Consider the following 57,671-nt stretch of genomic DNA (forward strand, 5'->3'; position numbering starts at 1 on the left):
GAATATTGTTCAAGTCGTAAATGAATTATCACATATTGCAAATACTTATGCCAACAGCAGTAGTAATGTTGAAGAAAGCATGAAAGAGCAAGAAATATCAGTACAAGATATTGCAGAATTAGCGACTTCTTTAAGTTGGCTTTCTCAGGAATTACAAGAGCTTATTGGTGAGTTTAAAAGCGAATAAGGAGAAAGTTCAATTCTAATCAAGGGGGTATCTCCGCTACTGATTATGAATTGAACGAATCTGCCCTTTAATAAGGGATAAAAAAGGTGTGAATTTTCACACCTTTATTATATTTAAGAGAGGAATTTACATAAATATGAAATTAGCAATTTCTTATAGTGAGATGGTAAAAGAATTTTTAGGAAAAGTAGAAGGAAGTATTAAAATACCTAAAGATGTGCAAGGAACAGAACTTAGGATAAAAAGGAAAACGGAACTGTTTTCAAATTTGACTCACATTGTAGATTTAATAGGAGCGACTGCAACGTGGTTATATCATATTTCTAAAGAAAAACATATTGTCGTGCTTTATCATGTAAGAGGAAGTTTATTTCCGATTACTATTGAAGTTTCTAATTTTCTCTCCTATGAAAGTTTAAATTTACAAATTGAAGAGCAACTGGAGCAAATTAAAGAAATGAATGAGGAAGAAATAGAAGAGTTTCAAAACGGTAATACGTTATATGAAATGTCACCTATTATTATTGGTGAAACATATTATGAGCTAAAAGACACGAATACATTACAATTTGTATTTAGTAAAAATATGCAAAGTGTAGAAATAATATTTAATAGTGTTAATTGGAAAGAGACAACAATTACTCGTTATGCACAACAAATACAAGGTGTTTTAATTAATAAATCACAAAATAAGAGTAATCATATAAATAATTTTAATATTATTACAGAGGCCGAGATGGCACTTTATAGTCAAGTGAATGATACGACAGCAGTATATCCTGAGAAAAGTATCGTCGATATGTTCTATAATACTGTTACTCAATTTCCAAATCGTATAGCTTTATCTTCAAGGGAAGGTACTTTAACTTATGAGGAGCTAAATAAAAAAAGTAATCAAATAGCTCATATGTTAATCAAAAACGGCGTCCAATTAGGAGACTATGTTGGAATATTTATGAAACGTAGCATAGACACAGTAGTAAGTATGGTAGCTATATTAAAAGCTGGTGCAGCGTATGTTCCGATTGATCCAGATTATCCGGAAAGTAGAATACAGTACATTATTCAAGATAGCCAAGCGAAAGTTATATTGATGAAAGAGACGCCTATAACATGTGATGGGGTTCAAACAGTTTCAATGTATGATAGTGAAACTTATGAAGATATAGATGTAAAGTTGTCTATTCATTGTGATGATGTAGCTTATATGATTTATACATCTGGTTCAACAGGGAATCCAAAGGGAACGATGTTAGCACATAGAGGCGTTGTTAATCTGTATACTTGGATGAAAAAGCAATATGAATTGACAGAAGAGGATGTATTTGCCCAATTTCCATCCTTTAGTTTCGATGCTTCTGTATGGGAGTCATTTGCTTCTTTATTCTGTGGAGGAAACTTATATGTACTATTAGAGGAAGAGCGATTGTCTGTAGAAGCATTTGCAAATGCAATCTATAAAGTGAAAGCAACTTCAATCTTGGCATTAGCAACAATTTTTGTTCGACAAGTAGCAACTTATTTAGCAGAAGAAGATATATATAAGCTAGCTTCCCTAAAAAGAATTGCGATTGGCGGTGAAATGTTGCCTGTAGAGGTTATTAAATTGTGGAGAGAAAGAATAGGTACAAATGTTGAAATTCATAATGTATACGGACCGACAGAATGTACTGTAGTGACGACAACCTATAAAATACCTAGTCAGTTAAATGAGGATGTTGCGAGTATTCCCATCGGTAAACCATGTGCTAATTATCAAGTTATGATTTTGGATGAGAATATGAATCTTTGTCCAATTGGTGTACCTGGTGAATTATATATAGATTCAGTGGGATTAGCAAAAGGGTATTTTAATAAGCCTAATAAAACAATTGAAGCTTTTATTCCGAACCCTTTTAATCCTATAGTTAATATATATAAAACAGGTGATATCGTTAAGTTGCTAGAGGATGGAAATATAGAGTTTTTACATCGGAAAGATGATCAAGTAAAAATTAGAGGACATCGTATTGAACTAGGCGAAATCCAAAGTAAAATTTCTCAAAATCATAATATAAAAGAAAATGCTGTTTTTGCTAAGAAGAGTAAGGAAGGTAGCCAATATTTAATCGCGTTCTATACAACTTTAAATAAAAAAGAAATACCAGAATTAGTTTATCAGTTACAAGAGCAATTACCAGATTATATGGTGCCATCTAAACTAATTTATATTAATGAATTGCCACTTACACCTAATAAAAAGATTGATGTTAAGAAGTTAGCTCAGTTAGAAGAAAAGTATGAACCGGTTCGGCTACAAGAATATGTTGCACCTTCTAATAAAGCAGAAAAACAAATAGCGAACGCCTGGGCGGAAGTATTAGGAATTTCAAAAGTTGGAGTGCATGATGATTTCTTTACAATTGGTGGACATTCATTAAAAGTATTACGAGTCTTAACATTGTTAAAAGAAGATTTCTCACATTTAACAATTCAAGATTTCTTTAAAGAAAGAACGATATATGGATTAGCTCGAATTGAGCGAGAAGTAAAAGTAGAGAAAGAAGAAGTATTTCGTGAATATAAAGTGATTCACGAACCAGATACTATCACGTATGCAAACGTTTTGGAAGAAAACCAGATTTCAAATGTCTTTTTAACAGGAGCTACTGGTTATTTAGGATCACACATATTATATGAATTGTTGAGAGATACATCTGCTACTATTTATTGTTTAGTAAGACCAACTAAAGATGTGCAGCAAAGAATTATAGATACATTAACAGGCTACTTTAATGATATATGTGAAGAATGGTTACAGCGTATACAGGCCGTAGCTGGTGATCTGGGAGAAGAGTATCTTGGGATGAGCGAAGAAGAATTTATGTTCATCAGTTCTAAGATGGATACGATAATTCATTGCGGTGCAGATGTAAGACATTTTGGAGATGTAAAACAATTTGAAAATATAAATGTCCAAGGAACTAGCCGTATGCTAACATTAGCGGAGAAAGGTGCTACATTCCATTTTATTTCTACAATTGGTATCCCGTTAGAATTAGCGGTAGATCAATGGGATACATACATGAAAACTGGTGATTTTAATTACAGTGTAGACTTAGAGAATGTATATTCAAATAGTAAACTACAAGCGGAAAACATTGTTCGTGAAGCAATGAAAAATGGTTTGCGTGGAAATATTTATCGTGCAGGTAATTTAGCATGTCATTCAGAAACAGGTTCGTTCCAACAAAATATTGAAGGAAACGCATTTTATCGTCTTATTAAAACAATGCTATTAATTGGGAAAGCACCAAATGTGAAGTGGAAAGTTGATTTCACACCAATTGATTTTGCTAGTAAATCAATTGTATCGTATTTGCAAGATTCGCAAATTATAGGAGAGACGTTACATATTTGTCATCCACATCAAATTGAGTTTGAACAATTTATACAGCTAATTGGAGAGTGTGGATACAATCTTGAAATGGTTCCACTTTCAGAATATGTAAATACCGGACTTGCATTAGCGAAGGGAAATGAAGTAATAGCAGAGTTAATTGCTTCTCAAGTTGCAGGAGATGGAGCGCAGCAATCTGAAATTGTAATGGGTACGCGTAGAACGAATAAATGGATTAAGAAAAAAGAATTGATAGTACCAGCAATTAATAAAGAATTTATTCAGCAGTTATTAGCTCATGGTGAAAAAGTTGGTTATTTTCCAAAAATAATGAAATGATTATGCATGCTTTTGTTTGTTCAATAAAATAAATCATGCTACAATGAAAACGAATTAAGGACCGGGGAGCCAATTGGCTGAGAGGATGTAAGTAAACATCGACCCTCAACCTGATCTGGATAATGCCAGCGTAGGGAGTTACTTAAAGTGATGTAGCATATGTTATTCTGTAATAACTTGCATACAAGGCTTTCCTACGCAGTAGGAAAGCCTTTTCTTATTTTTGAAATTTATTTTTATAAGGGGGATTTTATTATGTCACAACAAGTTACAATGTCATTTTCAGTAGTACCACAAGCAAAAACGAAAGATGTATATTCTGTTGTCGATAAAGCAATTGAAGTTGTGCAACAATCGGGAGTTCGTTATGAAGTAGGGGCAATGGAAACAACTTTGGAAGGAGAATTAGATGTACTTCTTGATGTCGTTAAACGTGCGCAACAAGCTTGCGTCGATGCTGGAGCAGAAGAAGTGATTACTTCTATTAAAATCCATTATCGTCCAAGCACTGGTGTAACGATAGATGAAAAGGTTTGGAAGTACCGTGATGAATATGCAAAACCAGAAGCAATCTAAACTTATTACAACTATTTGGCTTATCCTTCTCATTGCGATATGGGAAGGATCTGTTTCATTATTTAAAATCGAACCGTGGATTTTACCAAAGCCTTCTGCCATTGTTCAAGAATTAATTGGGATGAAAGATTTACTATTACCAAATACGATGCAAACACTGCAGGAAGTTATAATTGGACTATTCTTTGCAATTTTATTGGGGACGAGCATCGCAATTATTATGGACGTTATACCGTTATTTCGTATTTTAATAAATCCATTGCTCGTTATTTCGCAAACAATTCCAATTGTTGTACTTGCACCGCTATTTATTATTTGGTTTGGATATGGGATGTTGCCGAAAGTAATGGTCGTAATACTCGTTTGTTTCTTCCCAATTGCGCTTAGTATTTTAGAAGGTTTTCAAACAGTAGATAAAAACATGCTGAAACTGTTACAAACAATGAAGGCGACAAAATGGCAAGTTTACCAGAAAGTAAAATTTCCAGCAGTGCTTCCATACTTTTTCTCAGGTTTAAAAATTGCAGTTACATATAGCGTAATGGGGGCAATTATCGGAGAATGGCTCGGTGCAAGTGAAGGATTAGGCGTTATGCTTACGAGGGCTACAAAATCCTTTTTGACTGCCCGAGTATTTGGTGTTGCAGCAATCATCGTTATGGTGACATTATGCCTGTATTTTATCGTAGAGTTTATGGCAAGAATAACAGCACCATGGATATATAGAAAGGACGGCAGAAAATGAAAAAAGGTTTGAAAGTTATGTTAGCTGCCTTAGTAGCGGTAGGTGTGGCTGGATGTAATCCGGCGAAGAAAGAAGAAAGTGCAAGTAAAGATCAAAAAGTAAAAGTAGTATTAGATTGGTTTCCAAATACGAATCATACTGGCTTGTATGTAGCGCAAACGAAAGATTATTACAAAAAGCAAGGATTAGATGTAGAAATTATTCAACCAGGTGACAATGTAACAGCAGAGCAAATGATAGCATCAGGAAAAGCAGACTTCGCAATAAGCGCACAAGAAAATGTAACGTTAGCTCGTGTGGAAGGAATTCCTGTTGTATCTGTAGGAGCGATTATTCAGCATAACACTTCAGCGTTTGCATCGCTTAAGAAAGATAATATGACGTCACCGAAAGATTTTGAAGGTAAACGTTACGGCGGCTGGGGAGGACCAGCGGAAGAAGCGACATTAAAGACGATTATGGATAAACATCAAGCTGATTTTAATAAAGTTGAAAAAATCATCTTAGGACAAACAGATTTCTTTAAATCAATCGGTCGTGATGCAGATTTCGAATGGATTTATTACGGTTGGGATGGTATTGAAGCGAAGCGCCAAGGAAAAGAGTTAAATACGATTATGGTGAAGGACTTAGATCCAGCGCTTGATTTCTATAGTCCTGTTATTATTACGAGTGAAAAACATACGAAGCAAGATAAAGACTTTGTGAAAAAGTTTATGAGTGCAACGACAGAAGGTTATAATTTTGCAATTAAGGAACCGAGAGAGGCTGCTGATATTTTAATTAAAGCTGTTCCAGATGTAAATAAAGATTTAGTTCAAGAAAGCCAAAAATGGTTAAGTACGAAGTATCAAGATGATGCTAAAGCATGGGGAGTACAGAAGGAAGAAATTTGGACGAATTACATGAATTTCTTATATGACAACAAAGTTATTAAAAAGAAAATCGATGTAAAAGATGCTTTTACAAATGAATTCCTTCCAAGTGAAAAATGAGCGGATTACAAATAAAAAATATAGTGAAATCTTTTGACGGAAAGAATGTATTAGAGAATATTAGTGCCTCTATACAAGAGGGAGAGTTTGTTTCCTTTGTAGGACCGAGTGGTTGCGGGAAAAGCACATTATTAAACATGATTGCAAATGTTGAAAAACCAACAAGCGGGAACGTAACGTATAACGATAAGCAAGTACAAGAGCAAGATGTTGTTAGTTATATGCCACAACAAGATTTATTACTACAGTGGCGATCAGCTTTGCAAAATATCGTTCTTCCGTTAGAAATTGAAGGAAAGCCGAAAAAACAAAGGCTGACAGAAGGAATGGAAGCATTAAAGCAGTTCCAACTAGATGAATATGCAGACCATTATCCAGATGAATTATCTGGTGGTATGCGTCAAAGAATTAGTTTTCTGCGCACATATTTATGTGAAAAGCCAATTATGCTGCTGGATGAGCCTTTTGGTAAATTAGATGCATTTACAAAAATGGAAGTACATAGCTGGCTTTTAAACTCTTGGCATCAAGAAAAGCAAACAATCGTTATGGTGACACATGACTTAGATGAGGCAATCTTGCTTTCAGATCGCGTATTTATTTTATCTCAAAGACCAGCGTCAATAGTTGGCGAGGTACAAGTGAAATTACCTAGGCCGAGAACGATGGATATGTTAACATCACTCGAATTAAAAAAGGATAAAGAAGAGATTTTAAGTGTGTTAGCTCCTTATATGAAAAAATAGAAAAAGCCTTTTAACAGTTTTTAGTATAATTACTGTTAAGAGGCTTTTTTTAGAATATGAAAAGATGGAGAAGGAACAAAAGGGAAAATAGAGAATAGAATATAACAGAGTAGTTTATACTCTTAATATAACAAATGTTAAAGGAGTGAAAGGATAAAATGACTTTATCAACTGTTCTTCAAATGGTTTTAGCTTGATATGGGAGAAGTCTGCCCATTTTTTAAGATTAAGCTAAATTGAAGACAGCAGGTAAAGAACCTTAATCCTTTTTTACGATAATATGTAATGGGTAAGGTGTATTCACCTTACCCATTTTTATATGCATAATTAAATAAGGCTTCATACTGTTGGTCTCTCTATTTAGCTTATGGACGATAAGTAAAGGAGAGAAAAAAATGAGTATATTAACAGTAGAAAATTTAAGTCATTCGTATGGTGAGAAAACCATCTTATATAATGTGTGCTTTCGATTATTAAAGGGGGAGCATGTTGGGTTAGTAGGGAAAAATGGGATTGGAAAATCAACACTGCTAAGAATTTTAACAGGAGAACTTATACATGATGATGGGAACATTGAATGGTTTCCACATGTGAAGGTTGGATTTTTGCAGCAGCATATAGATTTACAAGAAGGAATAACAATTGAAGGATACTTGCAAAGTGCATTTTCTAACTTGTATGCGATTGAATACGAAATGTTAAAAATTGCAGAAGAGATGGCTGAAGCAGTAGAAGTAGAAAAATTGTTAGTAAGGTATGGAGAGTTACAAACTATATTGGAAAACTCTAATTTCTATCAAATTCATACAGAAATTGAAGAAGTAGCAATTGGTTTAGGGCTGTTTGAAATAGGATTGGAAAAGGATGTTTCAAAGTTAAGTGGAGGACAGCGGACAAAGTTATTACTAGGAAAGCTTCTTCTAGAAAAAGCTGATGTTTTATTGCTAGATGAACCAACGAACTATTTAGATACAGCACATATAGAATGGTTGCAATCGTACTTGAAGTTGTATGAAAAAGCTTATATTATTATTTCGCATGACGAAGTGTTTTTGAACAATATTACGAATGTCATTTACCATCTAGAAGAACGAAAAGTTAAGCGATATGTAGGGGATTATGAAAAGTTTTTACAAAGTTATCAAGTGCAAAGGAAACAATTACAATCGGCGTATGTGAAACAACAAAAAGAAATTGCTCAGTTAGAAACATTTATTCAAAAAAATAAAATTCGAAAAGCAAAACAGGCAAAAAGTCGAGAGAAAGTATTGGAGAAAATGCGAAGGGTTGAAAAGGTAAATAATGTACCTCAGTCCTGTTTTGCTTTTACTGTTTATAATGAACCAGTAAGTCGTATATTACAGGCTGAGAAACTAAGAGTGGGTTATAGTGAGCCGTTATTTCCAGACTTGAATTTACAAGTGAAAAAAGGAGAAAAGATAGCTATTGTTGGTCAGAATGGTATTGGAAAAACGACAATATTAAAAACGTTATTAGGTCAAATAAAGCCGCTAAGCGGTTCGATTTTTGTTGGGGACCGAGTAAATCCTGCTTATTTTGCACAGGAAGAGTTTGCTTCAGAAATAACACCGTTAGAGAAAATTTGGGCAGAACGACCAGATATGACAAAGAAAGAAGCGCGCCAAGCATTAGCGAAGTGTGGATTGAAAGAAGAACACGTATTAAAACCTATTCGTTTATTAAGCGGTGGAGAGCAAACGAAAGTGCGTTTATGTGAACTTATCGTAACGAAAAGCAATGTTTTAATTTTAGACGAACCGACTAATCATTTGGATGTAGAAACTAAGATGGCTTTACAGGAAGCGTTACAACAATACAAAGGAACGATTTTAATTGTCTCACATGAACCTTCTTTCTATGAATCGTGGATAACAAAAGTATGGAATATAGAAGATTGGAATGCTGAACAATATGAATAAAGAAAAGGCATTAGCTTTTATGAGCTAATGCCTTTTCTTTGTGATTAACATGATTTTCGAGAACTCTTACATGAGAATTGTATGAAGAAGCACTCTTATGGTGCGCTTATAAGCGTGCTTTTTCTTTTGTTATATTTATAATAATACGAAAGCCTTTCCCTAACAGGTGACTATCTTTCTTTATATATATAGATAGTTCAAAACGGAATGAAAATAATTCCTATATGTAAAGGATAATGTGGATATTATAGGAAGACAATAGAAATTAAAGGAAATTCATGTAAAATTCAAATGAACTTCATATAAACTTCATATTAGAAACTAAATATAATCATAATAGGTTATTGTAATATTTTTGATTTTTCATAAAATTAAAAGTTTGAATTTAGGAAGTCTTGCTCGAACCTAAATTCAAACTTTAGTGAAATAATTAATGGATATTACGTCTAGTTTTCGCTAATGACGGCATTTGAAATTTCGGCAGGATTACCTGTTCCTGCACCGCCAATTGTAATAGATCCACCAGGAGGAATTTCACCATTCCATCCTGCGTTCGTAATTACATAATGATTATTTGTTTTACTACTAATTTTAGAATCCCAAACTTGTGTTAAATTACCGCTATAATCAAATTCTAATTTCCAATTTTTAATAGGAGTCGTTCCATTATTTTTGATTATAATCGAGAAGTTATAACCGCTGCCCCAATTCGAAGTGACTGAAAATGTAGCAGTACCATTTCCATCAGGAGGTGTCGTATTAGCTTCATCCGTTTTGACAGTAAGAGCGGTAGGTTGTGATTTATTTCCAGCAGCATCTTTGGCAATTATTGAAAATGTGTATTCCGTATTAGGTTTTAAGTTTTTAATTGTAATGCTATTTGTTGTTGTACTCCATTTCTCTTCTCCAGCAGTAATTTCATATTCCATAACTCCTACGTTATCAGTAGATGCAGTCCAGTTTAATTGAACTGAGTTTGAATTTTTATTCGTAACTACAACGTTTTTAACATTCGTTGGTGGCTCAGTATCTTTTTGACTAATAGGTCCACCAAGTAATTCTTTTACTAGCGTATCAAGTAATTTTGGACCACTGCAACTATATTTTGGACTTGTACGGCAATCTCCGCTTAGTTCCCAAAACATTGCTCCACTTAAACCTTTCGTCTTTATATAGTCTGTTTTGTATTTCATAGATTCATTGTCATCGTAGCTAATAAATGTGCCTGTAGTTGCATTATATAAATAAGGTACTTTAGCTGTGTCATTCCAGTAGCGTACAAAACCATTTTTATTAACGTAATTGGCTGCTAAATCACCGTAATCATACACACCTGTGTCACCGGTAGAATAATCATCCCAAGTACCTTTAGAAGCAAGTTTCCCATCACTACCTGGTTTGCAAGGTTGATATTGTCCGTTATTTTCTTTGCCACAACTTTTCCAGCCACGTCCGTAAAAGGGTACGCCTAATACTAGTTTATCGACTGGAACACCTTCATTTGTATAAACATTTATAGCACCATCTACGTAAAAATTCGTATTTGCTGCTGGGTCATTTGGATCCTTATATAGAGCTGCATTATGATTAGAAGTAGCTTCCCATCCACCGTGGAAATCATATGTCATAATATTAATCCAATCGAGTATTTGAGAAATTTTCTTTAGCTCTGTATGATCAGCGTAGCGTTGGCTTGCGCCTGAAGCGATTGTTAGTAAATATTGTTTGCCATCTTCAGTACCTGCTTTATTCAAAGCATTTCGGACGTCTTGAAGAAGGAGAGTGAAATTTTGTTTATCTTCAGGACGATAACTACCACCAGGAATCGTTTCAACGCCCGGATATTCCCAGTCTAAATCTACGCCATCAAACCCATATGCGCGAAGAAAAGCTACTGTAGATTCAGCAAATACTTTTCTTGTTTTTTCATCAGCGGCCATATCAGAAAAGCGGTTAGACCAAGTCCAGCCACCAACGGAAATAATTGTTTTTAAGTGAGGATATTTAGCTTTTAATCGTTTTAGTTCACCGAAATTTCCGCAACGGGCATATTTATCGCAATCTTCCCAAGTTGTACCTGAGCCAGGATACGATTTGGTAACATCAGCCCATGGTTCCCCGAGTACGAGAGTACCATTAGGAACCTCTTTATTTTGCAATGGTACACCAGATTCTTTACAGTTCCACGTTTGTTTATTTGGATTATCAGGATGAGTAGAAGGGTTTCCATGTTTTCCATTCCAACAAATATCCGCGAAAGCATAGTTAAGGTGAGTAAGTTTTGATGCATCAATGTCAGCAACTTGATAATTACGTCCGTAAACGCCCCACGAAGGAAAGTACCCAACAATTTTTTGATTTTGCTTTGGTGAATCTGCTAATGCGAGATTTGGAGTAATAAAATTTGTGAGAAAAAGAGGTAAGAAAAGTAGTAGAGATAGTAATAGCAGTGTGAATTTTTGAGACCTCATAGCCATTTCTCCTTTCAAAATAAAAGATATATTTAAAGGCATACGCCAATAAATCAAAATGAATCTAGACGTATGAAACGTCTAGATAAAATGATCAGACATCACGAAGTCTATACAAGGGAGCTGGGGGTGATTAAATCGTAACAAATGTAAGATTTAGTGTAAACGCTTTATTCAGTTGTAAAAGACTTTCTCAATACAAAAAGGCTTGAATACAAACTATATATGAAAACGAAAGATCGGTATGGGAGGAAATAGCTCATTATAAATAAATTTGAGAAAAAATTGTATGGAGCCAATTATTAAAGACGTAGAAAGATAAGGAAATATCATGTAAAATAATAGTAAAAATATGTAAAGGAGGGAATAGTGTGGATGTGTTTTTGAACATTGCTGAAGAAAAAATTCGAAAAGCAATACGGAACGGTGATCTTGATTATCTTCCGGGAAAAGGAAAACCACTACAATTAGAAGATTTTTCAATGGTACCTCCAGAACTTAGAATGAGTTATAAAATTTTAAAAAATGCGGGAATGATTCCACCAGAAATGGAACTACAAAAAGATATATTAAAAATAGAGGATCTGATTGCTTGCTGTTATGATGAAGAAGAGAGAAAGAAATTAAGAGAAGAGTTAACAGTAAAAACGCTTCGTTTTCAGCAGGTAATGGAAAAGAGAAAGATTAAAGATAGTTCAGCTTTTCGTATGTATCAAGAAAAAGTATTTCGTAAATTACGCTAAGAGGGATAATATGACTACATTTAAAACGATAGAAGAATTAGCGACCTATATCGAAGAACAACAATTGGTACTTCTGTTTATTAAAACGGAAAATTGTGGTGTTTGTGATGTTATGCTAAGAAAAGTAAATTGCGTATTAGAGAATTATGATTACGTAGAGAAAATAGAAATATTACTACAAGACATGCAAGAGATTGCGGGGCGATATGGAGTATTTACAGGGCCAACAATTTTATTATTTCATAATGGAAAAGAAATTCTTCGTGAATCACGCTTCATTTCACTTGAAAATCTAGAGAGAATCATTCAATTATTCGAGGAATAGGGGAGGCTTTTATATGGGATTTATTATTGTCATACTATTATTTGTTGTAGTTGGAATAATCGTAACAGCAGTTCGATCGAACAAAAAGAAGGTGAACTTGGCGAAACAAAATAACATACATAATTCATCTAACAGCTCATCACCATTATTTTTCTTTGCTGGATCGGATAATGATAGCTCGCATGATGGCGGTTCACATGATTGTGGAGGCTCTTTTGGGGGAGATAGCGGAGGAAGCTGCGGTGGCGGTGGGGATTGATGAAAATGCGCCTTATATAGGCGTATTTCTTTTTAAACAAACGTTTGATTAGTCGGCTTACATATACATAAACACAGTTAAACAAACGTTTGATTAATATTTTTAACATACTAAGGGGAATGGAAATGAAAAGGGAACCGAAAGTGAAAAATAAGGGGAAAGTAGTGTTATTTTTATTAGCTGCGGGAGGCGTATTTCTTGTTAAATTAGCATTTAAATTTGGAACAATACATATGATTCGAACTTGGTTTGAAAGTACGTTTTCTTAAATAAGGAATATAGCCTCTTGCGATAGAGGTTTTTGATTTGTTATTATTAGACTGAACGGTCGGTTTAAAGAGGTGTGAATATGAGAAGAAGCGCAGAAGAGATAAAGAAAGAAATTGCATACAAAGCAGAAAGTCTATTTTCACAGAAGGGCTACGCAGCTACATCTATGGAAGAGATTTGTGAAATTACAGAGCGAAGTAAAGGAAGTATTTATTATCACTTTAAAAGTAAAGAAGAATTATTTTTATTTGTAGTGAAACAGCATACGTATGATTGGCTTGAAAAATGGAATGAAAAAGAGAAGTTGTATAGCACTAGTACTGAAAAACTATATGGTCTCGCGGAATATCATGTAGAGGACATACAGCAACCAATTTCAAATGCCATAGAGGAATTCTCTATGAGTCAAGTTGTAAGTAAAGAGATTTTGGAGGAACTATTAGCTTTAACTAGAGAATCATATGTTATGTTTGAGAAATTAATTGAAGCAGGTATACAGTCTGGAGAGTTCCGTGAAGATAATACTCGTGATCTTATGTATATTGTGAATGGATTATTATCAGGGCTTGGAGTACTTTACTACGAGCTAGATTATAAAGAGTTGAAGCGTATTTATAAAAAGGCAATAGATGTATTGTTAAAAGGAATGGCAGCTGAATAATAGGTCAGTTGCTTTTCTTACAAAATAAATTAGACTGAACGGTCGGTTTGTGAAAGGGGAATGAAAATGAACGCTTTATTTAAAAACCGAGCATTTATGCTCGTTATGGCGTCTGATATTTTACAACAATTTGCAATTTGGATCAGAAATATGGCTCTTTTGTATTTTATAATGGAGCGAACGAATAATGATCCGGTTTCTGTTTCTTTGTTATCAGTTATGGAATATGCACCTATTTTTATTTTCTCGTTTATCGGTGGTGCGCTAGCTGATCGCTGGAATCCGAAAAGAACAATGGTCGCTGGAGATGTGTTGAGTGTACTGTCTATTATAGGAATTGTCCTGTTGTTAAAGCTGGATTATTGGCAGGCTATATTTTTTGCAACACTCATTTCCGCGATTGTAGGTCAGTTTTCTCAGCCCTCATCTTCGCGTATATTTAAGCGCTATGTAAAAGAAGAACAGGTAGCAAATGCGATTGCATTTAACCAAACATTACAGTCATTATTTCTGATTTTTGGACCAGTGGTAGGATCGCTTGTGTATACACAACTTGGTTTATTTACGTCACTATATAGCTTAATCATTTTATTTTTGTTATCTGCTATCGCCCTTTCATTTTTACCAAAATGGGTTGAAAAAGAGCAAGTGGCGAGAGATTCATTAAAAAATGATATAAAAGAAGGTTGGAAGTATGTTCTTCATACGAAAAATTTAAGTATGATTACGATCACTTTCACCATTATAGGCTTAGCTGTTGGATTAACAACTCCATTAGAGGTGTTTCTTGTAATAGAACGCCTTGGAATGGAAAAGGAAGCAGTTCAATATTTAGCTGCAGCTGATGGAATAGGTATGTTAATTGGTGGTATTGTTGCTGCAATTTTCGCTTCAAAAGTGAATCCGAAAAAAATGTTTGTATTCGGTATGGGCATATTAGCAATGTCATTTTTAGTAGAAGGGCTATCTACATCATTTTGGATTACTAGTTTCATGAGGTTTGGAACAGGTATTTGTTTAGCTTGTGTTAATATTGTTGTCGGTACGCTTATGATTCAACTTGTACCAGAAAATATGGTTGGAAGAGTAAATGGGACGATTTTACCACTGTTTATGGGGGCAATGCTAATTGGAACTTCACTAGCTGGAGGATTAAAGGAACTAACTTCACTAGTTACTGTGTTTTGTATAGCAATGGTACTTATTTTATTAGCGATAGGGCCAGTTCTACGTATGCAAATAAAAAAAGAAGATGTTGCTAATAAAGAGGCACTAACAAATTCGTTAGCTTCGAAATAACTATTGTAAGGGAGCAATATTGCTCCCTTTTTCTTTGAGGAACTTTTGACAACTATATGAGCCAATTATATACTGATGTTGTAAAAACGATTTTACAGGTTAGGAGCAATGGTGTGAAAAATCAAATCTATGAATTACGCACTGAAAATAATATTTCACAAGGCGCATTAGCTGATAAATGTAAAGTTTCTAGACAAACGATAAATGCAATTGAGAATAATAAATATGATCCAAGTTTAGCGTTAGCATTCCGTTTAGCTGAAGTATTAGGAACAACTGTTGATAAATTATTTTTGTACAAGCAGTAGAGTCGTTCATTATAAGTCGCACCTTTAAAAATAAAAAAGATCCTCTTCTTATGAGAAGAGGATCTTTTCTTATAGCGTTTTAGTCTTTGGACTAGGTGGTGTAACGGATGTATTATTTTCTGGAACTCTAGTTAGTAAAAATCCTCCGATAATAAACAGAACAATAATACTAAGAACACCAGCGTTTGTTTTTCCTGTTAATTGGGTTGTAACACCGACTAATACCGGACCCATAATTGCGGCAAACTTGCCAAATATATTATAAAATCCGAAGAATTCATTAGCAGATTCTTTAGGTACTAGTTTTGCAAAGTATGAACGACTTAGTGCTTGAATACCACCTTGAGATGTAGCAACTAACATTGCTAAAATCCAAAAATCAAGTGTCGTTTTTAAAAAATAAGCATATGTGCAAATAATGATATAAATAATGATACCGACATATAACATTTTTTTACCAGTAAATGTTTCAGATAATTTTCCGTATAGTAAAGCAAATGGACAAGCGACAATTTGTGTTACAAATAATATGATTAATAGATTCGTTGCACTAATACCGAGATCGGTTCCGTAAGCGGTAGACATAGTAATAATTGTGTCGACTCCGTCAATATAGAAAAAGTAAGCGATTAGAAACATAAATACAGTTTTATATTCTTTAATATTTTTAAAAGTATCAGCAAGACGTTTGAAGCTCATTCTAATAGGTCTTGGATGACGCTCAATATAGTGTGTTTGCTCTACGTTTTTTAGCATTGGAATTGTAAATAATCCCCACCAAAGAGCTGTTATTGCAAAGGAAATTTGACTAGCAATGCCGACCGATAAGGGAATAGTTCCTTTTTGGGAAAGAATAATAAGAGCGATACAACCGATAAAAGGAATTGTACTCCCGATATAACCTAATGCAAATCCTCTTGTAGAAATTCGGTCCATTCTATCTTCAGAAGTGACGTCTACTAAAAATGCATCATAGAAAATGTTTGCTCCAGCAAAGCCGATTAAGGCGAGCATATAGCACCCTAGCAATAAGTACCACTGAGAGGTTGGAACGACTGCTAACATACTTGTAAATACGATACCGAGTCCAAAGAAGAATGTGAAAAAACGTTTTTTAAATCCTTTATAATCAGCAACTGTGCCAAGAATAGGAGCAAGTATAGAAATTAAAAGTGTTGCGAATGAGTTTGCATATCCCCAATATGCTGTTGAAGTTGCCCCAGATAGTCCAGCTTCTTTTGCAGCTGCTTTAAAGTAAATTGGAAATAATGCAGTTGTAATGACGAGCGAGTATACAGAGTTCGCCCAATCGTATAATATCCAGCTTTTTTCTTGTCTGGACATTTTTTTCATATAATGTTCCCCCTTAAATTTGTTTTACTAACAGTGTACAAAAATAAAAATTATAAAAAGAGAAACAGTGATGAATTTTACATAACTTTTACATATATACACTGTTCTTTACAATTGGAGTAAATCCTCTACAATTGCTCCGTCTGTTTCACCTAAGTGTAAACCGAGTAGTCTAGCGATAGTTGGGCCCTCATCAATAAGTCTCATATACGGTATGGTAATGCCGCTTTTTATCCCTTTCCCAGCAGCTATAAAAATTGTTTCATAGTTAGGTTTTGTTGGAGAGTATCCATGCGTACCAAATGTATATTTTTTACTGGGCGTAACATCTTTTTCGGTAATTTCTTTTATAAAATCTCCTGTATAGTTTTCAGTGAAATAATACCCTTCTCGTGCTTCTAACATGAATAAACAATTACCGTCTGCACCGCAGTCTTTCGCAGCTTCATCATGAAGTATAAATTCAATTCCGTTTTGTTTATTTTGAAGTAGTTCTTCAAAGAGTAGTTGTACCTCCCGAATTGTATCCGTATCATTTTTGTCCTTTACATATACATAGGCAGAGCCGTCGCAACTTTGGCAATAGGCTTTCCAGTCTACTAATTTTCTTTTTTTATTAAGAGATATAAGTCCTCTTTGATGGAATAGCACATTTAATTGTATGGATTTGTTTTCACTTAAAGCGCTATGATCACCAAGGGCAATAATTGTACTTTCTTCGTATAAGTCACTTTCTTTTAGTGCTTGAATAATTTTCCCTAGACGTTCGTCGTGTCTCTGGATAGCAGCTATTGTTTCGTTAGATTCAAAGCCGTGATAGTGTCTTTGTGTGTCTAGATCGGTGAAATGTACGAACATGATATTAGGCTTTTTCGTCTGGATTGTATGCACAGCAGAGGCGAGGACGAAATCATCCAGCTCTGGTTGTGATAAACCATTTCTTATATGGCCGAAACGACGATTTAAATCTAATTGGTATAGTGGGCTACCGCTAAATAAGGAAACTAACACTTGATTTTGCCAAGGTCTATTTGGAAAAATTTCTGGTAAATTGTAATCGATGTTCGCTCTTCCAGTAACAGGCCATAGAAGGGCAGCTGTCGTTAAATTTGCTTTGCGCGCTTCATCATACAATGTTGTTCCTTTTATTGATTTTCGGTACCAATGCCAATCAGGTGATTCACGCCCTGGTTGAAGTAACGTATTGCTAACAACACCGTGCTTGTTAGGGTAATTACCGGTTACGATTGTTGAGTGGCTTGGATATGTTACAGAAGGATAAATTGGTTCTACTTTTTCGACAACCGTGCCCTTTTTTATTAGAGATTGGAAATGAGGTAGTTTTTGTAGTATAGGAAAATCTAAAGCTGATAAACAGTCGAATGATAAAATAATGACATGGTTTGTTAATGCTTTATCCATAAAGTTCCCTCCTGATTATATAAAACCTATTCTTATATATTACTATTAATACCTAGTAATAAAAATATATTTTTATGTGAAAATTTATTTTTATTTTCAGAAAAATTAAACATATAATTAAGTATAGGGGAATCTATGGAAGGAGGAAACACTATGGATTGGTTAGATGGATTTGGTATCTTTTACATCATTGGCGGAATCACGATTATCCTTGTATTTGCTATTTCATATTTACTAAAGAAACGGTTTCCAGACAAACAGTTCGATATTATATTTGCACTTAGTTTAATACTTCTTTGCTTAGCGTCCTTTCCCGTTACAATGATTGTTATTGGTGGGTGGGAAGGAATGGGATATGGATTTATTGGTTTCTTCGTCCTACTTGGTACACTTATCGGTATGATTGCACATCAACTTGTGAAAATTACGCGGAAAAGCTACGTATAAAACTGCAAAAAATGAAAAGAATATATAAAAATAAGAAAATTAGCTATTGTTTTAAAAAAGAATTTGTATTATGATAATCAACAAATTTATTTCGTTATAACGATGAAAAAGGACTAGTACATGTTCAACCTTTTTAGCAGAGAGAGAATCCGTCAGGCTGAAAGATTCTTAAAAAGGCAATATGGAACCTGCCTTTGAGTTCTGCATATGCAGCGGGAATTTCCCGTTATCAAAAAGAGAGCATGCGCAATTTTTGTGCATGAATCAGGGTGGTAACGCCGACAAAGCTCGGTCCCTATTTAGGGACGCGGGCTTTTTTGTATTTTCTAGAAGGAGGAAGACTGACTATGGCAAAAGAACAAGTGCAAGCCATTACGAAGATGGAAGAGGACTTTGCGCAGTGGTATACCGATATTGTAAAAAAAGCCGAACTTGTTGATTATTCAAGTGTAAAAGGATGCATGATTTTACGTCCGTATGGTTATGCCTTATGGGAGAATATGCAGAAGGTGATGGATGAGAAGTTAAAAGAAACTGGCCATGAAAATGTATATATGCCAATGTTTATCCCAGAGAGTTTATTGCAAAAAGAGAAGGATCATGTTGAAGGATTTGCTCCTGAAGTAGCATGGGTTACGCATGGTGGAGATGAAAAGTTAGCGGAAAGACTTTGTGTACGTCCTACATCTGAAACTTTATTCTGTGAGCACTTTTCAAAAATTGTGCAATCCTATAATGATTTGCCAAAGTTATATAATCAGTGGTGTTCAGTAGTTCGTTGGGAGAAGACAACTAGGCCGTTCCTTCGTACGACTGAATTTTTATGGCAAGAGGGTCATACAATCCATGAAACGGCAGAAGAATCGCAGGCTGAAACATTAAATATTTTAAACTTATATGCTTCTTTCTGTGAGGATTATTTAGCAATACCAGTTATTAAAGGACAAAAAACAGAAAAAGAGAAGTTTGCTGGAGCAAAGGCAACTTATACAATTGAAAGTTTAATGCATGATGGAAAAGCACTTCAAACAGGAACCTCTCATAACTTTGGGACGAATTTCTCAGAAGCATTTGATATTAAGTTTTTAGATCGTAACGGTAAGTGGCAATATGTGCACCAAACATCTTGGGGTGTATCAACAAGAATGATAGGCGGGCTAATAATGGTTCATAGTGATAATAATGGACTTGTAATGCCACCAAAAGTCGCTCCAGTGCAAGTTGTTATTGTACCAATTGCTCAGCATAAAGAAGGAGTTTTAGCAAAAGCAACAGAGTTACAAGCACATATTCAAAAGGTTGCACGAGTAAAAATAGATGCTAGTAATAAAACACCAGGCTGGAAATTTAATGAGTATGAAATGAAGGGGATTCCAATTCGATTAGAAGTTGGCCCTAAAGATATTGAAAAGAATCAAGTTGTACTTGTAAGAAGAGATACGAAGGAAAAAGAGTTTGTACCAATGGATCAATTAGAAGAACGTATTCCAGCATTACTTGAAGAAATTCATATTGCTTTATTTAATAAAGCAAAAGCATTTCGCGATGAGAATACGTATGTTGCGACAAATTTCGAAGAGATGAAAAAAATAGCTGACGAAAAGCAAGGCTTTATTAAGGCAATGTGGTGCGGGGAATTAGCTTGTGAAGAAAAACTAAAAGAAGAAGTTGGCGTATCTTCACGTTGTATGCCTTTTGAGCAAGAGCATTTAGCTGAAGAATGTATTTGTTGTGGTAAAGAAGCTAAACAAATGGTGTATTGGGGAAAAGCGTATTAATACTTTTTCTGATAGGTGATAAAAGGACTTTGGGCTGCATAATAAAATGTAATCCAAAGTCCTTTTTAGTTTTATACAGTATTTCATGTACTTTTTAGATGGAAGGATGTTGTTCTTATTTTACGTTTTTACGACGAATAAACAGTAACATACCAATTAGGAATGTTGAAAGCCCCATTAAAATAGATATAGGATAATGCGTTGCAGTATTAGGTAATTTATCACCTTGTTTTTTCGTATTATCTTTTACATTACCCCCTTGAGAACCGTTGCCCTCCTGAGAATTGCTATCGCCTTTAACACGATTGCCACCTTGAGAGCCATTACCCCCTTGAGAACTGCTATCACCTTTAACACGATTGCCGCCTTGAGAGCCATTGCCGCCAGAACCGTTACCACCAGAACCGTTACCGCCAGAACCATTGCCACCAGAGCCATTGCCGCCAGAACCGTTACCGCCAGAACCATTGCCACTAGAGCCATTGCCGCCAGAACCATTGCCACTAGAGCCATTGCCGCCAGAACCGTTGTCACCGGAACCATTGCCACCAGAGCCATTGCCGCCAGAACCATTACCGCCAGAACCGTTGCCACCAGAACCATTGCCACCGGAACCGCTGCCGTCAGAGCCACTACCACCAGAACCGTTACCGCCAGAACCATTGCCACCAGAACCGTTACCGCCGGAACCATTACCGCCAGAACCGTTACCGCCGGAACCATTACCGCCAGAACCGTTGTCACCAGAGCCACTGCCGCCAGAGCCGTTGCCACCAGAACCATTGCCACCGGAACCGCTGCCGTCAGAGCCACTACCACCAGAACCGTTACCGCCAGAACCATTGCCACCAGAACCGTTACCGCCGGAACCGTTGTCACCAGAACCGTTACCGCCGGAACCATTGCCACCAGAGCCACTGCCACCAGAACCGTTACCGCCAGAACCATTGTCACCAGAACCAGTATCGTCCTGAGAACCGTTATTTCCTGGAGGTATATTATTATCCTTTGAGTTTCCTTCTGCAAAATGATCGCTATTTTGTACAATAGCGTTTGTTAATGGTTGGAAGTTTTCAGTTGCAGCATTACCGATATTTAAACCGCTAAAAAAAGATAAAGAGAGTGTTGATGCTAAAATGAAGATTTTCGTCATGGTTTTCCTCCTAAGAGATTAATGTTCCATCTAAAATACATCCCTTTGTAATATTTCTTAGGAAAAAGAGTTTTATGCAAAAAAACTATATATAGAAAAAGGTGGTGTATTTGTCAAAGCAGAAAAGAATTAATGTAGATTTCCTACAAATAGTAGAGGGGGAGAATTTACATTCATAACGGTAGAGGAAGTGGCAGCAGATGAAAGAGTATATAGCGTTTGATATTGGCGGTACGCAAATTAAGTATGGTATTGTTTCAGAAATAGGGAGAGTATTAAAGCGTCAAACAGTTGCAACAGAAATTCATTTAGGCGGAGAACAAATTATTCAAAAACTTATATATGTATCCAAAAAAATAATGAATGAACATACTATTGCCGGAATCGGTATTAGCACTGCGGGAATTGTTGATATTAATAAAGGAATTGTGACGGGAGGCGCGGATCATATTCCGGGATATAGTACTATTCCTATTATTGATAGATTGCAAGAGATATTAAAAGTTCCAGTATCGATTGACAATGATGTGAATTGTGCAGCGTTTGGAGAAAAGTGGAATGGTAGTGGAAGAGAGAAAGATAACTTTATTATGCTCACCCTTGGAACAGGGATTGGAGGAGCAATTTTTATAGATGGAAAATTGTACCGAGGACATTCATTTAGTGCTGGTGAATGGGGGAATATGTTAATAGAAGGAAAAACGTTTGAAGAGGTTGCTTCGATTTCAGGATTAATTCGACTTGTAAGCAAATATAAAGGCAAAGGCAAGTGGAATGGGAAAAGAATTTTCGAGTTGTATGATAAAGGAGATCGGGAAGTTGCTCAAGCAGTTGGGATTTTCTTTAAACATTTGGCAATCGGAATTAGTAATCTTGCTTATATTTTTAATCCAGAAACGATTATTATTGGTGGAGGAATTACCGATAGAGGAAATGAGTTTTTAAAAGAAGTAAAAGAAGAGGTCAGTAAATACTTAAATCAAGAGATTTATAATAATTGTGAGATTGAACTTGCGCAAAACGGTAATTGTGCAGGAATGATTGGTGCTATTTACCACTTCTTACATCATCATAAGTAAATTATATGAATGTTTTCATATAACTGAGAATTTATCCTTTTTATCGCTAGGTAAATAATGCTACAATATAAGAGAAGAATACAATATTTTCCGATTCGGAAAATGCTTTGTAGAAAGGGAGAAACTTCATGCCTATTATTTTAGAAAAAGGTCAAAAGATCGATTTAACGAAAGGACAACCAAAAGTAGCAAAACTACAGGTTGGCTTAGGCTGGGATCCAATTGGGCAATCAGGTGGATTTCTGTCTTCATTATTTGGAAGTAAACCAAATGTAGATTGTGATGCATCTGTTGTTATGTTAGAAGGAGATCGTTTTTTAAACAAAAATGATTTAGTTTACTTCGGAAATAAACTTTCTACTTGTGGTAGTATTATTCATTCAGGAGATAATTTAACAGGTGAAGGCGCTGGTGATGACGAAACAATTTTCGTAGAATTACATAAAGTTCCAAGCCGTATTAATCGTTTAGTATTCGTTGTAAATATTTATGACTGTGTAAATCGTCGTCAAGATTTCGGGATGATTCGTAATGCATATATTCGTATTCAAAACCCGCAAACTGGTGAAGAATTAGCACGCTATAATTTATCGGATAATTATGCTGGCAAAACAACTCTAATTGCAGGTGAAATGTATCGTCACGGAAGTGAATGGAAGTTTTCAGCAGTTGGAGAAGGCACGCAAGATAAAAACTTAAGTGAGATTGTATCACGTTATCAATAAAATAACCGAGGAGGAATTGTATATGGCATCAATTTCATTGAAAAAGGGACAAAAGGTAGACTTAACAAAAACGAATCCAGGTCTTTCGAAAGTTCTTGTAGGACTTGGTTGGGACACGAATCGTTATGACGGACAAAACGATTTCGACTTAGATGTTAGTATTTTCTTAGTAGGCGCGAATGGTAAAGTTTCAGGAGCTGAAGATTTCGTTTTCTATAATAATCCAAAAGGTGCGAATGGTGCTGTAGAGCATTTAGGAGATAACCGCACTGGTGAAGGTGAAGGCGATGACGAAGCGATTAAAGTAGATTTGAAAAATGTTCCTGCTCACATCGAACGTATTTGTTTCACAATTACAATTTATGATGGAGAAGGCCGTAGCCAAAACTTCGGACAAGTTTCTAATTCTTTCGTACGTATTCTTGATGAAGAAAAGAATGCAGAATTAATTCGTTATGATTTAGGAGAAGATTTCTCTATTGAAACAGCCGTAGTAGTAGGTGAATTATATCGTCATGCAGGTGATTGGAAATTCAATGCAATCGGAAGTGGATTCCAAGGTGGATTAGCGTCTCTATGTAATAACTTTGGTTTAGATGTAGAGTAATAGATTTGATTTATATATCCATCGGTGAAATGTATGTTTACTGATGGATATATTTTTAAAGATAAAAATATAGAGGTGAATATAGATGGTTATTCAATTACAAAAAGGCCAGAAAATCGATTTAGGTAAGACAAGCCCTGGTTTAACGAAAGCAGTAATTGGTCTTGGATGGGATATTAAATCTTATGACGGCGGAGCCGATTTCGATTTAGATGCATCTGCCTTTTTATTAGATGCAAACGGAAAATGTACGAAGGAAACTGATTTTATCTTCTATAATAATTTACAGTCTCCTTGTGGATCTGTTTTACATACAGGAGATAACCGTACAGGTGAAGGTGAAGGTGACGATGAGCAACTTGTTGTGGATTTGAAGAAAGTTCCAGCAGATGTGCACAGAATTGCTATTACAGTTACGATTTATGATGCAGAAGGCCGTAGTCAAAACTTTGGGCAAGTAGGAAATGCGTTTGTTCGTTTAGCGAATGAAGAAACGAGTGAAGAAGTTCTTCGTTTTGATTTAGGGGAAGATTTCTCCATCGAAACAGCAGTTGTCTTTTGTGAATTATACCGTCATAATGGACAGTGGAAGTTTAATGCAGTAGGAAGTGGATTCCAAGGTGGTTTAGGTGCGCTTGTAAGAGCGTATGGCTTGGATGCATAGAAAGGAAACGATATTCGTTTCCTTTTTTTGACCTTTCTATAAATCTAGCAAAGAATAGGGGATAAAGGTAAGATGAGTATTTTGCAAGGAATCCTTGATACGTATGCTCAGTTTTTCGACTTGGACATGTGGATTAAAGTGTTGCAGGATCCAGTATCTTGGGGATTAATTGGTACACTTGTTGTACTTGAAGGATTATTATCTGCTGATAACGCACTTGTGTTAGCGGTAATGGTAAAACATCTTCCGGAAGAAAAACGTAAAAAAGCATTATTCTATGGACTTATTGGAGCTTATGTGTTCCGCTTTATTGCGATTGGAATCGGAATGTTCTTAATTAAATTATGGTGGGTAAAACTTCTTGGTGCACTTTACCTTGCTTGGTTATCAGTAAAATACTTTATTGATAAGCGTAAAGGTGCAAGTGAAGAAGACGAAGCTCACGGTATGAATCAAAATAGTATTCTCTTTAGAATGTTTGGTGTCTTCTGGGGAACAGTTGCGATGGTTGAATTAATGGATATCGCATTCTCTGTAGATAGCGTACTTGCTGCATTTGGTGTATCTAATGAAGTTTGGATTTTACTATTAGGCGGAATGCTAGGTATTTTAATGATGCGTGGTATTGCTGGTGTATTCTTAAAATTGTTAGAGCGTATTCCAGAGCTTGAAACGACAGCATACATTTTAATCTTAATTATTGCAGCAAAAATGTTACTGTCTTTAATCGAGATTGAGATTAGTCATACACTATTCTTTATTATTTTAGTTGTAGCATTTGGAGCAACATTTATACTTCACTACATGAAGAATTCTGGACAAGCTAGAGAAGAAGTTGCAGCTACTAAAGAAGACAATAAATAATTGAAATGGGTTTGCTCGTTTTGCGAGCGCCCATTTTTTATAACCAAAAATAGTTTATAATAGAAGAAGGACTTAGAAAAAACGTAAATGTTTTTGGAGGTGAACTGTTGTGTTTTCACGTTTTACACTTCAACCATATGCATTAAAAGATGAATCAGATTTAAAGCAATTTGAAACGCTTTTAGAAAAACGCCCACAATATGAGCTGACAGAGAATGAGATGAAATTTAGTTATATAGCATGTCGAATCCTTGGTGTTCCTAATGATGTAGATGAATATTTTAATGAACTGTTTGATTATAGTGAAGCTAAAGGAATCGAAGTTTTACACGAACAAAATTTAAACAAAGTGATTGATTCGGAAAAGCTTCGTCATATTCAAGAAGTGTTCGGATTACATCAAGAAGCACCAAATGGTCTGACAGTAAATAGGCTAGTTGCACACTTATCTGGGAAACAACTTTTACCGAAAGTAGACAATCCTGATTTACAGCATTACATACATACGACGTTTATTTCACTATTGAAATTATATGAGAAGCAACATAATCAGTCGTTAAAGACAGAAGGCTTCCGTCGTTTCTTAATCGACATAATTAAACTAAGCGAAAATTACGTAGCGAAGTGGTTCTCTACGATTAATTATAAGAAACAAATGCCGCGTATCATTTGGTACGGTGATGCACAGGAAAGCCGTATATATTTCTTATACTTTCTTATTATGCTCGGTTGTGATGTGCTTTATTATCACCCAGAAGGAAAAGATGGATTTGAAAATATTGATGAAGAGGGAAGAACTTTTGTTGTATCTCATTCAAGTCGCATTTCGCTTGAACCATTCCCTGATCGTCGCCGTGAGCGTGTTGCAACAGTAGCGTATCAAGCTTCGAAAGAAATTGAACAAGTACTTCACCACGATAATTCACTGCTGTACAAGCCGTGGCAATTCCGTTCCTATACGCCTGTAGCACGTACGTTAAAAACGACATATGATGAACTCTTTTTAATTACGAAAGAAAAGGCGTTTGTACGCCCGACATTCTTTGTTGAAAATAAACACATTTATATTCCTTCTTTATTTGCGAAAATATCAGGCGTTTCAAAGAATGATAAAGAATATTTTCAACGATTAAAGGCTGTTACATCATTTGATAACAGTTTATTAATTAATACCTTCCCGTTTACGAAAGAGCAAAAAGCAAACTTCCAATATCATTATCGAGATGCATTGGACCGGGCTGGAAAATTGCATCCTGATCTAATTATGAATAGCCATTGGTGGCCGCATAAGCGTTTACCGGAAGGTTTACAGCATGGGATTGCAGAGGCGATTATCCATACGTGCGAAAGTGAAATGTGCAAACCAATTGCGAAAGAGACGAAACAAGATGTAGCGCTATATGTTTTCGCGCAACTTTCTCAAATACCACCGAATATTTTAGAACAGCTTGAGAAATTTGATTATTCACAAGATGTACCGAAAATTGTTATATTTAATAATGAGAAGAGTGGAGAGTTAACTCGTTCTGATGCTGTTTTATTACTATTTTTGAATCAAATTGGAGTAGATGTATTCCATTTCAATCCAACGGGAAGAAACGATATTGAACCGTATATTGAAGCGGGGGCATTTGATTCACATTGGCTTGAAGAGGTTAATTTCGATCTTGAGTTTCATGGTTCATCAGCCTATAAAAATTTATCACAAACAATAAAAGGACTATTTCGTCCATTTTTATAAGGAAAGGGAGAATACCATATGAATAACCCAGTCGTACTAGATCCGAAAACAGAATTAAATGAACAAACAGCACAAGATGTTCGCTTACAACTTAGACAAGATGCGGATGTACAACGTATTTATAATGCGGTAGATATTAAAGATCAATTAGAATTAATTGAACTTGGAAAAGAACCTTCTATGGAAATTTCACGTTTTGCTGATCAAATTTTACATACAATGTCATTATCAAAGATAGAAGATTCTGGTGAATTATTAAAACAGCTTGGTAAAATTATGGACCGATTTGATAGTAAAGACTTTGCGGAAGAAAAAAGTGGTTTCTTCTCACGTATGTTCAAAAAAGCGGATAAAATGATAGAACAAATCTTTAGTAAATATCAAACGATGGGCCGCGAAATTGATAAAGTTTATGTGGAAATTACGAAGTACCAAGATGAGATGAAAAAATCAATTGGTACGTTAGATGGCTTGTATGAGCAAAACTTAAAATATTATTTAGACTTAGAGAAGTACGTAGTAGCAGGAGAAATGTTATTAGAGCGTTTAAATACAGAGTTAGTTCCGATGTATGAAGAGCGTGTACGTAATAATGATCAATTAGCAGGTATTGAATTAGAGTCGCTTAAAAACTCTGTTGAAATTTTAGAACAGCGTATTGACGATTTAGAAAAAGCACGTATGGTTGCGTTACTTACAGCACCACAAATTCGTATGATTCAACGTGGTAATAATAAATTAATTGGTAAAATCAATACAGCATTTATTACAACGATTCCTATCTTTAAAAATGGTATCATTCAAGCGGTAAATGCCAAGCGCCAAAAGCTTGTTGCAGATTCTATGGCTGAACTGGATCGCCGTACAAATGAATTACTTAAGAAAAATGCACAAAATATCGCAACGCAAAGTGTAGAAGTAGCGAGATTATCAGGTTCTTCTAGTATTAAGATGGAAACACTTGAGGAAACTTGGAACATTATTTCAAGAGGTATGCAAGAAACACAACAAATTGAAGAACAAAATAAACGTGAGCGTGAAGAAAGCCGCAAGCGTATGGCTACATTAACAGAGAATATCAAAAAAGAATTACAAGGATAAAGTGAAACTTTAATCAGTGGGGTTTTGTTCATCCCCACCGATTATTACCCTTCACCAATTGGACATTTATGGGCAGTTAATCCATCACCTAACTTCTTTGCTCAAACTGAATTTTGAGGTGGGAGTTTTACTGCACGGAAAATAGTAGGATAAATGAAAAGGCAATGAGGACTATTCCTCATTGCCTTTTAGTTTCTCTTCACTAATTTAATAATCTCATTCACAATAAGTGGAATGATACTTAATAAGAGAACAAATCCCCAATCTCGCATCGTTAATGCATGTACACCGAATATATTTGCAAGGGGCGGGATGGAGATGATACAAACTTGCATAAGAACACCGATAAGAAGAGAGAAAACTAAATATTTATTTGTAAAGATCCCAATTGAAAAAATTGATTTCGTTCTTGAACGCAAGTTAAATGAATGAACGAGCTGAGAAAAACTAAGAACGACAAATGCCATCGTTTGAGCGTGTAATAGAGCATCGTCATCAATTCGCTCTGGGAAAAGAGGAAATAAATTTGTATCTCCAGTATAGAATTTTGCTCCGGCGATAAAAGCTATTAGCGTTAAAAGTCCAATGATAACTCCATTGAAAATCAGGAAAGGAACGCTGCCACTAAATAAGCTTTCTTTCGCATGTCGTGGTTTTTCCTTCATCACATCTGGATCTTCAGGATCAACCCCAAGTGATAATGCAGGCAGTGTATCTGTAATTAAATTCACCCACAAAATATGAATAGGTCGTAGTGGTGTTGCCCAGCCGAGTAAAATCGCTAAAAATAAAGCGATAATTTCTCCGAAGTTACAAGAGAGTAGGAAGAGAATTGATTTTTTTATGTTACGATAAATATTTCTACCTTCTTCAACGGCTTTCACAATAGATGAGAAATTATCATCTGTTAACACGACGTCTGCTGCCCCTTTTGCAACGTCTGTTCCTGTAATGCCCATCGCAACGCCAACATCAGCTTGCTTTAAAGATGGTGCATCATTGACACCATCACCAGTCATAGAAACGATATTTCCTTTCGCGCGTAATGCCTTTACAATTTTCACTTTATGCTCTGGAGAGACTCTAGCGAATACATTTAAATGATTAATTTTGCTAGCTAGTTCTGTATCAGAAATGTTATCTAATTCAGTTCCAATCATAATTTCCGATATTTCTTCAGCAATGCCAAGTTCTTTGGCAATTGCAAAGGCGGTATCTTTATGGTCACCAGTAATCATAACTGTGCGAATACCGGCTTTTTTACATTCTTTAATTGAATCTTTCACTTCAGTTCGTGGTGGATCAATCATACCGACAAGACCAATAAAGATAAGATTTTTTTCAAGATGATTTATATCCACATCGTTTGAATCGTATTGTTTAAATGCGAATGAAAGTACTCTTAAAGCTTCTTGAGACATTGCTCGGGCAGCTTCTAATATTTGATTTTTATCAGAATCAGTTAAAATCTCGATTTTGCCGTTTTTAAAAATATGGGTACATCGAGGTAAGAGCTTATCAATAGCGCCTTTCGTCATGCTATAGTAGCTTTCATCGTATGTATGTACAGTTGACATCATTTTACGATCTGAATCGAAAGGTACTTCGTTAACACGTTCATGTATTTTTTCTAAATGATCTTTTTGCATGTTAAAAGTGGTTCCAGCAACGAGAAGTGCAATTTCAGTCGGGTCTCCCGTTTGTGATTCGTTATTGTAAGATGCATCATTACATAGCACCATATTTTCTAACAATAGACGTTGCGCATCATTATTTACATTTAAACTTTCTAAGCGATCGTATGTGTTATCACTATAAAAGTGAGTAACGGTCATTTTATTTTGCGTTAACGTACCTGTTTTATCTGAACAAATAATTGTGACAGAACCGAGGGCTTCAACAGCTGGTAGTTTGCGAATGATAACGTTTTGTTTAATCATACGTTGCACACCAATTGCAAGAACGATGGAAACGATAGCTGGCAAGCCTTCTGGGATAGCTGCAACGGCTAAACTAATAGCAGTCATAAACATTTCTAACGTATCCCGGCCTTGTAAAAAACCGATGAGGAACATAACGATACAAATAGCTACAGCGACAAAGCCTAAATATTTTCCGACTTGTGCTAAGCTTTTTTGAAGTGGTGTCATATCATCGTCTGCTTCATGTAAAAGGGTAGCAATCTTACCAATTTGTGAGTTCATTCCAGTTTCAACAGCAACACCGACGCCTCTTCCATATGTTACAAGAGTAGACATAAAGGCCATGTTTTTTTGATTGCCGAGTGGTACTTGCTCATCACGTTGCATGGAAGGGTGGTAGATTGCATCTTTATCAACAGGGACAGATTCACCAGTTAGAGCAGATTCTTCAACTTTTAAATTTGCGGTTTCGATAAGGCGTAAATCGCAGGGGATATATCGTCCGGCGTCGAGCATAACGATATCCCCTGGAACGACGTGCTCAGATGGAATTTCTTTTAGTTCACCATTTCTCTTGACGATAGCTTTAGGTGTTGCCATCTTTTTCAATGCCTCTAAAGCTTGTTCTGCTTTCGATTCTTGGACAACACCGATAACAGCATTTAAAACTACAACAAGCGCGATAATACTGGCATCCGCCCATTCACCTACAAAGGCAGAAATAAGGGCAGCAATAATAAGGACATATACGAGGACGTCATTAATTTGGGCGAAAATACGCTGCCATAAAGTGCGTTTTTGTTTTGTAGCTAATTCATTAGAACCGTATTGCTTTAAACGTTCACTTACAATCTCATCTGTTAAACCGTTTTGTTCGTTTGTTTCTAGGTCAATCAATGTTTGATCTTTCGTCTTACTGTACCAATTGCTCATAAGTAAGCACCTCCAGTAAAAACAGTTAGCAATGGTAGTGTTGCTATTATTTGTGAGTAGTATGTATGGAGAAAAAATCTAAGGTGAGGTTCTACTTCTATTGTACAATATTTTACAGTTGGTTGAGGGAAAGAGAAGAGTTGTCATGAATTTGTTGGAAATAAAAAAGAGCCTCATAATAAGAGAGGCTTTTTTACTTTTTAATTAATGTACCTAATTCTTCTGTAATAGCTTGCATTTCACTAATGCTGAATGTTTCGCGTTTCATAACATGATCATAAATGTCACGTAAATCTTCGTACATTTCTTCGTTAAAACTAGCAGCTCTCATCGCTCCAGCATTAACCATACGTAATTTTTCTTTAATAGCTTCGACCATGTATTCAACGTTTTCTTCTGACTTTACGGATAAATCCACCGAAGTGTCCCCCTTTAAAATAACATAAGGCTATCTTAACATTTTTTATCATTTTCGTTAATGGATCTTTTCAATCCTATTAAATTAGTAGGGATTTCCTTTATATTTAATAATTGGTTGTTTATACTATAAGTATATATTAAGAAATGCACCAAGAAGGGAAGAAACAAAAATATGGTTCAAGTATTGTTTGTTTGTCTTGGGAACATTTGCCGTTCTCCGATGGCAGAAGCGATTTTTCGAAATCTTGTCGTAAAAGAGGGACTTGAAGAGAAAATTGTCATTGATTCTGCAGGAACTGGAGATTGGCATGTTGGCCATCCGCCACATAAAGGAACACAAAAAATTTTAAAAGAAAATGCAGTCACTTTTGAAGGAATTAAAGCAAGGCAAGTAGAAAAAGAAGACTTAACAAAGTTTGATTATATTATTGCCATGGACAACAAGAATATAGCAGATTTAAAAAGTTTAGGTAAAACTGGAGGCTATATTGGTAGGCTGTCCGACTTTGTTCCAGACGGTGGCTGGACAGACGTTCCTGACCCTTACTATACAGGGAATTTCCAAGAAGTATATGACCTTGTAACAGAAGGGTGTGCAAAGCTATTAGCTTTCATTCGAAATGAACAAGGAATATGAGGAAGCTTAGAAAGAAATACTTTCTAACATAAGAAATGAAAGGGTGAAGGAATATGGCAAAGAAAAATAATATTGCTCGAAACATTGCGATTGGTGTAGCTGCAGGTGTAGCTGTATCCATGTTAAAGAAAGAAAACCGCGAAAAAGTAAAAAATACAGCAGAAAAAGCAAAAACAAAGATGATTGAAATTGGTGAAAATGCAAAGATCAAAGAAAAAGTGCAAACTGTTACAGATAAAGGACGCGAACTTGCTGATTTCAATGTGGTAAAAGCGAAAGTAGCAGAAATTAAAAAATTAACGCCATCTGTTGTAGAGACGTTAAAAGAAACGAAAGAAATTTTTAGTAAGAAAAAAGTTGAGCCAGAAGAAAAGCCAGAAACGATTGAAATTCAAGCTGTATCTCCAAAGGTAGATGAGTTGAAAGTAGAAGAAGAGCCAATAGTTGCTGAAGATGGTGGTATGAAAGAAGCACGTGAATTATTTATGAAAGACTCAAATGCAGTGGAAAAAAAAACTGAAGCGTACATTGAGTTAAAGCAAGATAAAGAAGAGAAGAAAAGCGTTTAAACATATATGAGAAAAATTTTAGAAAAGGTGAGAAGAAATCGTACTTATTCGTTTGGTAAAGATTTATATGACCGGACGATGCGCGATGATGTAGCGGGCTTGGCAGCACAGCTCGCTTATTTCTTCTTGCTTGCAATTTTTCCTGGGCTCGTTTTCTTAATTACGCTTCTTGGATTTATTCCCATTCAAACAGAGGATGTGCTTAGTTTATTAGAGGTTTATGTACCAGATGATGCAATGAACTTAATTGAGGTAAATGTAGATAAAGTTGTAAACCAGCAAAATGGTGGTTTATTATCATTTGGTTTATTATCCATGTTATGGTTTGCCTCAAATGGTGTTAATGCGGTTATGAATGCTTTTAACCGCGCTTATGACGTGAAGGAAACACGTTCTTTTATTACAACAAGAGCGTTATCAATTGTGTTTACATTAGCTATTATTTTTATGATTGTCTTTGCGTTAATTGTTCCGGTATTCGGACAAGTTATTGGAGCAGCAGTGTTTAAAGCACTCGGTTTATCAGATAGTTTTTCTTTCGTATGGAGCATTACACGATTAGTAGCGAGTTTCTTCGTGCTATTTGCTTTGTTTAGTTTCTTATATACATTTGCACCAGATCGAAAGTTAAAAAGAAGAGAAGTTATTTCAGGGGCGTTATTTGCTACTGTAGGATGGATTGTGGTATCGTACTCATTTGCTTATTATGTAGATAAGTTTGCGAATTACGCCAATACATATGGTGGTCTCGGTGGTATCATTATTTTAATGTTATGGTTTTACTTAACTGGATGGGTAATTTTACTTGGCGGTGAAATTAATGGTTTACTCCACCATTATAGAACCGGTGACAATAATTCCCGTAATGAATAATGAGCTCTTGTTCCATAATAAAAAGGAACAGGGGGGATATTTCATGAGTAATAATAAAAAGAACCATAATAATAAAAGTAATAATAAACAAAAGAGCAGTTCGCATCCAAAGCATAAAACGAGTAGCAGTGCGAACGGTCATAATAGCTATCATTAAAAAAAACGGGTCCTCTATGAGGGACCCGTTTTATTTGCTTCCTTTTAATAATCGTAAGCCATTCAAAATGACAAGAATCGTACTTCCTTCATGGCCAATAACACCGAATGGAAGAGCTAAAAATTGCAAGAAGTTTGAACAAATTAGCATGGCAATAACGGCTAGCGAAAAGATTACGTTTTGCTTCACAATACGATTCATTCGTTTTGATAGACGGATCGCTTGAGAAAGACGAGATAGTTCGTTCTTCATCAGTACAACATCCGCAGTTTCTAAAGCTACATCTGTTCCTTCTCCCATTGCGACACCAATGCTAGCAGTAGCTAGTGCAGGTGCATCATTTATACCGTCTCCGACCATTGCTACTGTACCGTATTTTTCTTTTAACTTTTTAATCGTTTCAACTTTTGTTTCTGGTAAGCATGATGCGTAATATTCCTTTATATTACTTTCAGAGGCAATTGCTTTTGCCGTTTCTTCATTATCTCCAGTAATCATAATTGCTTCGACACCAATGCTTTGTAAATCACGAATAGCAGCTATTGTTTCTTGGCGAAGCGTATCTTTTAAAGCGATAAGTCCAAGAATGCCTCCCTCATCACTAATATAAACGACAGTTTTACCTTCCTTTTCAAGTGAGGCAGAAATACCATTATGAAATGTTTTTGTTTCTTCACCGATAAAATCAGCTTTACCTATTTTATAAGCGTTGTTTTCGAATATTCCTTTTAGCCCAAAACCAGTTACATCTTCAACCTTTTCTGGTTTTTTTAATGTAATGTCGTACGCATGTTGTGCATATTTAACAATAGATTCAGCCAAAGGATGTGTAGAGTGACTTTCAATTGATGCTGTAATAGAAAGTACTTCTTTTTCTGTCATATTTTCTCGAACATATATATCTGTTACGGTAGGTTTACCTTCCGTTAATGTTCCTGTTTTATCAAAGGCGATTGCTTTTACTGAAGCGAGGCGTTCTAAATGTATGCCACCTTTAAAGAGAATTCCATTTCTTGCTCCGTTAGAAATGGCTGATAACGTTGCTGGTGTAATGGCAGCAACGAGTGCACAAGGAGATGCGACTACAAGTAAGATCATAGCGCGATAAAACGTTTCATTCCAGCTCCAGTCAAGTAAGAAATGAGGAACGAACATCATAAGCGCAACAACGAGTAGTACACCTTTTACGTATGTTCCTTCAAACTTTTCGATGAATAGTTGTGATGGTGATTTTTCACTTTGTGCACTTTGTACGAGACGAATAATCTTTTGGAATAATGTTTGATCGCTCGGCTTCGTAATTTTAACTTCGATAGCACCACGTAAATTTACAGTACCTGCAAATACTTCATCGCCATATCTTTTCTCATTTGGAATAGGTTCTCCCGTGATTGCTGCTTCATCGATATTTGTTTCACCGTTATGAATCGTACCGTCAGCAGGAACACGTTCACCTGGTTTAATTAAAATAATGTCGTTAATTTGTAACTCTCCAACAGGAATACGTTCCTCTGTTCCGTTGGAAATGCGTAATGCTTCTTCGGGTTGTAAGTCAAGAAGAGCGGAAATCTCTTTTTGGCTCTTACTTAATGTATAAGATTCCATAGCACCGCTGAGCGCAAAGATGAAGATTAAAATAGCCCCTTCTGCCCAGTAGCCAATAATTGCAGCACCGATAGCTGCAAAGAGCATTAGCATTTCAACATTTAGCTCTTTTTCTTCAATCGTATCTTCAATGCCTTCTTTAGCTTTTGCATATCCACCAACTATATAAGCAAGGATATAGCAAGTAATACCTACATTCATTGCATCGTTCTTTGTGAATAGCCAGCCAGCTAAAATAAAAATACCAGATGCCACTGCAAATACAAGTTCATAATGTTTTTTTAATGTGTCCCATAAAGAGGGATGAGAAATTGTTTCTTTTGCGTGTAACGTTTTTACTTCTGAGTTCATTACTACTCGCTCCTTCCGAATTCTTATTGAGAAAAATAATCAAAATCGAAACCCCTATAAAACGACGAAAGCTGCCATCCATAATGGATAGCAGCATTTCTGTTGAATCTGTTTTTAATAGTTATTATGTTGTAATTATTCTATAGTATATCATATGTTTTTATGAGATGGTACGGTTTTGTTTCAAGTATAAACGGAAAACTTGTGTTTTCGCAATTCCTTTGGTATATATGAATATTGTTCATAAAAAGGTCGGAAAGGAAGACAACAAGTGAAGACAGAGAAATTTTTTACCCATCCGATTGGCGTATTTATTGCTGCAATAGTAGCAACTTTTTTATGGGGAAGCGCATTTCCTTTTATTAAGTTAAGTTATGCTGAACTTGGAATTCAACCACAAGAAGTTGGAGAACAAATATTATTTGCCGGTTATCGTTTCTTGTTATCTGGAGTCATGCTCTTATTATTCTTTAAAGTGTTAGGAAAAGATATGAGCTTCAAAAAAGGAACGGGGAAACAGTTAATACAAATTGGTTTATTCCAAACGTTTCTTCAATATATCTGTTTTTACATTGGAATGAGTTATAGTTCAGGAATTGAAGGAGCTATCATTTCAGGGACATCATCATTCTTTCAAATTTTACTCGCCCATTTTTTATATAAAGATGATGCTCTCAATATAAGAAAAATAATTGGGGTATCGATTGGTTTTTGTGGCGTCATTTTAGTAAATGTGCCGAGTGATGGTAGCTTATCATTTCATTTTGGAATCGGAAGCTTATTACTTCTTAGTGCAGCAATGCTGTATTCATATGGAAACATATTAGCAAAAGAAGGTAGTAAAACATTAGATGTTGGCTATATGACAGCATACCAAATGATGTTTGGTTCTATAGGATTATTATGTATAGGGGCTTTACAAGTTGGAGTCATGCCATTTACATTTAGTCTACATGAACTACTTATGCTGATTTATTTATCTTTCTTATCTGCAGCTGGTTTTTGCATTTGGAATACAATTATGAAGTACAACAAGGTTGGAAAAGTATCTATGTATATGTTCTTTATACCCGTATTTGGTGTGTTATTATCGAGCATGATTTTAGGTGAAGCAATTCATTCATTTGTGCTACTCGGTTTAGCATGTGTAGCCGCGGGAATTATTGTGGTAAATCGAACGCCAGCTAAGCAAAAAATGGAGCAAGAAAAACAAGTAGCATAGAGAGCAGAAAAGCGATTACAATGGAAGAACAGTACTGTTCTTCTTTTTTTCATAGAAAAAGGATAATAGACTAAGTGTAACGAAAAAAGATACAAAAAGCATTTATTGAGGAGAACATGTTATGAATCTACTTTACGTGGTGTTAATTGGGCAAATACTTCTTTTTTTAATTGGTGCAATTTATGCAATGCGGCAGACAAAAAGAACGAAAGATAATATGCCGTTACCTTTAGTAATCCGTCTTATTCTTAGTTTTTCTTTAACAGGTAGTGCAATTTGGATATGGTTACAAGATCCATCTGTAGAGTATAGTACGTGGGTTGCACTTGGTATGACTTTATCGACTGTGGGAGATTTGTTTATGGCTGGGCTGATTCCAATTGGTCACAGGTTAATTGGAGGGATGGTTACTTTCGCTCTTGCTCATTGTTTTTATGTAAAAGCATTTTTGCAAACAGGAATTTCGTGGAATGGTTTTTGGATTGGTTTACTCGTATATGGGCTCTTTCTAATTGTAGGATGGTTCTTCTTTATCCGAAATGATAAACAGGATAAATTGTTTACGATAGGAGCTCTAATTTACGGATTGTGGGTTGGAGGAATGGCTTGCTTTGCATTCGCCTTATATTATGAAAATACAGGGATATGGTGGATACCAGCGTTTGGTGGTTTACTATTTGTGATTTCTGATTTTATTATTGGCGTGACAGATATCGGAGGGCGTAAATTGAAGTATGAGCCACTTTGGATTTGGTTTACATATGTAGCTGCTCAAATGTGTATTGTATATGTGGGATTATAAAAAGATACTCTCAAAATAGTGAATAGACTATTTTGAGAGTATCTTTTTTGCTTGTTTAATTTGATCAGTATTACCATTTTGAAATTTCTGATATTATAATTTTATAATTCGGAATTTTGTAGAAAAATATCGGTTGTATTATTTATAATAAAAGTAAAAAGATGATGAGATGGTGAAATGATGCAAAAGAAAAAACATTGGCGTGAATTCTTTGGAACTATTGCAATCGCATGTTTATTGGTGTTTTTGGCGAAAATTTTTGTGTTTTTCCCTACGACTGTAAAAGGAGCATCTATGAGGCCAACGTTGCAAGATGGAGATAAGGTGATTGTTAATAAGTTAGCAAAACAATTTGAAAGCTATGGGAGAGAAGATATTATTGTTATGAAAACAGATAATTTTTATGTCAAAAGAGTGATTGGATTACCTGGAGATATAATTGAGATGAGAAATGATCAATTATATGTAAATTCTGAAGTGAAAGATGAAGAGTATTTGGATAGTAATAAAAAACAAGCAGAAAAAAAACTTATGAATTTAACAGAGGACTTTGGACCAATTACAGTTCCCGAAAATAAGATTTTTGTTATGGGAGATAATCGCTTAATAAGTAAAGATAGTAGAAATGGTTTAGGTTTTATTGATAGAGAAGATGTGTTAGGAAAGTTGGCAGGCATTTATTATCCGTTTGAACATATGAAAATAATAAAGTAAAAAACCAAGCAAATTTTAGTTTGCTTGGTTTTTTTGGTTAAACAGTAGGAGATTCGTTTGATACAAAAATATCTTCATGTTTCTTTGTAGTACTTAAAACGAATTTATGTTGTAGCAATTGTAGTTTAAATAACGCCAAAGGATCATGATATGTTTCTGGATTGCTTCTTAGCGTTGCTAATGTTTGCTCGTCTTCCTTTATCTCAAGTTGAGCTGCATCTACATTTTGTTTCAATATATTAAGTGGATCTTTGAAGAACATCATGATATCACGTTCTAATGCACCTTCAAATACTTCAAATTGAAGGAAGAATTGTTTTGAAATTGTGTGAGCAATTTCTGTATAGTCTTCTGTTTCAATATATTGTTTATATTTGTTGGCGAGCATAGATTGGTTTTTTTGCATATTACCAAATAATTTTCCGGCACTTTTTAAGAAAAACTGTGTCGGTGTAAAGCGTAATAAAATATTGATGTTCGTTACTGTAATTCGATTTGTCATTCGTACAACATCTCGATTCCAATCATCTAATAATTTGAAATCGCAAGGAAGTTTCATACGTTCTTCTTTATATAATTTATTAAACGTTTCACTCATTTCATCTAAATAAGCTTGAGCTTGAATAAATTCATTATGTGCTGTTTCAATCCATTCTTGAATAGACCCAGTAAATTTAGGAAGAAGTACCTGTTGTACATGCTTTTGAACTCGTTCATTCATTGCAGCATTTAATTCTTCATGAACTAATTTGAAATCACTATCTTCTTGAACAAGATCAGAGCAGCTCTGTAATAATTCAGGAATTTGAGAATGTATATCTCGTGTAATTTCTTCTTTCGTTAAAAGATAGGATTCGGTAATAGAACGAATTTTATCTTTTTCAAGAGCAGTAAGGTTATTAATAAATCCAGTAAGTTTCACTGAGATGTGTTTATTCCAGCGTACGGATTTTACTAATGTATTTTCTAATTCCACACGTTCATTTATGAGATAAGCAATTGTCTTTTGCGTAAACCATATTAGCTTTTCTATACGTTCTTTTTCTATATCGCGTTTTGCAAGATTAGAAAGAATAGATTCTGTTACATCTCCAAGTTGCTGGCTACTCTCTTGCGAAGGAGAGTATGGGAAGAACTGTGCATCTGGAAAATGTACTTTAAGTTTACTAATTAGTTTTTCATCAGTAGTCGTATTATTTGTGTGTGATACGAAGTGAATTTGTAAGTTTGGTACTTGTTCACGTAAATAAATTAACGTATCAATTTCTTGACTATGCAATGGTGAAGAAGAATTTAATACGTATACAAGGCTATCTGCTGCTTGTAAGTATTCAAAGTATGCATTGTTTTTATCCAATTGTCCTTGAATAGATGGTGTAATAAGAAATGTAAACTTATTTTTTCTTAAAAACCTACTTGGTAGCTTAATTTCTATACATTTTTTCTCAAGTTCTGACTGAGCAGATGTAGCCGTTATTTGATGGAATTCATCAAGGTTAGGGATATTTCTTATATCTAACTCGGTAAATTCTGTTATTTCAGTTTGACTAGCGTCTTTAAATAGAATAGGAGTTGTTAAAGTTTCAGTTAAGATGTTCTCTCCCAATATTGAATTAACAAATGATGTTTTATCATGGTCACTAGTTCCAGCTATTAGTATTGGTGTGACATTTAAATCACATAGTTCATGGACGAGTAGCGTAAATTGATGACTTAAATCTACATCATTTTTCTCAGCCCATACAGCGATTGTTTCGAATAAATGAGAAACTGTTTCCATATTTACATCTGCTTCAGCTGATGTATTAGAAAGTAAGGATCCAGCACTTTTTACGAGTAATGATTCTAAAGTTGTAGGTGAGACTTCATTCCATGCTAACACTGCTGCAGAGACAACTAGAGAATCTTTTGCTTTCGTTAAACTGAACCAATTTGTTAATAAATTTGGTACAAGTCCGTTTAATTCATGCATAAAATGATTTCCGGTAATTAATGCAAAGTATGTTTCTTGGTAGCGAGTAGAGATTTCATTCCAATCGTCATTATTGTCTGTTTCAATATGCAAGAATAAATGATTAATACTTTGAATCCAAGGAAGGTATAAGGATTCATGTTGATAGCTATTCCAAAGAGCAATAACAAGTTCTTTAAATTGAGCTTGATCAACAGCATATAGAGCTTTTAAAGACTCATAGAAATATTCAGGCTTAATATTTTTTGTAAATCCTTTGTTTATGTAAGTTATTAACGTATCAAACCAGTGTAAAGATTGTGTTCGGATACCTTCTTGAACAGCTAGTTCGATAGCGTTGTTCCAATCTTCTTGTTTTTCATAGAAAGAACGTGCAATTGCAGTAATATTTGGGTAATCCGGTTGGAATGCAACAGCTTCACTAATCGTCTTAAAAGCGAGTCCTAAACGATCTTGTTCGATATAAAGAGAAAGAAGTTGTAAGGAAACCTCCATCGTAAGAGTCGTATCTTCCGTTTGAATAGATTGATAAATTTCTTCTGCCTTTGGTAAGAATCCTAGTTCAAAATAAGCATCTGCAATATTTTTTGTCGCCCAAAGTGCAAGAGCATTATTTACTTTTTCCCATTTAAATATAGCTGCTTCAAAATCTTTATTTTGATAATAAAATTCACCTTGAGCAAATCGAATATTAGAAATGTTGGAGAATTCATTTTTAGATTCATTTATATATGCTTCACCGAGTACTTCCGATGCAGGAGTAGAAGTTTCTTCTGTTAAAAATGTTTTATAGTAAACTTTTTGAATAAATTGATTTTCAATGGTCATGTTCGTTCCCCCCTGTATAATTTAGAAAAATGATGTTGTATGTAAAAGGGTGTATGTTCTTTTAATAGGTAGAAGTTGCATTATATAGACCAAACTATGTTTTTGCTAGATATATCATTTTTCTTGAGAGTTAAACCGTTGCGAAAAGTAACTTTCCTTTATTGTAACAAAAAAACACGCATATGAATTTTTATTTTTTATCGGGTTATTTGCGGGCAATAAGAATCTAATCTCAAAATTGGTGAATGTAAGTGAGTTATGTGGAGTCGGGATGTCTGTAAAAGCAAGATTGGCATAGGTTAATAATTAGTAGAGGATGAACAAAACTCCCACTGAGTAAAGTTTTTCTTTATCTCTGTTAAAGGAAAGAATAGAAGTAGAGTTCATTATAAAAACAATGTATAGTGAATATGTATACCATGTTTGCCTTAAAGATAGAAAGGGTACAATGTGGAATAACGACCGTGCATAGGATGTGTCTTCCGAATGGAACAACATATTGGCGAGTTAATCGCGCATTATGGCTATTTTGGAATTGTTATAGCTTTGGCTGGTGGGATTGTCGGATTACCGATACCAGACGAGTTTTTATTGACCTTTGTTGGTTATAATGTTTCAAAAGGAGTTATGTCAGGAACTGCTGCTTTTTTAAGTGGGCTGGCTGGTGCGATGTTAGGGATCACGTTAAGCTACATATTAGGTTTAAAACTTGGGCTCCCTGTTTTAAAGAAATATGGGCCGAAAATTAGAATTAAAGAACATCACATTGAAAAAACACATATTTTATTTGAAAAATATGGGCCATTTCTTTTAATGATTGGTTATTTTATACCGGGCGTACGTCATTTAACAGCATATTTTGCTGGGGTATCAAATTTGACACTTTGGCGTTTTTGTTTGTACGCTTACGGTGGTGCGCTCATTTGGATAAGTGTTTTTATTGGGCTTGGCTGGAAGTTAGGCGAGAAGTGGCGCTTCGTTGAGTATAGTTTACATCATTATGGAATATGGATTTTATTAATTTCAGCAGTTGTTACATGTTTTGTATGGTTGTACATAAAGAAAAAGAAAAACCGCTAATAGCGGTTTTTTTAGCTGAAAGCAATAAATAATACACCAGCTGTAATAAAGACTACACCAACGCCGGTCATAAAGTTTAACTTTTCACCGAGGATAATCATAGCGAGAATGATAGAAAATACGACGCTTAATTTATCGACAGGAGCTACTTGTGAAACCTTTCCTGTTTTGAGGGCAAGAAAATAAAATAGCCATGAAGAAGCACCTGCAATCCCACTTAATGTGATAAATAGCAGTGCTTTTTTATTTAGCAGTACGTCGCCGATATTTTGAAATTTACCTTGTATGATAATAACGCCTATCATAAATAATGCCATAATAATAGATCGAATTGTTGTTGCAACGTTTGCATCGATGCCGTCTAAACCAAACTTTCCAAAAATCGATACAAGGGCAGCAGCAATTGCTGATAATAGTGCAAATAAGAGCCACGAACTCATAGTAAAATTCCTCCAATCTTACAGTATTATACATGAAAATGATTCTCATGTATAAAGTTGAAGCAATTGAGCTTATAGGAAGCACGACTTCAACTTAACTTCTTGCTCCACCTGAATTTTAAGGTGGGAGTTTTACTGCCTGTAAATAGTGGGCTAAATAGCGAAATAATCCCCACCTTATATTTTTAATAAGGTGGGGATTATTATACTACTCTGCAATTTCCTCATATAAAAAGTACGTTACATTATAAATATGTTCTACTTCATCGTCTGTCATAAACAGTAATTCGTCACGCTCAATCCCTTTTTTCTTTTCAATAAACTCAATCATGTTTTTGCGTTCTTCTCTCTTCATCAATTTTATTTCTCCTCTCAATCTGTTTTAATACAGTTTATTTAAGTTAATGCTATTATATAACAGAATCTTTAGAAAGTTCCACCTATTTTATTGTTTTTTTCAAAAGAACTTTTCGACAAAACAAGCCCACCTAAGGGGGGCTTGTTTTATTTTATAGTCGTAAAAACTCAGGCTCCGTCGTACCGGCACCATCGATGTAATAAATTGTGTTGGGGTTGATTTTTATCAATACGTAATTAGGGTCTTCAGGGCCGAGTAACCAACGTTTTAAGCTATTATTCCAAAACTTGTTTTTTAATGTCGAGTCTTCCTCAATTGAAGCCAATCCTTCAACTTCAATATAATCTTCATCTAATTTTTTCCCTTCTCGTCCGAGTAGTACATGGACATTAGGATTTTGTTCAATATCTGTTATCTTTTTTGATTGTCGATCTGTTGCAACATACAGTACAAAATCTTCATGGAAAAACATCATAAAGGCGCTATGAGGTTTCTCATTTCGTACTGTAGATAATACACCAGTACGTTGACCTTGAATAATAGTTGCGATTTTTTCTTTTAAGTGCATAATTTTAACCCCTTTTCACAATTTATAATTCTGTCTGTTTAAACAAGATAATTTAAATATCTTTCATACTGTTTTCTTCAATCCGATTTTTTAAACGTAATTGTGATGAAATCGGACAAGTTAGGAGAAGAATAATAATAATATTGAGGAGAAATACATACGATGGAAGGATGAAAAACATGTTTAATAAAATATTTCTTATAGTAGCGCTTATAGGTGTACCACTATCTGTACTTGGAAAAACACTTCATTGGCCAGAAACAATTATGTTCGCTGTGTATTGTGTTACGATTATCGCATTAGCTGGTTTTATGGGTAGAGCAACAGAGAGTCTAGCAATTGTTTCTGGTCCTAGAATAGGCGGATTATTAAATGCTACTTTCGGTAATGCTGTTGAACTTATCATTTCAATTTTTGCACTTCAAGCAGGGTTAATTGAAGTGGTGTTAGCTTCTTTAACGGGATCTGTACTTGGAAATTTATTATTAGTAGGAGGGTTATCCTTCTTTGTTGGAGGTCTTAAATACAAAAGACAAAGTTTTAATGTATATGATGCAAGGCATAATTCAGCTTTATTAATATTTGCTGTTGTTGTGGCCTTTGTTATTCCAGAGATCTTTTCAATGAAGATGGACGCTGGCAAGACGTATCAATTAAGTATAGGTGTTTCTATTATTATGATTATCATGTACCTTGCTGCATTACTATTTAAGTTAGTTACGCACCGTGGTGTATATCAACATAAAAGTGACGAAGTAGCGCATGAAGAAGAGCCAGAGTGGTCGAAAGGGAAGGCGCTACTTATTTTAGCGATAGCAACACTAGCGGTAGCTTATGTGTCAGAGGCACTCGTGCATACTTTTGAAACTGTTGCAAAGTCATTTGGCTGGTCAGAGTTATTTATAGGGGTTATTATCGTTGCAATTGTTGGGAATGCAGCGGAACATGCGTCTGCAATTATTATGGCTTATAAAAATAAAGTAAATATTGCAGTTGAAATTGCAATAGGCTCTACATTACAAATCGCCATGTTTGTTGCTCCTGTATTAGTATTACTATCTATGTTCTTCGCGCAAAGGATGCCTTTAGTATTTACCATACCAGAACTTGTGTCTATGATTACAGCCGTTTTCTTAACGATTGCGATTTCCAATGATGGAGATACAAACTGGTTTGAAGGAGGCACTTTACTAGCGGCGTATGTCATTATGGGAATTGGTTTTTATTTATTATGAAAAATAGGCATAACAATTGCGCTCAGAGAAAACAATAAACGAAGTAGTATATATACCTACATAGGAAGGAGCCAGACAGGTGAAACGAGTATACAGCATATGTCTTTCAACTATGGTCTCGTTTATTTTATTATTTCCTAACATGAGTTTTGCAAAGACAACAGTAGGAACAAAAATGCCTTCATCTGTTTTAAATATTTCAAAAGACAATACATTTCCAAATGATGCGCAAGATCTGCCACGTTTACAACCAAGTAAATTTGCTCAAGAGCTATTGAAAACGGCTAATATTAAAATTGAAAATCCAGACTTAATTCGGATGTTTAATGAAACGACAATTTCAAATGCGCCACTTGCAGTAGGGTATCGGGCAAAAATTTATTTAGGTCAATGGGCCTTACATTATGAATCAGTAGACACATCGATTAATTGGGAATATAAACAAGTGAATCGAAATGTGTATGATAATCGCGGAGGAGACCGTTTATATCCACTTCGCTATAAGCAAGAAACACAAAAGACGGTTGAAGGCGATTTAACAGCAGATATGAAAGATGCTGCAGATGTGAAAAAAATGATGCTTCTCAAAGCACTTGAAAAAGTACAATTACCTCTTTCGTTTAAGACAACTATTGGTTATGGTACTGGGCATGAGCGTGTGTATAATATTAGTCCGAGTCAACTTGGATATTTATACGCTTATACACCAGCAGTAAATGAAAAGGGAAAAGTAACATTTGGAGAAGTGTATCTTGTATTAAAGGGAAATCAAAAAAGACTTGTTGTGAAAAATATTACTTCTCAAGGAATTGGAGCGGCAATTCCAATTCATGATCATTTGTTTTTTAAATTTATTTCTTCTTCTCACTCGCAATAACATAAAAAACGTCAGCTTATAAGCTGACGTTTTTTTTATAATGTAATGTTTGCTGTTTTTGATAAGAAATCTTCTGTCGGATAGTAGCTGTTTTTTACAAGAACATTTGGTCCAAGACATTTTACTGCAGGACAGTGGCAGCTTAATGATTTTGCTGTTTTTGAAGTGCTCCATTTTTCATACGCTTCTTGTAATGTGTTTGTTTGTATGTTTCCTAGAAGTGGAACATCACCAAAGTCCGTCACAATAATATTTCCATCGAAAATATTTACATTTAAACGAGAACGGCCATCTGGATCATTACGAACAGTTACATTTTTGCTCTCTTGCAATTTTTTAAATGTAGCTATGTCTTTTTCGTCATCGCTACAAGCATAGAAAGGTAAAGTTCCAAATAGCATCCATACATTTTCATCGCGAATTTCTAGTAAATGTTCAATCGCATCACGAATTTCAGCTTTTGTTAAAATCTCTAGATTACTCGCGAAGTCACTTGGATACATTGGATGAACTTCATGACGTTTACAGCCCATCTCTTCGACGATTTGGCGGTGAATATGTTCAATATGTGGTAGAGTTCTTTTGTTTAGCATTGTTTCGGCCGATACAAGTACACCTGCATCTGATAGAGCCTTACTATTTGTAATCATTCTTTCAAATAATTTTGCACGTTGTTCGTAAGTAGGCTTACGCTCCATCATTGCAAATCCGCCTTCAACGAAGTCATCAATTGTTCCCCAGTTATGAGATATATGCAATACGTCTAAATAAGGAATAATCTGTTCGTAACGTGCTAAATCTATAGTTAAGTTAGAGTTGATTTGAGTGCGAACGCCTCGTTCATCGGCATATTTTAAGAGTGGTGTTACATAGTTGTCGACGGATTTTTTTGAAAGCATAGGTTCGCCGCCAGTAATACTTAAAGAACGTAAATGAGGAATCTCATCTAATCGTTTTAATAAAAGATCCATCGGAAGCGGATTTGGGTCTTTCGGCTGTAACGTGTAACCAACAGCGCAATGCTCACAGCGCATGTTGCATAACGTCGTCGTTGTAAATTCAACATTTGTTAATAGTAGTTTGCCGTACTCTTCAAGGTCCATATACGCTTCCCATGGATCGTAAGAAGGAGTAATCGGCTTCATTTTTTGTGATATCGTCATATGAAATACTCCTTTGACTATTGAAATAACAATTTGTCCATTCTCTATAATAGAAGAATATGTGCTTTTTATAAAGTGAAACTTTTTAGCATGGAAAGAGAGAGGGCTTACATTATAGTGGATGACTGTGACAAAATTGATGAAATTTCATGCCCATAGCAATCGTTTTTGCGGTATAATAAAAGCAACTCGAATTAAAAGGAGAGTGCCTTCATGGGAAAAGCAATTCAAGATAAAGATACACAATTAGTATATTTAAAAGAACGTTTAAATATGTTCATTGAAGTAATTGATACAATTGAACCTGAAGAAGTAGAATTAGAAGATGTAGATCGTCTTCTTGCAATGTTAGATGAATTAGAATTAAAATGTGAGCAATTTAAAAAAGACGAATAATATATTAAAAAGGCTACCAATTCCAATTTGGTAGCCTTTTTCTGTTCGGGTAATAGAAGGACGATAGAAAAAGAGGTATAATCAAGTTGTGAAAAATTTCATTTATGCTCTAATAGCGTGAAACAAATAAATAGCTAAAGAGCATAACAATTGAATTTTCAGCTCATAACGTTTTGGTAGCGTTCACAATTGAGGGGGAAGTAACAATGGAAAAGCTTCAAGAAAGCATGTATCAACTAATTGTTGAAACGTCAACGAACTTACCGAAAGATGTTCGTCGTGCGATTCAACAAGCGAAAGAGCGAGAAAATGCAGGGACTCGTTCTGCGATGGCACTTGGCACAATTACAAATAATATTAAAATGGCTGATGATAACATCTCGCCGATTTGCCAAGATACAGGGATGCCAACGTTTAAAATTTATACACCAGTTGGTGTGAATCAATTAAAGTTGAAGGAAGCTATCTATAATGCGCTTGAGCGGGCGACAAAAGATGGTAAACTTCGTCCCAATTCTGTTGATTCTCTTTTTGGAGATAATAGTGGAAATAATTTAGGACCAGGTACACCGGTGATTAAGTTTGAACAATGGGAAAAAGATTATATTGATGCACGTTTAATCCTAAAAGGTGGTGGCTGTGAGAATAAAAATATTCAATATAGCTTACCGTGTGAACTAGAAGGACTTGGACGAGCTGGCCGTGATTTAGAAGGGATTCGTAAATGCCTTCTTCATGCAGTATATCAAGCACAAGGGCAAGGATGTAGCGCTGGTGTAATTGGTGTTGGTATCGGGGGAGACCGCACATCAGGTTATGAATTGGCAAAAAATCAATTATTCCGTACATTAGATGATGTCAATCCAGTACCAGAGTTACAACATCTTGAAGAGTACGTATTAGAAAATGCGAATAAGCTTGGCATTGGTACGATGGGATTTGGCGGAGAAACAACTTTACTTGGTTGTAAAATTGGCGTCTATAATCGTTTGCCAGCTAGTTTCTATGTATCTGTTGCGTATAATTGCTGGGCATATCGTCGCCTTGGTGTGAAAATCCATCCTGAAACAGGAGACATTATGGATTGGCTATATCAAGAAGGTGAAGATACACTTCAGCATGAAGTACAAGAAAAAACAGAGCAACGTGAGATTGTATTACAAGCACCAATTACAGAAGAGCAAATTCGTGAACTTCGCGTTGGTGATGTTGTAACAATTAATGGCATGATGTATACAGGTCGTGACGCAATCCATAAGCATTTAATGGATAATGATTGTCCAGTAGATTTAAATGGACAAATTATTTACCACTGTGGTCCAGTTGTTGTGAAAGATGAAAATGACAATTGGCAAATTAAAGCGGCAGGTCCAACGACAAGTATTCGTGAAGAACCGTACCAAGGCGATATTATGAAGAAATTCGGTATTCGCGCTGTCATTGGAAAAGGCGGTATGGGTGCGAAAACATTAGCGGCTTTAGAAGAACACGGCGGTGTATATTTAAACGCAATCGGTGGTGCAGCGCAATATTATGCTGAATGTATTAAAGAAGTGAAAGATGTTGATTTCTTACAATTTGGTATTCCGGAAGCAATGTGGCATTTACGTATCGACGGGTTTAAAGCAGTTGTAACGATGGACTCTCATGGTAATAGCTTACATGCAGATGTTGATAAAACATCACTTGAAAAATTAGCTAGCTTTAAAGAGCCAGTATTTAAGTAAATAAAAAATGCATCTCGAATGATTCGAGATGCATTTTTTTGGTATATATAGAAAAACATGTTCAGCATGAAAGAATGTGTAGCAACAGAAACTACAAGTACGATTATATATGGAAAGGAGACTATTTATGAAATATAAATGGTTATATATCGGTCTCATTTTTTCAATTATGATGGCACTTGTTCCAGTTTCAGCACTGGCTTATACAAATACTCCACATAACTGGGGAATCCCGCGTCCTAAAAATGAAACAGTACCAGATGCAGGAAAGTTATATACAGATTTACTACAAAAAAATGGCGGGTTTTATTTAGGAGATACGAAGAAAAAAGATATTTATTTAACATTTGATAATGGATATGAGAATGGATACACAGGGAAAATATTAGATGTATTAAAAGAGAAAAAAGTACCAGCAACTTTCTTTGTAACGGGGCATTACATTAAAACACAAAAAGATTTATTGTTAAGAATGAAGGATGAAGGACATATTATTGGAAACCATTCTTGGAGTCATCCTGATTTTACAGCGGTAAATGATGAGAAACTTCGTGAAGAATTAACAAGTGTAACGGAAGAAATTAAAAAAGTAACTGGGCAAAAAGAAGTGAAATATGTACGTCCTCCGCGCGGTGTATTTAGTGAAAGAACGTTAGCTCTTACGAAAGAAATGGGCTATTATAATGTATTTTGGTCACTTGCATTTTTGGATTGGAAAGTGGATCAGCAAAGAGGATGGCAATATGCGCATAATAATGTTATGACGATGATTCATCCAGGATCTATTTTATTACTTCATGCAATATCAAAAGATAATGCAGAAGCACTTGCGAAAATCATTGATGATTTGCGCGAGAAAGGGTATCATTTTAAAAGTCTAGATGACTTAGTAAAAGGCAATCAACCGTAAGCATGTATGCTTACGGTTTTCTCATGCTATAATGATGTGTAAAAAGGATGGGGAAACGTATGTGGAGCGAACATGTTACGTTAGAGTATCCGTATCATTTTGAAGAAGTATTAAAACGTTTATCTTTTGATCCTCTTAACGTCATTCAATTAGATGAGAAAGTTATTTATATCCCGCTTTGTATAGACGAGGAACAGGTTGTTGTTCGCTTACAAGGGATTGGTACTGTTCAAAATCCACAGTTTTGGATTTCTAGTCAGATAGGAGATCCAGAGAAAGTCATGAAACGAATGAGGGCCATTTTTCATTGGAATGAACCGTTTCAAGATATACAAAATCATTTTTTAAACACATCATTACGTCCACTATTTGAAACATATGCTTATACTCCAATTATTTTAGAATTTGATTATTTTGCTTGTCTGCTTCGCTGTATCATTCACCAACAAATAAATTTGAAATTTGCTACTGTGTTAACAGAACAATTTGTGAAACGGTATGGAACAGAGAAGAACGGTGTATTCTTTTTCCCCACTCCGGAAATAGTAGCAAATATTTCAATAGAAGAATTGAGAGAGCAGAAGTTTAGTCAGCGAAAGGCTGAATATATAGTAGGATTAGGTCGAAGTATTGTCAGTGGTACATTAAATTTAGCGAGTATAGAAAATGGGACGGAAGAAGACATTTCAGCACAATTGTTGCCAATTAGGGGAATTGGTGCATGGACAGTGCAAAACTTTTTAATGTTTGGGCTTGGACGGAAAAATATGTTCCCGAAAGCGGACATTGGGATTCAGCGTGCAGTGCAAGGTATATTTCAATTAGATGATAAACCTGATGATGCATTTTTAGAAAAAGTGAAACAAGAGTGTGAACCATACTGCAGTTATGCAGCGTTATATTTATGGAAAAGTATAGAGTAGAGGTGTAATAATGATACAAAAGCAACATGAGAGTAAGTTGGAAGTTGGTCAAACGTTTCCTGTGACAATTAAACGTCTTGGGATTAACGGAGAAGGCGTTGGTTATTTTAAGAGACAAGTTGTTTTTATTCCAGGGGCATTACCAGGAGAAGAAGTTGTTGCAGAAACAACGAAAATTCAGCGTGGCTTCGCTGAAGCGAAAGTGAAAAAAGTTCGTAAAGCTTCACCGCATCGTGTGAAAGCACCGTGTCCAGTATATGAGGAGTGTGGCGGTTGTCAGCTGCAACATTTAGATTATAAAGAACAATTGAATCAAAAGCGTGATATCGTTGTACAAGCATTTGAGAAGTACATGAAAAATAGTATGGAAGAGAAAATTCGCCCAACGCTTGGCATGGAAAATCCATGGCATTATCGTAATAAGAGTCAATTACAAGTGGGGCGTAAAGACGAAAAGGTTATTACAGGGCTGTATAAACAAAGCTCACATCAGTTAATTGATATCGCTCACTGTATGATTCAACATAAAGCAACGAATGAAGCGACAAAAGTTGTAAGACGTATTTTAGAAAAATTAAATGTTTCTATTTACAATGAGAAAAAACAAAAAGGTTTAGTACGCACAATTGTAACACGTACTGCAGTTCAAACAGGGGAAGTACAAGTTACACTTATTACAACAAAAGAAGAATTACCAAATAAAGAACAATTTATTGCAGAAGTACAAAAACAGATGCCAGCGGTTAAATCAATTATGCAAAATGTAAACTGGCGTAAAACATCTGTTATTTTTGGCGACAAAACATTTAAATTAGCTGGAAAAGAAGTCATTCAAGAAACACTTGGCGATTTATCATTTGAATTATCAGCACGTGCATTCTTCCAGTTGAATCCAGAGCAAACAGTTGTTTTGTATAATGAAGCGAAAAAAGCAGCTGCGTTAACAGGAAACGAGAAGATTGTGGATGCATACTGTGGTGTTGGTACAATCGGTCTTTGGCTTGCAAATGATGCAGCGGAAGTACGTGGTATGGATGTAATTCCAGAAGCAATTGCAGATGCAAGAAAAAATGCAAAGCGTCACGGATTTACAAATACGAAATATGAAGCAGGTAAAGCTGAACAATGGTTACCGAAATGGGTAAAAGAAGGATGGCGTCCAGATGTAATTGTTGTCGACCCACCACGTACAGGTTGCGATGATAAATTACTGGAAACAATTTTAAAAGTGAAGCCGAAACAAGTTGTGTACGTGTCTTGTAATCCTTCTTCATTAGCACGTGATGTACAAGCATTAATGAAGAGCTATGAAGTGGAGTATGTGCAACCAGTTGATATGTTCCCGCATACAGCTCACGTAGAAAATGTAGTGAAGCTTGTTAGAAAGTAAAGTTTATTAATATTCCCTCATGGTATGAGGGAATATTTTCTATGAAGGAGAATATTATGCATAATTATAAATTAACGATTCAGTACGACGGCGCACGTTTTAAAGGATGGCAACGTCTCGGTAATAACGATAATACAATTCAAGGAAAAATCGAAAGTGTCATATCTGAAATGGTCGGAAAAGAAATTGAAATTATCGGTTGTAGTAGAACAGACGCTGGTGTACATGCTTTGAATCAAGTTGCTAACTTTCAAAGTGATGAGAAGTTAGTGGAACATAAAGTGAAAAAATATTTAAATCAATATTTACCTAACGATATTAGCATTACGAATGTGGAAGAAGTACATGATCGTTTCCATGCTCGTTACAATTCTAAAGCAAAAACATATCTGTATAAAATTTGGAATGAAGAGCATACAAATCCATTTATGCGTAAATACAGCATGCATGTGAATAAAAAATTAAATGTGAAAAGCATGAAAGCAGCTGCAAAACATTTAGTTGGTTCACATGACTTTACTGCTTTTTCAAATGCGAAATCAAAGAAAAAATCTATGGTTCGAGAAGTATATACACTTGATGTGATGGAAGAGGCAGGGTTTGTACAAATTAGAGTAAGTGGTAACGGCTTCCTTCATAATATGGTAAGAAAAATTGTCGGGGCATTAATTGAAGTTGGATTAGGACAATTAGATGCTGAAGCAATTCCAAACATTTTAGAGGAAAAGCAGCGCAATCAAATTAATTGTCTTGCTGAGGCAAGTGGGTTGTATTTAGAGAATGTTGAGTTTTAATGGCAAATAAAAAAATCGGGCTAAGTAGCTCGATTTTTTTAGTATTAAGAAGATTTTTCGTTTTTTATACGTATCTTCAAATTCCAAAAAGCAGCAAGCATAATAGCTGCAAAGGAGCCAAAAATTGTTCCTAATAGCTTTGCATAAGGAGAGCTGCTTACATCGGCATTAATGAATAACATCATACAGAGCATGACAGGGAAAAAGTATAAGTATTGTAATAACTTTAATTTTTTATCATTACTCATATATATAGCCCCTTTCTAGCATGTTATATGTTTATTATAACATATTTTACCAAGTCATTTTTACACTTGGAGACATGTTTATTTCATATGTGTAAATGCAGTTTTTTAATTCGATATTGTAAGTTTTGCCTACTTAATCCTAAAAATTTTGCAGCTTGTGAGATGTTGCCATGATTCTCTTTAAGAATTTGATTAATGTAGTTCTTTTCCATTTTTTCTATTGTGTGTTTTAAAGTTTTAGGTGCATCAGTATTGTGAGTAGTTAGTGCATGTTGCATATTGAATTCTGTTTTTATTCGTTCGCGAAAGCGAGTAGGAAGATGAAACGCTGTAATGATGGTTTCATCTTCTATCAAGTTCATGGAACCTTCAATTATATGTTCCAACTCCCGTACGTTTCCAGGCCAATCGTATGCATAGAAAAATTCTCTTACATTTACATCTACATCGGTTACGTTGAGCCCGAATTGAGTATTATATTTTTCAATAAAGTGCTGAACAAGAGCTGGAATATCTTCTTTTCTTTCACGTAAAGGCGGAAGACATAAAGTAACGACGCTTAATCGGTAATATAAGTCTTCTCTTAATCGATTATGTGCGATGGCTTCAAAGGGATCTTCATTGATAGTTGCTATAATGCGAACATCAATTTCTTTTTCGTGTGTACCTCCGATTCTTCGTATTGTTTTTTCTTGTATAGCCCGCAGCAACTTAGCTTGAAGTATTGGGCTTAATGAATTGATTTCATCTAATAACAAAGTTCCTCCGTTTGCTTCTTCGAATAAGCCTGATTTATCTATTGCTCCTGTAAAGGCACCTCGATTTGTGCCAAATAGTAGGCTTTCCATTAAGGTATCAGGTATAGCGGCACAGTTTTGTGAAATAAAGGGTTTTGTTGAACGCTGACTTTCATTATGGATGCTTTGTGCAAATAGTTCTTTACCAGTGCCTGTTTCTCCTACTAGAAGTATGGAGGATGATGTACGAATTACTCTTTTTCCTTCTGTAATGATTGATTGAATGGCTTCAGAATCACCAATTATGTGATCAAAGGTAAATTTAGTGCTTTGTTTTCGAGAAGGACCTATTTTTATCGTTTGCTTTAAGTTACTAATTTCTTTTGATATTTCAATAGCGCCTTTAATTTTTCCATTTTCTATTATAGGGAAAGTATCGTTAATCGTTGTAATTTCTTGTCCTTTATTGTTAAAATACGTTTGTTTTATATTTTTCTTTGTTTTTCCAAATTTTAATGCCTCTATAAGAGTACTATTTTTATTTTCCTCAAATGCGAATACTTCTAAAGGACTTTTATATAGCACATCTGAGCGCTCCATTGATTCAATTTCCATCATTTTGCGGTTATAGATAATCGTCTTACTTTCCTCATTAATAATATGAATTCCGATGTCGAGTTCATTGAGTAAAGTTTCATATAGCATATTCATTTCAATGATCTGTTTTAAATTAATTTCTTCTGTACGCATAGATTATCTTCTCCTCATTCCACCCTATGAAGACTGACTTTTTATAATTTTATTAAAATTCTTATAAAATCGCAAAAATTTTTTGCTATTTTCCTTTTAAAATCTCTGAAATGATAGAAAAATTTTGCGGTTATGAAGTTTTTTTTTTGAGAAACCTTCATTTTAAATAGGAATTGGAGATTGGTACGCATTTTGCATAAATAATAATTGATATATCTAAAGGAGGGATATGCAACGTTTCAGTACCAACTAATAAGAAGGAGGAGTGTATAAAGTGAAGACGGTTATAGAATGCGTGTATAGTCCTTGTTACGGGAAAGTAGAGAAGTTATTTGTTACGGAAAGTTCTTACGTATATGAGTGGGAGAAATTAGCATTAATTGAAACAATAGATAAACAGAAAGTAGAAATTAAGATAGGGATCAGTGGTTATATTGAATCATTAGAAGTAGTAGAAGGACAAGCTATTGCTGATCAAAAGTTATTAATAACAGTAAGGGATGACCTTTTAGTAACAGGCAGTGATTAATGTAAGTGACGTGTATTTTTGCTCTTTTAAATCATTATTTTTACGGTGAATAATTTTAAAAACGCTTACATTAAATGGGTTTACAAAGTGAAAAGGGGGGATTTATATGATGAATCAAAATCAAGGATTAAAAAGAGAATTGAAAAGCAGGCACATATTTATGATTGCACTTGGAGGCGTTATTGGTACCGGTCTTTTTTTAGGATCTGGGTATACAATTCATGAAGCTGGGCCTGGAGGAGCGATTGTAGCATATCTTGTTGGAGGATTTGTTATGTATTTAACGATGCTCTGTCTCGGAGAGTTAGCTGTTGCAATGCCTGACGCAGGATCTTATCAAACGTATGCGACAAAGCATATTTCTCCTGCAGCAGGTTATGTAGTTGGATGGATGTCATGGTTAAACTGGTCAGCTACGATAGGGATTGAACTAATTGCAGTTAGTATTTTAATGAAACGATGGTTTCCTGATGTACCTTCATGGATTTGGTGCGTAGTGTTTGCGGTACTCCTCTTTGCTATTAATGCGTTATCTTCAAGAAGTTTTGCGGAAGTTGAATTTTGGTTTGCAAGTATTAAAGTAATTACGATTATTGCATTTATTATTTTAGGCGGGGCAGCAATGTTTGGTTTTCTAGATATGAAAGGAAATGAACCAGCGCCGATGTTCTCTAGTTTTACTGATTATGGTGGATTGTTCCCCAATGGATTATCAGCCATTTTAATTACGATGATTGCAGTTAATTTTTCTTTCCAAGGAACAGAATTAGTTGGTATTGCAGCAGGTGAGAGTGAAAATCCAGAGAAAACAATCCCGAAGGCAATTAACAATACAGTTTGGCGTATACTTGTTTTCTTTGTACTATCTATTTTTATTCTTGCTGGACTATTCCCTTGGCAGCAAGCGGGAGTAATTGAAAGTCCATTTGTAGTTGTATTTGATAAAATTGGTATTCCTTATGCAGCAGATATTATAAATTTTGTTATCATTACAGCAGTGCTATCCGTTGCGAATTCAGGGTTATATGCAACTTCTCGTATGCTATGGTCTATGTCTAATCAAGGAATGATTAGTCCGATTTTTGGTAAGTTATCTAAAAACGGTGTTCCTATTTATGCATTGATTGTAAGTACAATTGTAGGTTGCCTTTCATTACTATCAGGTATTTATGCGGAAGATACAGTTTATTTATGGCTACTTTCTATTGCCGGGTTCGGGGCGATATTAGTTTGGGCATCTATTGCTCTATCTAACTTATTAGCTAGAAGGTCATACATAAAGCAGGGCGGGGATGTGAAAGAATTGAAATTTAAAACACCATTGTATCCATTTGTACCACTTCTTGCGTTAGTATTAAATTTAACAGTAATCGTTGGAATGGCCTTTATTCCAGAACAAAGAATGGCATTGTATTGTGGTATTCCATTTATGATTGTTTGTTTACTGTTTTACCGTGCGACAAGAAATAAGGCACGTAAAGTAGAACATATTGAAAAGACAAATACGACGGAAGTAGAGAGCTTATAATATGAATTAATTTGGAGACTGTAAGATTTGTAAACAGTCTCTTTTTTTGTGAAAATAAAGCTGGAAACATACTATGTATGCAAAGGGGAATTAGCGATGAATCCAGAAGTTTCGCAGTTGTTAAAACAAATAGATTCAAGGAAAGAGGAATTGTTAGAACTTACAAAAACATTAATTCGTTTTGAAACACCAGCACCACCAGCGAGAAATACAAATGAAGCGCAAGAATTTGTTGCAGATTTTTTAAGAAAACGAAATTTTAGTATTGATAAATGGGATGTATATCCGAATGATCCGAACGTTGTCGGAGTTAAAAAAGGAATAAAAAGTGACTCATATAAAAGTCTTATTATTAATGGTCATATGGATGTAGCTGAAGTGTCAGCAGATGAGGCGTGGGAAACGAATCCATTTGATCCATTTATAAAAGATGGCTGGTTAGTTGGACGTGGCGCAGCAGATATGAAAGGTGGGCTGGCTGGAGCGCTATTTGCCATTCAACTTTTACAAGAAGCTGGTATTGAATTACCTGGAGATTTAATCTTTCAATCCGTAATTGGAGAAGAAGTTGGAGAGGCAGGTACACTTCAATGCTGCAGGCGAGGTTACGATGCTGATTTTGCAGTAGTAGTGGATACGAGCGATTTACATATGCAAGGACAAGGCGGTGTCATTACTGGATGGATTACAGTGAAAAGTCCGCAAACGTTTCATGATGCAACGCGCAGACAAATGATCCATGCTGGAGGATGTTTATTTGGAGCGAGTGCGATTGAAAAAATGATGAAAATTGTGCAAAGTTTACAAGAATTAGAGCGCCACTGGGCAGTTATGAA

The 57,671-nt window shown here is 35.2% G+C and carries 55 protein-coding genes, 1 riboswitch and 1 other annotated feature (2 of these 57 only partly in view); of the genes, 41 read left to right on the plus strand and 14 right to left on the minus strand.

Going from position 1 to position 57,671, the window contains the following annotated elements; translation table 11 throughout:
* The 7 genes from V7S45_RS02225 to V7S45_RS02255 form a co-directional block, all read left to right on the plus strand.
* A protein-coding gene (locus V7S45_RS02225; RefSeq protein ID WP_000761084.1) for a methyl-accepting chemotaxis protein crosses the window boundary here: on the plus strand, positions 1-187 show its 3' end. Its footprint begins 1,556 nt before the window's first position; the window shows 187 of its 1,743 coding nt (coding positions 1,557-1,743); its start codon lies beyond the left edge, outside the window; it ends in the stop codon at positions 185-187.
* A gap of 136 nt (positions 188-323) precedes the next feature.
* A complete protein-coding gene (locus V7S45_RS02230; RefSeq protein WP_025687830.1) occupies positions 324-3,905 on the plus strand; it encodes a non-ribosomal peptide synthetase in 3,582 nt (1,193 codons plus the stop codon).
* A 52-nt stretch (positions 3,906-3,957) separates the two neighbouring features.
* Positions 3,958-4,059: riboswitch (TPP riboswitch) on the plus strand.
* Between the two features lie 101 nt (positions 4,060-4,160).
* Complete coding sequence (locus V7S45_RS02235) at positions 4,161-4,481, plus strand: MTH1187 family thiamine-binding protein (RefSeq protein WP_000082906.1); 321 nt, start codon at positions 4,161-4,163, stop codon at positions 4,479-4,481.
* Positions 4,453-5,226 carry an ABC transporter permease gene (locus tag V7S45_RS02240; RefSeq protein WP_001057166.1) on the plus strand — a complete coding sequence of 258 codons (774 nt, stop codon included), beginning with the start codon at positions 4,453-4,455 and terminating at the stop codon, positions 5,224-5,226. Before V7S45_RS02235 ends, V7S45_RS02240 begins: the two co-directional genes overlap by 29 nt.
* Complete coding sequence (locus V7S45_RS02245; protein ID WP_017657406.1) at positions 5,223-6,221, plus strand: ABC transporter substrate-binding protein; 999 nt, start codon at positions 5,223-5,225, stop codon at positions 6,219-6,221. The genes V7S45_RS02240 and V7S45_RS02245 overlap by 4 nt, the downstream gene beginning before the upstream one ends.
* Positions 6,218-6,967, plus strand: coding sequence for an ABC transporter ATP-binding protein (locus V7S45_RS02250; protein WP_000016090.1), 750 nt, complete (start codon positions 6,218-6,220; stop codon positions 6,965-6,967). Before V7S45_RS02245 ends, V7S45_RS02250 begins: the two co-directional genes overlap by 4 nt.
* Before the next feature lie 395 nt (positions 6,968-7,362).
* A complete protein-coding gene (locus tag V7S45_RS02255) occupies positions 7,363-8,907 on the plus strand; it encodes an ABC-F family ATP-binding cassette domain-containing protein (RefSeq protein WP_000025957.1) in 1,545 nt (514 codons plus the stop codon).
* A gap of 446 nt (positions 8,908-9,353) precedes the next feature.
* On the opposite strand, the gene V7S45_RS02260 is transcribed toward V7S45_RS02255, so the two are convergent.
* On the minus strand, positions 9,354-11,378 hold the full coding sequence (locus tag V7S45_RS02260; protein ID WP_025687831.1) for a glycosyl hydrolase family 18 protein: 2,025 nt from the start codon (positions 11,376-11,378) through the stop codon (positions 9,354-9,356).
* 371 nt (positions 11,379-11,749) lie between these two features.
* Here V7S45_RS02260 and V7S45_RS02265 point away from each other — a divergent pair, with 371 nt between their 5' ends.
* The 7 genes from V7S45_RS02265 (at position 11,750) to V7S45_RS02295 (ending at position 15,243) form a co-directional block, all read left to right on the plus strand.
* Positions 11,750-12,121 carry a DUF1992 domain-containing protein gene (locus tag V7S45_RS02265; protein ID WP_017657409.1) on the plus strand — a complete coding sequence of 124 codons (372 nt, stop codon included), beginning with the start codon at positions 11,750-11,752 and terminating at the stop codon, positions 12,119-12,121.
* Between the two features lie 10 nt (positions 12,122-12,131).
* Positions 12,132-12,446, plus strand: a complete 315-nt coding sequence (locus V7S45_RS02270) for a thioredoxin family protein (protein WP_000206515.1) — start codon at positions 12,132-12,134, stop codon at positions 12,444-12,446.
* Positions 12,447-12,459: 13 nt separating this feature from the next.
* A complete protein-coding gene (locus tag V7S45_RS02275) occupies positions 12,460-12,705 on the plus strand; it encodes a hypothetical protein (RefSeq protein WP_000505774.1) in 246 nt (81 codons plus the stop codon).
* Positions 12,706-12,830: 125 nt separating this feature from the next.
* Positions 12,831-12,974 (plus strand): hypothetical protein, encoded by a 144-nt coding sequence (locus V7S45_RS02280; RefSeq protein WP_000817981.1) that lies wholly within the window; start codon positions 12,831-12,833, stop codon positions 12,972-12,974.
* Positions 12,975-13,054: 80 nt separating this feature from the next.
* On the plus strand, positions 13,055-13,636 hold the full coding sequence (locus V7S45_RS02285; protein ID WP_001254439.1) for a TetR/AcrR family transcriptional regulator: 582 nt from the start codon (positions 13,055-13,057) through the stop codon (positions 13,634-13,636).
* Positions 13,637-13,702: 66 nt separating this feature from the next.
* On the plus strand, positions 13,703-14,935 hold the full coding sequence (locus V7S45_RS02290) for an MFS transporter (RefSeq protein WP_025687832.1): 1,233 nt from the start codon (positions 13,703-13,705) through the stop codon (positions 14,933-14,935).
* A 56-nt stretch (positions 14,936-14,991) separates the two neighbouring features.
* The gene (locus V7S45_RS02295) at positions 14,992-15,243 is read left to right on the plus strand and encodes a helix-turn-helix transcriptional regulator (RefSeq protein ID WP_002023181.1); all 252 of its coding nucleotides are present in this window, start codon (positions 14,992-14,994) and stop codon (positions 15,241-15,243) included.
* Positions 15,244-15,312: 69 nt separating this feature from the next.
* On the opposite strand, the gene V7S45_RS02300 is transcribed toward V7S45_RS02295, so the two are convergent.
* Positions 15,313-16,596 (minus strand): MFS transporter, encoded by a 1,284-nt coding sequence (locus V7S45_RS02300; RefSeq protein WP_000738812.1) that lies wholly within the window; start codon positions 16,594-16,596, stop codon positions 15,313-15,315.
* Positions 16,597-16,704: 108 nt separating this feature from the next.
* A complete protein-coding gene (locus V7S45_RS02305) occupies positions 16,705-18,018 on the minus strand; it encodes an alkaline phosphatase family protein (RefSeq protein WP_025687833.1) in 1,314 nt (437 codons plus the stop codon).
* 153 nt (positions 18,019-18,171) lie between these two features.
* Here V7S45_RS02305 and V7S45_RS02310 point away from each other — a divergent pair, with 153 nt between their 5' ends.
* Complete coding sequence (locus V7S45_RS02310) at positions 18,172-18,465, plus strand: YesK-like family protein (RefSeq protein WP_000383850.1); 294 nt, start codon at positions 18,172-18,174, stop codon at positions 18,463-18,465.
* A gap of 93 nt (positions 18,466-18,558) precedes the next feature.
* Positions 18,559-18,765 (plus strand) — a binding site (T-box leader).
* 47 nt (positions 18,766-18,812) lie between these two features.
* Positions 18,813-20,243, plus strand: a complete 1,431-nt coding sequence (proS, locus tag V7S45_RS02315; protein WP_001040977.1) for a proline--tRNA ligase — start codon at positions 18,813-18,815, stop codon at positions 20,241-20,243.
* A gap of 115 nt (positions 20,244-20,358) precedes the next feature.
* Here the strand turns inward: proS and V7S45_RS02320 are convergent, their stop codons facing one another.
* Entirely contained in the window at positions 20,359-21,396 is a 1,038-nt protein-coding gene (locus V7S45_RS02320; protein WP_342761639.1) for an LPXTG cell wall anchor domain-containing protein, read from the minus strand.
* Positions 21,397-21,596: 200 nt separating this feature from the next.
* Here V7S45_RS02320 and V7S45_RS02325 point away from each other — a divergent pair, with 200 nt between their 5' ends.
* The 7 genes from V7S45_RS02325 (at position 21,597) to V7S45_RS02355 (ending at position 28,177) form a co-directional block, all read left to right on the plus strand.
* The gene (locus V7S45_RS02325) at positions 21,597-22,475 is read left to right on the plus strand and encodes an ROK family protein (RefSeq protein ID WP_000666117.1); all 879 of its coding nucleotides are present in this window, start codon (positions 21,597-21,599) and stop codon (positions 22,473-22,475) included.
* Between the two features lie 128 nt (positions 22,476-22,603).
* Complete coding sequence (locus V7S45_RS02330) at positions 22,604-23,200, plus strand: TerD family protein (protein WP_001121586.1); 597 nt, start codon at positions 22,604-22,606, stop codon at positions 23,198-23,200.
* A 22-nt stretch (positions 23,201-23,222) separates the two neighbouring features.
* On the plus strand, positions 23,223-23,807 hold the full coding sequence (locus V7S45_RS02335) for a TerD family protein (RefSeq protein WP_000146726.1): 585 nt from the start codon (positions 23,223-23,225) through the stop codon (positions 23,805-23,807).
* 85 nt (positions 23,808-23,892) lie between these two features.
* Entirely contained in the window at positions 23,893-24,471 is a 579-nt protein-coding gene (locus V7S45_RS02340) for a TerD family protein (RefSeq protein WP_000236643.1), read from the plus strand.
* 72 nt (positions 24,472-24,543) lie between these two features.
* Positions 24,544-25,335 (plus strand): TerC family protein, encoded by a 792-nt coding sequence (locus tag V7S45_RS02345; protein ID WP_000025704.1) that lies wholly within the window; start codon positions 24,544-24,546, stop codon positions 25,333-25,335.
* A gap of 109 nt (positions 25,336-25,444) precedes the next feature.
* Positions 25,445-27,076 carry a YceG family protein gene (locus V7S45_RS02350; RefSeq protein WP_000492859.1) on the plus strand — a complete coding sequence of 544 codons (1,632 nt, stop codon included), beginning with the start codon at positions 25,445-25,447 and terminating at the stop codon, positions 27,074-27,076.
* A gap of 18 nt (positions 27,077-27,094) precedes the next feature.
* Complete coding sequence (locus V7S45_RS02355) at positions 27,095-28,177, plus strand: toxic anion resistance protein (RefSeq protein ID WP_001064409.1); 1,083 nt, start codon at positions 27,095-27,097, stop codon at positions 28,175-28,177.
* A 188-nt stretch (positions 28,178-28,365) separates the two neighbouring features.
* Here V7S45_RS02355 and V7S45_RS02360 read toward each other — a convergent pair whose 3' ends face one another.
* On the minus strand, positions 28,366-31,032 hold the full coding sequence (locus V7S45_RS02360; RefSeq protein ID WP_342761640.1) for a cation-translocating P-type ATPase: 2,667 nt from the start codon (positions 31,030-31,032) through the stop codon (positions 28,366-28,368).
* Positions 31,033-31,225: 193 nt separating this feature from the next.
* Positions 31,226-31,450 carry a DUF1128 domain-containing protein gene (locus tag V7S45_RS02365; RefSeq protein ID WP_000366196.1) on the minus strand — a complete coding sequence of 75 codons (225 nt, stop codon included), beginning with the start codon at positions 31,448-31,450 and terminating at the stop codon, positions 31,226-31,228.
* Positions 31,451-31,624: 174 nt separating this feature from the next.
* On the opposite strand from V7S45_RS02365, the gene V7S45_RS02370 reads away from it, so the two are divergent.
* From V7S45_RS02370 to V7S45_RS02380, 3 genes are read left to right on the plus strand one after another with little or no spacing between them, the layout of a single operon-like run.
* Entirely contained in the window at positions 31,625-32,089 is a 465-nt protein-coding gene (locus tag V7S45_RS02370; RefSeq protein WP_000250916.1) for a low molecular weight protein-tyrosine-phosphatase, read from the plus strand.
* A 53-nt stretch (positions 32,090-32,142) separates the two neighbouring features.
* Entirely contained in the window at positions 32,143-32,658 is a 516-nt protein-coding gene (locus V7S45_RS02375) for a DUF4075 domain-containing protein (RefSeq protein WP_001085389.1), read from the plus strand.
* Positions 32,659-32,664: 6 nt separating this feature from the next.
* The gene (locus V7S45_RS02380; RefSeq protein ID WP_001226536.1) at positions 32,665-33,531 is read left to right on the plus strand and encodes a YihY/virulence factor BrkB family protein; all 867 of its coding nucleotides are present in this window, start codon (positions 32,665-32,667) and stop codon (positions 33,529-33,531) included.
* Between the two features lie 187 nt (positions 33,532-33,718).
* Here V7S45_RS02380 and V7S45_RS02385 read toward each other — a convergent pair whose 3' ends face one another.
* Positions 33,719-35,644, minus strand: coding sequence for a heavy metal translocating P-type ATPase (locus tag V7S45_RS02385; RefSeq protein ID WP_001083750.1), 1,926 nt, complete (start codon positions 35,642-35,644; stop codon positions 33,719-33,721).
* A 271-nt stretch (positions 35,645-35,915) separates the two neighbouring features.
* On the opposite strand from V7S45_RS02385, the gene V7S45_RS02390 reads away from it, so the two are divergent.
* The 3 genes from V7S45_RS02390 to lepB all read left to right on the plus strand — a co-directional run bounded on the left by V7S45_RS02390 (position 35,916) and on the right by lepB (position 38,382).
* Complete coding sequence (locus V7S45_RS02390) at positions 35,916-36,866, plus strand: DMT family transporter (protein ID WP_342761641.1); 951 nt, start codon at positions 35,916-35,918, stop codon at positions 36,864-36,866.
* Between the two features lie 121 nt (positions 36,867-36,987).
* Positions 36,988-37,668: a lysoplasmalogenase gene (locus V7S45_RS02395; protein WP_001051082.1), complete on the plus strand. Its 681-nt coding sequence runs from the start codon at positions 36,988-36,990 to the stop codon at positions 37,666-37,668.
* 177 nt (positions 37,669-37,845) lie between these two features.
* On the plus strand, positions 37,846-38,382 hold the full coding sequence (gene lepB, locus V7S45_RS02400) for a signal peptidase I (RefSeq protein ID WP_025687051.1): 537 nt from the start codon (positions 37,846-37,848) through the stop codon (positions 38,380-38,382).
* A 37-nt stretch (positions 38,383-38,419) separates the two neighbouring features.
* On the opposite strand, the gene V7S45_RS02405 is transcribed toward lepB, so the two are convergent.
* Positions 38,420-41,182, minus strand: a complete 2,763-nt coding sequence (locus V7S45_RS02405; RefSeq protein ID WP_000151418.1) for a GTP-binding protein — start codon at positions 41,180-41,182, stop codon at positions 38,420-38,422.
* Positions 41,183-41,668: 486 nt separating this feature from the next.
* Here V7S45_RS02405 and V7S45_RS02410 point away from each other — a divergent pair, with 486 nt between their 5' ends.
* Positions 41,669-42,262: a DedA family protein gene (locus V7S45_RS02410; protein WP_000434872.1), complete on the plus strand. Its 594-nt coding sequence runs from the start codon at positions 41,669-41,671 to the stop codon at positions 42,260-42,262.
* A gap of 11 nt (positions 42,263-42,273) precedes the next feature.
* On the opposite strand, the gene V7S45_RS02415 is transcribed toward V7S45_RS02410, so the two are convergent.
* From V7S45_RS02415 to V7S45_RS02425, 3 genes are all read right to left on the minus strand, one after another.
* Complete coding sequence (locus V7S45_RS02415; protein WP_000100295.1) at positions 42,274-42,702, minus strand: EamA family transporter; 429 nt, start codon at positions 42,700-42,702, stop codon at positions 42,274-42,276.
* 208 nt (positions 42,703-42,910) lie between these two features.
* Positions 42,911-43,057 carry a BH0509 family protein gene (locus V7S45_RS02420; RefSeq protein WP_000817786.1) on the minus strand — a complete coding sequence of 49 codons (147 nt, stop codon included), beginning with the start codon at positions 43,055-43,057 and terminating at the stop codon, positions 42,911-42,913.
* Between the two features lie 154 nt (positions 43,058-43,211).
* Positions 43,212-43,628 (minus strand): pyridoxamine 5'-phosphate oxidase family protein, encoded by a 417-nt coding sequence (locus tag V7S45_RS02425; RefSeq protein ID WP_025687061.1) that lies wholly within the window; start codon positions 43,626-43,628, stop codon positions 43,212-43,214.
* Between the two features lie 179 nt (positions 43,629-43,807).
* On the opposite strand from V7S45_RS02425, the gene cax reads away from it, so the two are divergent.
* Complete coding sequence (gene cax, locus V7S45_RS02430) at positions 43,808-44,863, plus strand: calcium/proton exchanger (RefSeq protein ID WP_000482137.1); 1,056 nt, start codon at positions 43,808-43,810, stop codon at positions 44,861-44,863.
* A 79-nt stretch (positions 44,864-44,942) separates the two neighbouring features.
* Entirely contained in the window at positions 44,943-45,740 is a 798-nt protein-coding gene (locus V7S45_RS02435) for a YfkD famly protein (RefSeq protein WP_002083605.1), read from the plus strand.
* Between the two features lie 35 nt (positions 45,741-45,775).
* On the opposite strand, the gene yfkAB is transcribed toward V7S45_RS02435, so the two are convergent.
* The gene (gene yfkAB / locus V7S45_RS02440) at positions 45,776-46,903 is read right to left on the minus strand and encodes a radical SAM/CxCxxxxC motif protein YfkAB (protein WP_088346430.1); all 1,128 of its coding nucleotides are present in this window, start codon (positions 46,901-46,903) and stop codon (positions 45,776-45,778) included.
* Positions 46,904-47,116: 213 nt separating this feature from the next.
* On the opposite strand from yfkAB, the gene V7S45_RS02445 reads away from it, so the two are divergent.
* From V7S45_RS02445 to truA, 6 genes are all read left to right on the plus strand, one after another.
* Positions 47,117-47,299, plus strand: a complete 183-nt coding sequence (locus V7S45_RS02445) for an SE1561 family protein (protein ID WP_000513558.1) — start codon at positions 47,117-47,119, stop codon at positions 47,297-47,299.
* A gap of 206 nt (positions 47,300-47,505) precedes the next feature.
* Positions 47,506-49,026, plus strand: a complete 1,521-nt coding sequence (fumA, locus tag V7S45_RS02450; protein WP_000413523.1) for a class I fumarate hydratase — start codon at positions 47,506-47,508, stop codon at positions 49,024-49,026.
* 127 nt (positions 49,027-49,153) lie between these two features.
* On the plus strand, positions 49,154-49,936 hold the full coding sequence (gene pdaA / locus V7S45_RS02455; RefSeq protein ID WP_000875956.1) for a delta-lactam-biosynthetic de-N-acetylase: 783 nt from the start codon (positions 49,154-49,156) through the stop codon (positions 49,934-49,936).
* A gap of 59 nt (positions 49,937-49,995) precedes the next feature.
* Positions 49,996-50,859 (plus strand): DNA-3-methyladenine glycosylase, encoded by an 864-nt coding sequence (locus V7S45_RS02460; RefSeq protein ID WP_342761642.1) that lies wholly within the window; start codon positions 49,996-49,998, stop codon positions 50,857-50,859.
* A gap of 10 nt (positions 50,860-50,869) precedes the next feature.
* Positions 50,870-52,249, plus strand: a complete 1,380-nt coding sequence (gene rlmD, locus V7S45_RS02465; RefSeq protein WP_025687068.1) for a 23S rRNA (uracil(1939)-C(5))-methyltransferase RlmD — start codon at positions 50,870-50,872, stop codon at positions 52,247-52,249.
* Positions 52,250-52,305: 56 nt separating this feature from the next.
* Positions 52,306-53,043, plus strand: coding sequence for a tRNA pseudouridine(38-40) synthase TruA (gene truA, locus V7S45_RS02470; RefSeq protein ID WP_000553118.1), 738 nt, complete (start codon positions 52,306-52,308; stop codon positions 53,041-53,043).
* Between the two features lie 44 nt (positions 53,044-53,087).
* Here truA and V7S45_RS02475 read toward each other — a convergent pair whose 3' ends face one another.
* Together V7S45_RS02475 and V7S45_RS02480 are read right to left on the minus strand one after the other, a co-directional pair.
* Positions 53,088-53,291 carry a hypothetical protein gene (locus V7S45_RS02475; RefSeq protein WP_025687069.1) on the minus strand — a complete coding sequence of 68 codons (204 nt, stop codon included), beginning with the start codon at positions 53,289-53,291 and terminating at the stop codon, positions 53,088-53,090.
* Positions 53,292-53,374: 83 nt separating this feature from the next.
* Positions 53,375-54,778 (minus strand): sigma 54-interacting transcriptional regulator, encoded by a 1,404-nt coding sequence (locus tag V7S45_RS02480; RefSeq protein WP_001258445.1) that lies wholly within the window; start codon positions 54,776-54,778, stop codon positions 53,375-53,377.
* Positions 54,779-55,052: 274 nt separating this feature from the next.
* On the opposite strand from V7S45_RS02480, the gene V7S45_RS02485 reads away from it, so the two are divergent.
* From V7S45_RS02485 to V7S45_RS02495, 3 genes are all read left to right on the plus strand, one after another.
* A complete protein-coding gene (locus tag V7S45_RS02485; protein ID WP_000859480.1) occupies positions 55,053-55,307 on the plus strand; it encodes a biotin/lipoyl-containing protein in 255 nt (84 codons plus the stop codon).
* Between the two features lie 106 nt (positions 55,308-55,413).
* A complete protein-coding gene (locus V7S45_RS02490) occupies positions 55,414-56,835 on the plus strand; it encodes an amino acid permease (protein WP_000981865.1) in 1,422 nt (473 codons plus the stop codon).
* A gap of 96 nt (positions 56,836-56,931) precedes the next feature.
* Positions 56,932-57,671 carry the 5' portion of an acetylornithine deacetylase gene (locus V7S45_RS02495; protein WP_025687070.1) on the plus strand. Its footprint extends 535 nt past the window's final position, so the window shows 740 of its 1,275 coding nt (coding positions 1-740); the start codon lies at positions 56,932-56,934; the stop codon falls past the right edge of the window.

Origin of the sequence: Bacillus sp. BR3(2024) (assembly GCF_039134555.1) — a bacterium.
Lineage (GTDB): Bacteria > Bacillota > Bacilli > Bacillales > Bacillaceae_G > Bacillus_A > Bacillus_A cereus.

Bases quoted from the DNA above. Each gene is read 5' to 3' on its own strand.
- V7S45_RS02230 (WP_025687830.1), top strand. From the start codon at position 324: ATGAAATTAGCAATTTCTTATAGTGAGATGGTAAAAGAATTTTTAGGA.
- V7S45_RS02235 (WP_000082906.1), top strand. From the start codon at position 4,161: ATGTCACAACAAGTTACAATGTCATTTTCAGTAGTACCACAAGCAAAA.
- V7S45_RS02240 (WP_001057166.1), top strand. From the start codon at position 4,453: ATGAATATGCAAAACCAGAAGCAATCTAAACTTATTACAACTATTTGG.
- V7S45_RS02245 (WP_017657406.1), top strand. From the start codon at position 5,223: ATGAAAAAAGGTTTGAAAGTTATGTTAGCTGCCTTAGTAGCGGTAGGT.
- V7S45_RS02250 (WP_000016090.1), top strand. From the start codon at position 6,218: ATGAGCGGATTACAAATAAAAAATATAGTGAAATCTTTTGACGGAAAG.
- V7S45_RS02255 (WP_000025957.1), top strand. From the start codon at position 7,363: ATGAGTATATTAACAGTAGAAAATTTAAGTCATTCGTATGGTGAGAAA.
- V7S45_RS02260 (WP_025687831.1), bottom strand. From the start codon at position 11,378: ATGAGGTCTCAAAAATTCACACTGCTATTACTATCTCTACTACTTTTC.
- V7S45_RS02270 (WP_000206515.1), top strand. From the start codon at position 12,132: ATGACTACATTTAAAACGATAGAAGAATTAGCGACCTATATCGAAGAA.
- V7S45_RS02275 (WP_000505774.1), top strand. From the start codon at position 12,460: ATGGGATTTATTATTGTCATACTATTATTTGTTGTAGTTGGAATAATC.
- V7S45_RS02280 (WP_000817981.1), top strand. From the start codon at position 12,831: ATGAAAAGGGAACCGAAAGTGAAAAATAAGGGGAAAGTAGTGTTATTT.
- V7S45_RS02285 (WP_001254439.1), top strand. From the start codon at position 13,055: ATGAGAAGAAGCGCAGAAGAGATAAAGAAAGAAATTGCATACAAAGCA.
- V7S45_RS02290 (WP_025687832.1), top strand. From the start codon at position 13,703: ATGAACGCTTTATTTAAAAACCGAGCATTTATGCTCGTTATGGCGTCT.
- V7S45_RS02295 (WP_002023181.1), top strand. From the start codon at position 14,992: ATGAGCCAATTATATACTGATGTTGTAAAAACGATTTTACAGGTTAGG.
- V7S45_RS02300 (WP_000738812.1), bottom strand. From the start codon at position 16,596: ATGAAAAAAATGTCCAGACAAGAAAAAAGCTGGATATTATACGATTGG.
- V7S45_RS02305 (WP_025687833.1), bottom strand. From the start codon at position 18,018: ATGGATAAAGCATTAACAAACCATGTCATTATTTTATCATTCGACTGT.
- V7S45_RS02310 (WP_000383850.1), top strand. From the start codon at position 18,172: ATGGATTGGTTAGATGGATTTGGTATCTTTTACATCATTGGCGGAATC.
- proS (WP_001040977.1), top strand. From the start codon at position 18,813: ATGGCAAAAGAACAAGTGCAAGCCATTACGAAGATGGAAGAGGACTTT.
- V7S45_RS02320 (WP_342761639.1), bottom strand. From the start codon at position 21,396: ATGACGAAAATCTTCATTTTAGCATCAACACTCTCTTTATCTTTTTTT.
- V7S45_RS02325 (WP_000666117.1), top strand. From the start codon at position 21,597: ATGAAAGAGTATATAGCGTTTGATATTGGCGGTACGCAAATTAAGTAT.
- V7S45_RS02330 (WP_001121586.1), top strand. From the start codon at position 22,604: ATGCCTATTATTTTAGAAAAAGGTCAAAAGATCGATTTAACGAAAGGA.
- V7S45_RS02335 (WP_000146726.1), top strand. From the start codon at position 23,223: ATGGCATCAATTTCATTGAAAAAGGGACAAAAGGTAGACTTAACAAAA.
- V7S45_RS02340 (WP_000236643.1), top strand. From the start codon at position 23,893: ATGGTTATTCAATTACAAAAAGGCCAGAAAATCGATTTAGGTAAGACA.
- V7S45_RS02345 (WP_000025704.1), top strand. From the start codon at position 24,544: ATGAGTATTTTGCAAGGAATCCTTGATACGTATGCTCAGTTTTTCGAC.
- V7S45_RS02355 (WP_001064409.1), top strand. From the start codon at position 27,095: ATGAATAACCCAGTCGTACTAGATCCGAAAACAGAATTAAATGAACAA.
- V7S45_RS02360 (WP_342761640.1), bottom strand. From the start codon at position 31,032: ATGAGCAATTGGTACAGTAAGACGAAAGATCAAACATTGATTGACCTA.
- V7S45_RS02370 (WP_000250916.1), top strand. From the start codon at position 31,625: ATGGTTCAAGTATTGTTTGTTTGTCTTGGGAACATTTGCCGTTCTCCG.
- V7S45_RS02375 (WP_001085389.1), top strand. From the start codon at position 32,143: ATGGCAAAGAAAAATAATATTGCTCGAAACATTGCGATTGGTGTAGCT.
- V7S45_RS02380 (WP_001226536.1), top strand. From the start codon at position 32,665: ATGAGAAAAATTTTAGAAAAGGTGAGAAGAAATCGTACTTATTCGTTT.
- V7S45_RS02385 (WP_001083750.1), bottom strand. From the start codon at position 35,644: ATGAACTCAGAAGTAAAAACGTTACACGCAAAAGAAACAATTTCTCAT.
- V7S45_RS02395 (WP_001051082.1), top strand. From the start codon at position 36,988: ATGAATCTACTTTACGTGGTGTTAATTGGGCAAATACTTCTTTTTTTA.
- lepB (WP_025687051.1), top strand. From the start codon at position 37,846: ATGATGCAAAAGAAAAAACATTGGCGTGAATTCTTTGGAACTATTGCA.
- V7S45_RS02405 (WP_000151418.1), bottom strand. From the start codon at position 41,182: ATGACCATTGAAAATCAATTTATTCAAAAAGTTTACTATAAAACATTT.
- V7S45_RS02410 (WP_000434872.1), top strand. From the start codon at position 41,669: ATGGAACAACATATTGGCGAGTTAATCGCGCATTATGGCTATTTTGGA.
- V7S45_RS02415 (WP_000100295.1), bottom strand. From the start codon at position 42,702: ATGAGTTCGTGGCTCTTATTTGCACTATTATCAGCAATTGCTGCTGCC.
- V7S45_RS02420 (WP_000817786.1), bottom strand. From the start codon at position 43,057: ATGAAGAGAGAAGAACGCAAAAACATGATTGAGTTTATTGAAAAGAAA.
- V7S45_RS02425 (WP_025687061.1), bottom strand. From the start codon at position 43,628: ATGCACTTAAAAGAAAAAATCGCAACTATTATTCAAGGTCAACGTACT.
- cax (WP_000482137.1), top strand. From the start codon at position 43,808: ATGTTTAATAAAATATTTCTTATAGTAGCGCTTATAGGTGTACCACTA.
- yfkAB (WP_088346430.1), bottom strand. From the start codon at position 46,903: ATGACGATATCACAAAAAATGAAGCCGATTACTCCTTCTTACGATCCA.
- V7S45_RS02445 (WP_000513558.1), top strand. From the start codon at position 47,117: ATGGGAAAAGCAATTCAAGATAAAGATACACAATTAGTATATTTAAAA.
- fumA (WP_000413523.1), top strand. From the start codon at position 47,506: ATGGAAAAGCTTCAAGAAAGCATGTATCAACTAATTGTTGAAACGTCA.
- pdaA (WP_000875956.1), top strand. From the start codon at position 49,154: ATGAAATATAAATGGTTATATATCGGTCTCATTTTTTCAATTATGATG.
- V7S45_RS02460 (WP_342761642.1), top strand. From the start codon at position 49,996: ATGTGGAGCGAACATGTTACGTTAGAGTATCCGTATCATTTTGAAGAA.
- rlmD (WP_025687068.1), top strand. From the start codon at position 50,870: ATGATACAAAAGCAACATGAGAGTAAGTTGGAAGTTGGTCAAACGTTT.
- truA (WP_000553118.1), top strand. From the start codon at position 52,306: ATGCATAATTATAAATTAACGATTCAGTACGACGGCGCACGTTTTAAA.
- V7S45_RS02475 (WP_025687069.1), bottom strand. From the start codon at position 53,291: ATGAGTAATGATAAAAAATTAAAGTTATTACAATACTTATACTTTTTC.
- V7S45_RS02480 (WP_001258445.1), bottom strand. From the start codon at position 54,778: ATGCGTACAGAAGAAATTAATTTAAAACAGATCATTGAAATGAATATG.
- V7S45_RS02490 (WP_000981865.1), top strand. From the start codon at position 55,414: ATGATGAATCAAAATCAAGGATTAAAAAGAGAATTGAAAAGCAGGCAC.